Consider the following 57,671-nt stretch of genomic DNA (forward strand, 5'->3'; position numbering starts at 1 on the left):
GAATCAAAACTCTTGAACGTTGGGAAATGAAAGCCGAAAGATAAATTGAAAATTTTTGAATTGACAATGCTTTTGAAGACAGAGTCGAACGGGTTAATGCAGAAAAATCTTTTTAAACACATAAAAAACATTCAAAATTCTTTTGTTAAAGATATTATTCGTAATTTAGGGGCAGGAAACAAATGCTTAAATTATGAGATTTAGAATAACACTGCGTATCAACGCGCAACAATTCGGACGCCGGCTGCCTATCAATTACCAATACGAAATGTCGGCAGCAATATACAAGATTCTGTCGTCGGCTGACAGCGGATTTGCCACGTGGCTTCACCAAAACGGTTTTCAGATGGACAACGGCAAACAGTTCAAACTGTTTACATTCTCGCGGTTGCAAATACCTAAAAACGGTTTTACAATCATCAAACAATCGAACCAATTGGAATTAAAATCTCAAACCGTTGATTTTCAAATCAGTTTTATGCCCGAAAACTCCACACAGACATTCATTGGCGGAGTGTTTGAAAACCGCACCTTTGAAATAGGCAGAAAAGGAGCGATAGTCCAGTTTGAGGTGGAAAGCATAGAACTTATTCAGCCGCCGGAGTTTAAGGAGACAATGATGTACCATACGCTTTCGCCAATTTCGGTAAGTTGCCACGACGAACAGGGGCGCGACCGCTATCCGCAAACTCCGCAGGAGTTCAAAGATGCCGAATGGATTCGCGAACGAATGTTGCAAAATCTAATTGACAAGTTTTCTGCCTTCTATGGAAAAGAATATTCAGGTGAAAAGTTTTTAAAATATATGACACTATCCGAGCCAAAATCCTCACTTATAGCCATAAAGGCAGGCACACCTGCCGAAACCAAAGTCAGAGGCTTTATGTGCCAACTTGCCCTCAACGCCCCGTCCGAACTTCAACGCATAGCCTACGAATCAGGCCTCGGCGAACTCAACAGCCAAGGCTTCGGTTGCTTGGATGTAATGTAAAAAAACATTAAGAAATATTGGGTGTGTTAAGAGAAAGTTAGTATATTTGAGACGTAAAAAAGGTATAAAATGAATACAGCAGATTATATCAACTTTTATAAAGATATATTAGGCTTTGAACCATACGACTACCAAGTGAAGGTTGCGGAACTACTTTTGAGTGGAAAAAATCTCATTCTCTCCGTTCCCACCGGCTCAGGTAAGACGTGGGCTTCTGTTATGCCTTTTTTATATGCAATACATAAAGGTGTTGAGTCGTTTCCTCAAAAAACGATTTACAGTTTGCCGTTACGTACTTTGACAAATTCTATTTATTCCGACATTCGGGATATATTAAATAATGATAGAATTGAATTTAATTACCCCTGTCTGAAAGAGTTGGCTTCGGTTCAAACAGGCGAGTTTAATAATGATACGATGTTTGAAAAGAATCTTGTATTCTCCACTATTGACCAAACGCTGAGTAGTTTTTTGTGCTTTCCGCTTGGTTTGTCGCACAATCAAGCGAATATAAATGCAGGCGCGTTAGTTGGCAGTTATTTGATTTTTGATGAGTTTCATTTATTGGATTCAAAACTTTCAATGTCAACTTCTCTTGGAATGTTGCGTATGCTCAAAAATATGTGTCGTGTTTGCATTATGACAGCAACGCTTTCAGATAGTTTTCTGCGTTTTATGAAAAACGAATTTGATCCACAAAATCAATTCAATTTTGAAGTAGTTACGCTTGCAGATTTTCCAGAAGACCGCAAAAAAATCAAATCAATAAAACCAGCACCGTTACGACAATATAAGAAAGCAGTTTTTGTTTCCGGTGATACATTAAATGCAAAAGCGATAATTGAAAAACATAAAAATAAAACAATCGTTATTTGCAACCGTGTAGAAAGCGCACAAAATATTTTTACCGAACTTTGCAAAATCAAAAACGGAAATACAAATGTATTTTGTATTCATTCGCGCTTTTTTGATTCTGACCGCAAACAAAAAGAGCAACTTATAAAACATTATTTCGGAAAGAAAAGCACAGAAAAAGATGTTATTCTCGTTGCTACTCAAGTAATTGAAGCCGGAATGGATATTTCGTGTGATGTAATGCACACTGAAATATCTCCAATAAATTCATTTCTTCAAAGGGCGGGCAGATGTGCGCGTTTTGAAAACGAATACGGAGAAGTTTTGGTTTATGATGTTTTGAGTATGGAAGAGAAAGATATGATTTCGGAATCAGAACAAAGTGAAGAAGATAAAAAAGAAATCAGAAAACTTAACAGCAAATACCTTCCTTACGACAAAGAACTGTGTTGCAAAACACTGTCAGAATTGAAAAAAATAGGCTTCATTGATGATAAGATTTCTGAAAAACTTGTAAACATCATTTTAACCGAAAATGAAACCACAATGACAAAAATGATGAGTGCAAACACATTCAATTTTGACAAGATAACAGCATCTTGGCACGATTGCGACAAAAAACATTATAGAAATACCATCCGAGATATCCAAAGTATTGATTTGGTGCTTGTTAATATGGATAATTCTGTGGAGTTTGAAATAATGCCGTGGCAATATGAGACGATAAGTGTGTACAGATGGAGTTTTATCGGGTGGGCAAAAAAAATTATAGAAAACCGAATTTCAGAAGACGATTGGATTTTTGCAAAAGCAGAATCAAACAGCAATAGTCAGTTTGATTTTGATTGGGACGACGAAAACAAATTTATACTCAGACAATTGGATATAGACGAAATGAAAAACTATTACGACATTATTTTCGTCGATAATAGATATTTTGATTACTCGCCAGAATTCGGTTTGTCAGTAAGGCAAAATAGCAACAATATTTCTTCACCGCTCAAAGAGAGAAGGAATTGTGCCAATGAAGATTTTTCGTATCGGAAAGATTCTTTGTTTGAACATAGTCAAGGACTTATAAAATGCTTTGACAAGGATTTTAAACATAATTGTGATTTTATTTTTAATAATTTGAGTACTTTTTGGGGCGAAAATTATGATTGGGAAAGCCTTTTAAAACTGATACTGTGCTATCACGATTTCGGCAAATTAAACCAGTTGTGGCAAGACACAATGTTGAACTATCAACGCCGGAAAAATAATGACGCATCTTATTATGAAGTGCTTGCACATTCTGATTATGATGCGAATATAGACAAGCAACTCGGAGAAGAATGCAAAATTAAACAAAAACCGCCACACGCCGGAATCGGTGCAATGCGTATCTATGATATTATTTTTGATAAATACGCAGGAAACGAAGAACTTGCACGTGCTATAAGCAATGCGATATTGAAACATCACAGCGTTGACACGCATTCTTATTGTAGTTTTGAAATCAAAAGTTCAGTTATTAATGAGTTCAACAAATTGCTGACGGCATTGAATTTCAACAAAGAACCTGTTAATAACATAAAAGAGCGCGGAGACAATTTGGACGAATGTGAGAAAGTTAAAGAATGGATTGTTTACTTTGTAATGGTAAGACTTTTGCGTTTGTGCGACCAAAGGGCTACCGAAAACCTTGAAAAATATTACGAAAGATGAGCATATATACAATACATAAAAAATCGGGAACGTATTCCGAATTGTTGGAAACATACGGATTGGCAAATTTTCTGCACAAGATATTTGAAACAGTCAATATGTCCGATACGGATATTGTAATAACCGATAGAGAATATTGCTTTGAAGTATCAACTTCCGTTGATATTACAGATGAAATTATTTCAAAATTGAAATACTTTCCGCCGTTCAAGTATATCAAGCAAAAAGCAGATTCAGATGTAAGCCAATATCCTGATTATTATGACTACCCTACACAATACGCTTGGAAAAAAGAACAACAGGATTTGCTTAAAAAGGCATACGCTATCAAAGATACACAGGAAAAGCGAAAAGAAATCGACCGAATCAACAATGTATTTGAAACCGAAAAACCGCGCGATATTGAATTTGATGTTTATTCGCAAATTCAAGTACCAAACAATTTTTCAGGTTTTGATAAATTGTACTCCAATTTTTATGCGAATCGAGAAAACTATCCCGTTTTGATAAAATACATTTTGGATTTTTATCAATGCAACAATGTAAAATTGCCGAAAGATTTGGTGATTGCGGAAGCAAGCACAACGGCTTTGCAATTGTATAATCCCAATCAGGGAAAGGGACTTAAAGCCGCAAAAGCAAATTCTGTTGCCGGATCAAATTTTAAGTTGCCGTGGGTTTCGGAAGCAATGAAAATATCGGGAGCATTAACCGATATGATTTGTCAACTTGTAAAGGTTGGCGGCAATTATGACATGAAGGTATTTGTACCTGAATATAAGCAACTCAATTTTGTAAACAAGCACAAAATAATACCATCGTTAAAGAAATATTCGAAAGGAAATACGCCCATAAAAATTGACGTTTTGTGTACTTTGTTGCTTGCAAGACTATTGGTAGAAAACACACCTTTCGCGGGTAGAAGACGCAAAATTAAAGATATTGTAGCCGGATTACATTCCGTGTATCAAAAAGATTTGGGACAGAATAAAGCCGTTGTTAATATTGGCTTTATTCAACTTCCTGAATTTATAGAAATCGGCAGCAAAGACGACGTACAAGATTGGATAGAAATCATTGACGGTCAGCGTTCTATAATAGGCAAAATGGACGAAGACAAAGGTGCTGTTCAAGGTCTGTTGATGTACAGAAATTTCATCAGTAGTTCCAATCTGAACGATTTTTTTAAGTTTTCGTTTTGGTATGCTGAATATTTGATGAATCAGTTTTCAAAACAAAAGAGACCCGGAATATTCACTTTCAAAACACTAAATAAATTCTACACGAGTATGGATAATCAAGACTTTAATTTGAAAGACATCATTGAAAATGAAGGCTTTCAGGCGATTGCTGAGGCAATCAGAAAAAGTACCGTTTGGTTGCAGTATTTGCAGAAAGACCAACGCAAATACGAAGTACGTTACGGTGTTGCTCAGGCGTTGCAAACCAAATCCAAAACCAAAGGCGATTTGGCGGCATACATCGGCGAATTTGTTTCCTTGTACAATGCCGAAACATCTCGCAAAGCCGAAAAAGAAGACCGTGCTTTCAGAAAGAATGTAAGGAATGACAAACTGACATTGTTTTATGGATTATTGGACAAATATCCATCGAAACTTGTCGGTGCTATGTTGGCTTCATACGGATTTGCACTTCCAAAAAAAGAGAAATCTGATGATGAAGAAGACACAATTTATGATGAACAAGAATAGTAACTATTAATATTTTCAAAGTATGGACAAAACAAAACCAATATCGTCAGTATCTGTCTGTGGTGAAATGACATTGAACCTTCATTCGCTTAACAATGAAGGTGGCGAAGGTAATCAGATAATGACCCGCCAACTTACAATCGTTGACAAAAACGGTGAAGAACAGACCGTTACAGGAATCAGCGGCGATATGTTCAAACATATTCACGCTGCTCACATGCTCAATTATTGCATCGAGAACAATATTCCATTGAGCGAGTATTCTAAGAAATTGGACCCAAATCGAATCAAAGCAGACGATTTAAAGGCGGAGGCGGGCAAATCAACTCATAATCAAACCGATGTTGTGAATGCATTGATAAAGAAATGTGCAATTTGTGATGCTCACGGTGTTTTGATAACAGACAAAGTCGGCGACAATAAAAGCAGTACAAATACTCCCCGCAAATCTGTAATTGAGTTTGCGTGGACGGTCGGTATTCCCGGCAAAAATAACACGGAAACATACGTTCACACAAAACTTGTAGCCGATGCAGGCAGCAAGGGAAGTGCTACGGCAAGCAACGAAGGTCAGAATATATTCCACCGTCCGGCAAACAATGGTGTTTACGCTTTTGTTTGCAATATAGATACTTACCGTATCGGATTGAACGATATTAACCGTCAGTATGCCATTGGAGACGCTGAGAGAACCAACCGTTACAAGGCGGTTTTGCAGAGTCTTTTGAGTTCTATTCTGAATCCGAAAGGCGCAATGACAAGCGCACAAAAACCGCACATCACTGATTTTAAGGGCGTTGTATCAGTTTCGCACAAACTGATTCCTGCGCCAACAATCAGCGCACTCAATGAAGATTATGCAAAAGAAATCAATGAAATTGCCTCTAACTTGAATAAAATTCAGGCAGGAGCAATTGAGGTTGAGAAGTTTGACGGATTTGGCAAACTGACTGAAATTTTTGCAAATTTGATGGATGCAAAACCTTATAAAATCGGTTAGTTATGGTATTTTCCGCAGTATATAGACCAACGGCTTTGTTCTCGTTACGCGACAGCAACTCCACGAGTTCGGGAGCAAAGTCGTTGTTTCTGCCGTCGCCGTATGCTGTAAAAATGGCGTTGGTTAATCAGGCTATTTCGTTGGGCGGCGTTGATTTTGACAAAGAGCCGCAAAAATTTTGGGCGATTAGGGACTTGAAAATAAGTTACCGAATCAGCGGAAATTTTTGTGTAAATAATTGTTTTGTCAAAATTCAAAAGCAGAGAGACAAGGGACCATTCAAATCAACGGTTAGTTTCAGGGAATATGTTTTCCTTGACTCTGATTTGGAATTGATTTTTGAAACAAAAGGTATGTTTGGCGAAAGTGTTTTTCTGAAACAATATCTTTGTACGATAAACCAATTTGGCAAACGTGGCTGTTTTTTTCAGTTTATCGATTTTAATGACAGTCCTGAGAAAGCAAATGTTATTCAGTTTGATGTTTCAAAAATTCAATCAGCCGGATTGTTGCAAGAATTTGACGATTTTGGCAGTAAGGTTAATTTTGAAAATGTTAACAGTTATACAGATGCAAAAACCGAGAGAAAAAACCGAGTTTTGTTTTTGCCAATTAGCAAAATCGGTTCGTCAAAATCGTATACACATTATAAAGTTGTAAACTAAATAAAACTATGCCCAACGAACAGAGCAACATAATATTATATCAGAAATCAGACGGTGTTACAATGGTTGTTGCAAAAAACGCAACAACCACTTTGAGCGTTACTAACAATCGTTTAACCAACTGTTGCATTTTTTGCAACAGTTAAAAACAGTTTATTATGCGCATTACCGGCACACATTTCAACTATTATCAGGTTTGCAAACGCAAACTTTGGCTCTTTGCCAACGGAATTAATATGGAGTTATGTATGGAGAAACGAGTTGCAAAGATGCTAAAACTGTGTCGCAAATATTTAAATTGGGTTCAGAATTCTGTCTTTGAAGGAGAAATAACCGAATTTCAACTAATACAGTTAGAAGCATCTGCTAAAAAATTTATGGATCCAGACATTGACAGCATAATAGTATTCTCATCGCGCTCGCAAATGTTTATGGATAAGCGTATTATAGGCGCAGAACGAAATCCAATTGATAATTTTCTATAACCTCTTAGGTTGTCGAACTACATTTTTTAGTTATTCTTACGCCAACAAAAAACTTTAACAAGGTATATTTTTCGTTCTAATACTCTGATTAAAAAACAGTTGTCGATCTTCGGCATTTTTTTATCATTACACATTGACATTTCTTTCAGATTATTTTTGTAATTTTGCACTTGATTTCATGGGGCTTTCAGCCCTATTGTTGTCAGCATTCTAATCGTACCATAGTGGAATTGAAACGATTCTTTCTGTGTGCTTCGAGGTTCTTAATCTTCAATTCTAATCGTACCATAGTGGAATTGAAACTAACATACCCACACACCGCAGCTATCTTTCAGCCGATTCTAATCGAACCATAGTGGAATTGAAACATGATTATCTCGAACTTGATTAAGGTTGTGCGTGATTCTAATCGAACCATAGTGGAATTGAAACTCTCTTCGGCTTTGGCAAGTGCCCTTGTCTCTGCATTCTAATCGAACCATAGTGGAATTGAAACTACACATCGCCCACCTTCAGCGGTGCGCGGCAAGTCTATTCTAATCGAACCATAGTGGAATTGAAACAGACTATGCGCGTCATCGAAGCAATAAAGGCAAAGACAATTCTAATCGAACCATAGTGGAATTGAAACAAGGTCTATCTCTCCAGTCCACTTAATGCAGATTTTCATAAATAAAAAACAGATAGTACCACCATCCGCAAGGATAGCGACACTATCTGTTTTTATTAGTGAGTTCAACACCTCTACTATCTTTGTGTTATATTATATCACAACTCCCTTATTATCTTGTCAAACTCGTCGGCCTTGCCGTTGTTGCCGGTTAACTTCTGCAACAACTTTTTGCGGACTTTTGTGACGGCTGTCGGACTTCTGCCTATCAAAACCGAAATCTCTGACGGACCGAAGCCGAGGCGGATAAGCGTGCAGATATAAATATCCTGTATCGAAATCTCCGGAATGTTGGTTCGTATGTATGATGTGAACTTCGGATTCTTCTCGTCCACGGCATTCAGGAGTTGCAGAAGCATATCGTCGGCGGCAATCTGACCTCCTCGGGCAAGCGCGTGAAGTTCGTTGCACAGCGAGCCGCCAGCCATATCAGCCATGAAAGCCTGCGTTTCCTGCTCGCTAATCTTTATCTGCGCATTCTGCTCCTCAAACTCACGAATCTTGGCGGCAAGCATCTCCTTGTCGTGCGCGCCGTCCTCAATGCGACGGTTTGCATCGTCGAGCAGCGAGCGCAGTTCCTGAATCTTGCGTTCGTTGTCGCGCATCTTCATTCGGTTCTCGTTCTCGAATCGGTATGTCTGACTGAAATTCTTCTTGCGTCTGATATTGTACCAGATGTACCAAGCAAGCCAGCACACCACAGCAATACAAATAAGCACTCCAACCGCACCTATTACATACAATCCTTCTTGATTACTTGTATTCATAATTGATTATCAGTTTTTGTTGGTGCAAAATTAAGATTTTTCTTTTTAAATGCAATAGAAACCGCGCTTTGTAAAAGAAAAGTAAAGTTTTCTGCCACAAAATGCCAAGGGGTAAAAGAAAAGTAAAATAAAGTTTAACGGTGTTTTAGAGACTGTTACGTATATTTGCAATGTCTAAAGAGAACAAAGGAATTATTACGATTTTATATCAATTAATTATTACGATTAAAGAAAGGGATGCTTAAACAGCATCCTTTTTTTGTGCGCCCCAAAAGACAAAAAAAGAAAGCCCGACACTTTCTGCCGGACTTTCCTTTTTTTTTATATTCTGATATGCAGTTTACTTGAACCAACTTGCAGAGATGTAACTGCGGCGTGACTTAGCCGATGCTGACGAACTGCCTTCACCGTTCCAAGATGCACCTGTAAACCAGCGTGGGTCGCCAATCTGCTTCTTGTAGATTGGGTGATTCATCACCTTCTCGGTCTTGTTGATGTAGAATCCGTCGAGAGTTGAATGGTAGTAAGCCTTTCGTGTGAATGTCTCCTTGGCATTTACCGTACCCTCTGGAGCAGGATTCTTGAACAACTCCTCGGCTGTAAGCTGATAGCCGCAGGCATCGTCCTCGTTCTCGTTTAGATTATCGCCGAACTTGATCTTAGTCTCGCCGAAACCGCCTACGTTAAACGCGCCCTTGTTGTAGCCCGCACCTGTAGATGAGTTGCTGAATGCATTCTGTGCAAACATACCATCGAGCAGCGTTGTGCCGTTGTTCGATGACTTGAAGTTCTGATATGCAGGAACGACAGTAGAATAGTTGTCGGCAAAGTCGTATACAGGACTCATTGGGTTTACAACCATACCCTTCATGTAGAAGTCACGGCCGCTAACGCCATCAACAACCTCGTTTGGATTTCCGGCAAATACAAACAAGTTCTTCTTGCAAGTAATCTTAGAATTCTTTGGAGGATAAGCAATCTCGAACATCAATCCGTGAGCCTTGTTGTTTGAACGTGGCGAGAAGTTTACGAATGTATTATTCTCTACCGTGATATTCCATGTTGTACCCTCTGGCCAAGCAAGCTGCTTGTTCTCTGTTACGAGTGCATGACGCGGAGAGTTCACGATTGTATTGTTACGGAACGTGAAGTTCTTGTAGAAGTTTGAGTTTCGGTTGTTACCCGGACCTGCAAACCATGAATATCCACGGCCGTTTGTATCGTAACCGCCCTCGTTGTAGAATACGCAGTTCTCAACTGTCAGTTTCTCGATAATCTGTCGGTTAGGACCTTGGAAACGGATAAATCCGCGGACATGGCCCTGGAATGTACAGTTGCTCACCTTCAACTCGGCAAGAGAGAACGACAAGCCCTGAGAATACATATTCATGAAGTAGTTACCGTTGATGGTAAACTTAGAATTGCCGTCGCTGGCCTTCTGGTCGAAATAATTATACCAGTACTCAGGCTGGAAGTTGATGTTGTTGAATACGATTGGCTGAATTGCCAGACATACGCCGTTCTCTGCGCCAGAGCGTGCGTTACGGCACAATCCCCAGTTGTTGGCGTTGGTTGCCGTATGGTCGGCATTTGTATATCCAACACCCTGAAGAACCGTTGCTCGTCCCTTTCCTGCGGCAATGTCGGCAGGGTCGGTTTCAAGGGTGAATCCCTTTGTCATCTCAACGGTTGTGCAAGTATAATATGTCTTGCCGCCCTCAAGATAGAACACCTGACCTTCGGCAATCGTGTTGTCGCTCATATAGTTTGTAAGAACTGTATCGATACGGCAAGCCTGAAGGTTCTCTGAACCGAATACCGTTCCCACCTGATTACCGTTGTTGTGAAGAATAGTATCGTTAGGGTCGCAATACCACTTCAACTTGATTGGTTCGCCCGGATCGCCCTGCATACGCACCATTGTAGAGTTGTACTGACGGTCGTAGTAGCGGGCAACCTTGTTGTTCATACCACTTACGATGTAGGCCGCATTACTCTCAAGTCCGGTAAACTCAACATAGCCCTGAGCGCGCTCGGCATCAGTTACATCATGATAGATGGCAGGAAGTGTAGGATTGTCGGCAGATGGCACAACGCAAATCTGGTCGAAATCCCAGTTCACATCGTCGCCGCTCGTCGTAGTTGTTGCGCCGGCATCCAAGAAATCCTTGAACGAATTAACCGTGCTTTGGTCGGTAAGCGTATTGAAGTAGACCTTCATCGTTGTCTTCGTAACGTCCTCAGTCCAGAAAACCGACGGAACATCGTAGCGCATACCTGTTGTCATGCTACCAGTCTGCTCGCGCGAGTCGTCGCGTGACATATCGTTCTGATGCGAACCGTCGCCGTAGCCGTACCACTTTGAGTTGCGCGGGTCGTTAGGATTAGCCAGATATTCAGGCTTCATCTTGCCCTTTCCGTCGCAGCCGTCGATGCTTGCAAGCGCACGGATGGCATACAGGTATCCAACGCTGTACTGCAAATCCTCGTGGATAAACTGATACTGGTCGGCAGTAAGGATTGTATCGAGCACTTCGTCTCTGTCCCACTCCGTTCCCTGAACCTTTGCCTTAAGTTCGTAGCCGGCAGCATCGTTCACCTGATACCAAATCATCATGATATCGTTAACATGAGGAGTATATCCGTTTGGAAGTACATCCGAAGAAAGACGTGTGGTGATATCGCAATGATACTTGTCTGTCGTGCTGTTCAGATTCTGTGTAAGACGGAACATCGGCATGAACAAGCGGTTGCTCTCTCCGCCGTCGCAACTTGGGCTGTCGGAGCAGGCTGTAAACATAGCCGATGCTCCCAGCAGCATTGAAGCGAAAATATATTTATTATATTTCTTCATTGTTTCTGTCATTTTTAATTAGTAACCATAGTAGTTCTTGTATGCGCCCTGACTCTTTGTTATAGCGTCGGTTGGATAAGGCAGCATGTAACGTACCGGAGGCAATGTCTCGAGCACATCGAGCGAGTTGAACTCAGGCATTGAGGCAGGTGTGATTACACCGTAAACATCGATATAGATGTATCCACGCAAAGAGCAGCGGCAAGGAGCCTTTGCAATACCTGTCTCGTCATCGAGCCAACTGAAGAATGTAACCTTGCTCCAAGCATCCGAACCAACCTCTGATGGCATATAGTCTACGTTCATACCGAAGTTGTCCCAAAGGTTCACGATTGTCAAATCGTCTGAATCGTAACGGAAGAATTCAAGAACATCGAGAGTCTTGTTTGGATAAGATGCCAGTTCAGGATACTTCTCGGCTGTGTACTTCTCTGGGTACTTGTTCAGGCTGTCGCGTGAAAGGACCTTGTAGAAGCATACGCCCGGCAATTTGTTGAAGATGCCCTCGTAGTCGTAAGAGTCATCGCGGTCGCAACCCATTCCGTAGTACTTCCAGAACTGCTGATAAACCACCTTGTTATACATATTCCAGCGGATAAGGTCTTTCCAGCGGATGTTCTCGCCGCCAAACTCCCAAGCACGCTCCTTTACGATGAGGTCGAAGAATGCTTCCTTAGTAGATGCTGCATCAACATAGGCATCAACTTTGTCGCTCTTGTTATTGGCTGAGCGGAATGCACGCTCTCTCACAGCCTTCAAAGCAGCCTTTGCCTCGTCTGTCGGCTTGCCCTCAATCTCATTATCAGCCTCGGCAAACATCAAAAGGACGTCGGCATAGCGCATGTACGGGAAGTTCACGCCGGTGTTGCCAGAACTGTTCTTGCCCAATGTTCCAGCCTCATCCCAGAACTTAGACCACTTGTTACAGTAGTTGTTGTAACTTGCAACGGCAACAGGAGTTCCGTCGTAACTGTATGACCAGTAACCAATTGTATTGCGACGGCTGTCTTCTGAGTCGAATGTGAAGCGATAGAAGGCATTCAAACCAACAGAACCTGATGACTTACCCCAGATGTTCTTGCCTTCAGTACCGCCGGCACTAGACTCGTCGCCCTTTGGTCCGTGAATGTAACCAATACTTCCGTTTACATCCTGCACAAATGGAATCTCGAAAATTGGGTCGTCGCCAGTCGCAACCTTGTAGTTTGACTCGTCAACAAAAACTGTGAAATAATCCTTTGTAAGATTGTGCGAGCCAGACTTGATTACAGAATCGGCATAAGTGCGTGCAATCTTGTAATAGTCAAGATAATCGGCAGGACGCTCCATCTTGTAGCCCTTTGTATCGCCGTCGTTGTGACGAAGTGAATATCCGCCGCGGAACAACGACATACGGGCGATAAGCGACCAAGCAAACTCCTTAGAGCAACGCTCTACGCCTTCGGTTATATTCGATGCCATCTTCATCTTCGGAGCAGCCTCGCGCAAGTCGCTGATGAGGGTTGAAAGGATTACATCGCGGCTGGCAACTGGCATTATAAGGCTCTCGTTGTCGTATGTACGGGTAAGCGAGAACGGAATATCGCCCCAAAGAATTACGGCGTCGAGATAGTTCATGGCTCTGATGCACTTAGCCTCGCCAATCATCTGGTTCAAATCTTCGTTGCCTGACTTGTACAAATCGCTGTTCTCAGCAGCGTTTACAAAGTTATTGGCACGCTCAACGGCCGCGTAGACAGCGTTCCATGTGCTCTCCAGACCGCTACCGTCGGCCTCGCCGTCAAACAGTTTCCATTCGTTGTGGCTCGCACTCTTCAACTCAGCCGACGATGTTGTAAACTCAACATCGCTGTTTAGGCAGAATGTTGTAAGATAGGCATTGCCATAAGTATTACTCGAACATGTGGCCTGATACACACCGTTCAAAAGTCGGTTAGCCTCTTCTGCTGTTGAAAAAACATAGTCGTCTGTAAGCTTTGAAGGCGCTTCCGTCTCCAGATAATCGTTACATGACGCCATGCCAAAAGAAGCAAGACCTACGAGAAATATATTTTTAATCTTCATGGATTTCTTTTTGATTAAATTAGAATGTCATGTTAAGACCAAACAAATAGCTGCGGCTACGCGGATAAGTGTTGTAGTCGACACTTGGAGTAAGTCCCTTCTGGATGTTAACCTCAGGGTCGTAGCCAGAGTAACTTGTAATGCAGAACAAGTTAGAACCTGTTACATAAGCACGAAGTTTAGAGATGCCCACCTTCTTAGTCAACTCGCTTGGCAGAGTGTATCCAACAGTTACGTTCTGCAAGCGCAGGAACGAGCCATCCTCAACAAAGTAAGAGTGAGTGTAGCGTGTTGTTACATCCTGCGGATTCCACAAAGTCTTGCCTGAGTTAAGCTGCTCATATACATCAAGATAGTCGATATGCTGAGAGTTGCTCAACAAAGGCTCGTTAAGATTGTAGATACTCTGTGTTCCATCGGTATTCTGAGTATAGATGTCGCCATAGTAAACCCAACGGTTGTCGTAGTTGAACTTGGCAAGAACGTTGTACGGTTTCTTCTGACTTGCGTCCTTAGCCGATGAGAGTTCATAAGCCGTAGCGTTAAGAATATCGAAGTCGAGCATATATACGAAGTTTGCATTGAAGTCGAAATTCTTGTACTGGCCGTTCAAACTGAAACCTCCCTGATAGCGTGGGTTGGTGTTACCAATAACGGTGCGGTCGTTAATGTCGATGCTGCCGCTGTCGTCAAGATCCTTGAACTTTATGCGTCCCGGCAAAGTACCGAACAAGCCCTCAACCGTTCCTTCCTTAGGCTCGTAGTTGAAGCCGTTGCGGTTAAACTCGTCGAACTGGTAGATGCCGTCGTAAACGTAACCGTAGATAAGGCCGAGTTCCTGACCGACAACCATGCGGAAGTTGTTCTCGCTGTCCCAGCTCGAAGCCTCGAAATAGTTGTTCACGCCGTTAACCTTGTCAACGCGAGTCTTGTTCATACCAAGGTTGAAACTACCTGTAAGGAAGTAGTCCTTTCCGCGAAGAATATCGCCCGATACAGAGATTTCGAAACCGCGGTTAGTAACCTGACCAATATTCTGATACTGAGTAGCATAACCAGTAGTTGTAGGAATCTCGCACTTGTAAAGAAGGTCGTGCGTTGTATCCCAATAAACCTCAGGAGTAATTGTCAGACGTCCCTTGAACAACTGAATATCGAATGCCAAGTTACGCGAAACCTTTGTCTGCCACTTGATATCGGTATTAGGGAACAGGCTCTCGGCAGCATAATAAACCTCACCAAGTTTTGAAACGGTATTCTCGCCCCAGCTTGGACCGCCGTTTGCATTAACCGAATATACATATCTCCATCTGTCCTCGCCAATGTTGTTATCGCCCGAAGTACCGATGGCAACACGAACCTTGAACATATTTACAAGATTGTTTTCGCCCCAGAATCCTTCTTCAGAAACAACCCAACCGGCTGATGCTGAAGGGAAGTAGCCCCACTGCTGTCCTGGTGCGAATCGGCTCGAACCATCGGCACGGAATGTAGCAGAAATAAGATACTTGTGCTTGTAGTTGTAAGCAGCCTGTCCGAAGAATGAAGCGGTACGGATTGGAGTGCTTCTTGATGATGTTATCTGATAAGCAGAACCAAGTCCCATGTTGTTGAACGCATCGCGCGGAGAAATTGTCTGTGGGAAATAGCGTGAAGCAGAATAATGAGTTTCATTTTCTGAATGCTGGATTTCCTGACCCAACAAGAATGAAAGGTCGTGACTCTTGTTCAATGTAATGCCATAGTTCAGAGTATTTGTCCAAGTGTAATCCATCTTGTTATACTTGGTAATCTCGGCAAACGGCATATCATTATTTGCAATACCCTTTGATGTCAAAGCGCCATAGAAACGGTTTGTATCTCTGAACATCCAAGACAAACCGAAATCAGACTTGAATGTAAGTCCTTCGAGAATGTTCCAAGTTATACTTGCCTGATTAGTAAAGGTATAAGTATGCTTCAACTGATAGTTCTGGTCGATATCGTCCTTTGGGCTTGACATTGCCCAGTATTTCTCCTCATCGTAGCTAAGCATCTGCTCGGCAGGACTTGCATACTCGCGCAAGCCGTTTGTCGGGCGGTAACGAAGCACGCCAACAAGTCCGTTTGTACCAATGTTGCTCGAACCAGCACCAAGGTCGCGACGGTAAGTAAAACGTGGATTGATGAGAATCTGCACCTTAGGACTTACCGTGATGTTCAGCTTGGTGTTCATGTTTGTACGGCGAACACCTGTGTTATCAACCAAACCCTCCTGATCGTTGTGAGACAAAGATGTGTTGAAGCGAATCTTGTCGTTACCACCAGTCAAGGTTACATTATAGTTCTGTGTAAGCGGAGTTCCGCCAAGAACCTCGTCCTGCCAGTCGTGAGTTACACAGTTCTTGTAAATGTCAAGGTCGTTAGGGTTACCATAGTCTCTGCGAAACTGATAAGTACGGCCATTGTTTGCGATACAATAATCGAGCTGATACTTCACAAACTCGTAAGTGTTAAGCATCTCCAACTTTCCGGCAAGTTTGCTCCACGACCAGTATGTGTTGAAATCAACTTTTACGCTGCCCGACTTAGCCGACTTTGTTGTTACGATAACAACGCCGTTACCTCCTCGCGCACCATAGATGGCTGTAAGCGAAGCATCCTTCAGGATATCCATGCTCTGAATATCTGTTGGAGGAATATCGTTGATGTTATCCTGCGGGAAACCATCGACAATGAACAAAGGCTTGCTCGAGTCTGAAGAAAGTGACGAGCCACCGCGAATACGGATGTTAACCTCGGCACCCGGAGCACCATCGTCGGTTGTTACCTGCACACCGGCAATCTTTCCCTGAAGAGCCTCGGCAGCAGATGCCACAGGCACTTCGGCAAGTTTTGCACCAGAAACCGAACCGACAGAACCGGTAAGGTCTTTACGCGCACGGCTTGTATAACCAACAACAACGATTTCTTCGAATGTCTTTGAGTCATCCTCAAGGACAATCTTAAATTCGCGGGTAGCACCAATCTTTACGGTTTGAGTTTTCATACCGATGTATGAGAACTGAAGTTCATGGTTAGTGCTCTGCACCTTGAGGGTAAACGCTCCCTCAAGATCGGTAGTTGTACCGTTCTGGGTACCAAGTTCCAAGATAGAAGCACCAATGATCGGCTCTCCACTTGAATCTTTTACAACTCCCTTCACAGTCTGCGCATGCAACGCCGCAACAAAAACGAGCAACAGCATTGTCAGTGCAATTCGAAATAAATTCAAATTTTTCGACATGGTTAGATTGTTTTTAATTAATAGTGATTAGTTTAGCTTTTGTTATTTAAGTTTCTCTTATTTTTCATGGGTAACGATCAAATCGTTATCATTTTAACATAGTTAGCTTGTTTCATTGCATTTATCAGTAAACGCGCTACAAATTTAAAAGTTATTATGAAATATGCAAAAAAAATATTTATGTTTTATAAAACAAAAAAGGCTGATTACACTTATCGTTTTGTAAAACAACAAGTTGGCAGATAATATTTTTCGTCAGCAAAGGCCTCGCACGTATTTTTATGCCAATAAAATTCGATTTTTGCAAAAAAAAGAAGTCTGCATCGATGTGATGCAGACTTCTATCATATACAAATCTTTTCAGACCAATCTTTACAAGTTCTTTCCGTGGCAATTCTTGTACTTCTTGCCGCTTCCGCAAGGACAAGGATCGTTGCGTCCAATCTTCGGACCTTCGTTCACGATTGGAGTGCGCTGAACCTCGCGTGTGTCGTGACTTGCAGCATCACGCTGTGCAGCCTCGCGAGCCTCGTCAATGTCAACCTTAGTCTCGGTGTACTGCTGACGTGGAGCAGGACGCTCAGGCTCAGCCTCGCGCAACTCAGGAGCAGCCGGACCATTTTCTTCGTTAGGTGCAACAGGAATCTGGGCACGCATAAGCACAGAAGTTGCATCGTTGTAAATTTTGTCGACCATTGAGTCGAAAATCTTGGCACTCTCAAGTTTGAAAATCAAAAGCGGATCTTTCTGCTCATAACTTGCATTCTGAACAGAATGTTTCAACTCATCGAGGTCGCGAAGGTTCTCCTTCCATCCCTCGTCGATAGAGTGAAGAAGGATTATCTTCTGGAACTGCTTCACAACGCTCTTGCACTCAGTCTCGTAAGCCTCCTTCATTGAGCACTGAACGTTGTACATGCGCTTTCCGTCAACAATAGGAATCATGATGTTCTCGAACATCTGACCCTGTGGCGACTCGTAAGCATTCTTTATCACAGGATATGCGATGCTTGCAATTCTGTCAGAACGACGCTTGAATACATCCATAACGGCTGCATAAGTATCGTCCTCGAGTTTCTCGCGTGGAACCGTCTCGAACTCATCCTGAGTAAATGGACACTCCATTGCGAAAACCTCAATCATCGACTCCTTGATTCCTTCGTAATCGTTATTCTTGATGATTGTGATTACGCGGTCCCATATCATGTTTGCAATATCGTTACCGATGCGCTCACCCATCAACGCGTGGCGACGCTTTTCGTAGATAACGGTACGCTGACGGTTCATAACATCATCATACTCAAGCAGATGCTTACGGATACCGAAGTTATTCTCCTCTACCTTCTTCTGAGCACGCTCGATTGAACGTGAAATCATAGGATGCTCAATCATATCGCCTTCCTCGTAACCGAAGCGATCCATAACGCTGGCAATACGCTCACTTCCGAACAGACGCATCAGATTATCCTCCAGAGAAACGAAGAATACTGATGAACCCGGGTCGCCCTGACGACCGGCACGACCACGCAACTGGCGGTCTACACGACGGCTCTCGTGACGCTCTGTACCAATGATTGCAAGACCACCGGCAGCCTTAACCTCGTCGGTAAGTTTAATATCGGTACCACGACCTGCCATGTTTGTTGCGATTGTTACGACACCAAGTCCGTTTATGCTCTTACCTGCCTCGGCAACAACCATAGACTCGCGTGCGTGCTCCTTGGCATTAAGCACCTGACAAGGAATGTGGCGCATGTCGAGCATTCGCTTCAGCAACTCTGAAATCTCGACAGATGTTGTACCAACAAGAACAGGACGACCAGCCTCGCGCATCTTAACAACCTCTTCGATTACGGCAGTATACTTCTCGCGCTTTGTCTTGTAAACACGGTCGTTCATATCAATACGAGCAACTGGGCGGTTTGTAGGAATCTCAACGCAGTCGAGTTTGTAGATATCCCAGAACTCACCAGCCTCGGTTGTTGCAGTACCTGTCATACCGGCAAGTTTGTGATACATACGGAAGTAGTTCTGCAAAGTGATTGTTGCAAATGTCTGAGTTGCAGCCTCGATGGTTACACCTTCCTTAGCCTCGACAGCCTGATGCAAGCCATCGCTCCAACGGCGGCCTTCCATTATACGGCCAGTCTGCTCATCAACAATCTTAACCTTTCCGTCGATAACAACATACTCGGTGTCTCTCTCGAACATTGTGTATGCCTTCAGCAACTGCTGAATTGTATGAACTCGCTCGCTCTTTGTTGAATAGTCGGCAAATGCGCTATCTTTCTTCTCTACGAATTCCTCTTCTGTAATCTTGCCGGCAGCCTTTTCCTTTTCAAGGTCTGAAAGGATTGAGGTGATATCAGGCAACACGAACAACTGGTCATCGTGAACAAGGTCGGCAAGGAATGCGTTACCCTTGTCTGTAAGGTCTACGCTGTTCTGCTTCTCATCAATAACGAAGTACAAAGGCTCGACAGCCTCTGGCATACGGCGGTTATTGTCGCGAATGTACTCTTCCTCTGTCTTCAGCAACTTGTTCTTAACGCCCTGCTCGCTGAGGAACTTGATGAGCGGCTTGTTCTTTGGCAACGCCTTGTGGCTGCGGAACAACGACAATGCTCCAGCTTCAACCTGCTTAGAGTCGCTGCTTGCCATAAGGTTCTTTGCCTCGGCAAGATATTCTGTTGCCAACTTGCGCTGAACAGCCACGAGCTGCTCTACAAGAGGCTTGTATTCGTTGAACAACTGCTCTACATCGCCCTTTGGAATAGGACCAGAGATGATAAGAGGAGTACGGGCATCGTCGATAAGCACAGAATCGACCTCATCGACAATGGCATAGTTGTGCTGACGCTGAACGAGGTCGGCAGGACTTGTTGCCATGTTATCGCGCAGATAGTCGAAACCGAACTCGTTGTTTGTACCAAATGTGATATCGGCTCTATACGCTTTTCTACGAGCCTCTGAGTTTGGCTGATGCTTGTCGATGCAGTCAACGGTAAGTCCGTGGAACTGATAGAGAGGTCCCATCCACTCAGAGTCACGCTTAGCCAGATAATCGTTCACAGTTACGACATGAACGCCGTTACCTGTCAAGGCATTCAGGAACACAGGAAGGGTTGCAACGAGAGTCTTACCCTCACCCGTAGCCATCTCGGCAATCTTACCCTGATGAAGAACAACGCCACCAAACAACTGAACGTCGTAGTGAACCATGTTCCAAGTCAAGTCGTTTCCGCCGGCAAGCCAGTGGTTATGATAGATAGCCTTGTCGCCGTCAATCTCGACAAAATCCTTTGTTGCTGCCAACTCGCGGTCGTAGTCGGTTGCTGTAACCTCTACAGTCTCGTTCTGGGCAAAGCGGCGCGCAGTATCCTTAACGATGGCATACACTTCAGGAAGAATCTCAGTCAAGCCTTCCTCAAGTTTGTCGAGAACCTGCTTCTCTATCTTGTCAATCTGCTCAAAGATTGGCTGACGGTTTTCGAGTTCAGTCTCCTCGATTTTAGCCTTCAGTTCTTCAATCTTGGCTTTCTCTTCCTTCACCTTGTCTTGCAGATATGCCTGAAGAACCTTTGTCTTTTTACGAAGTTCATCGTTAGATAGTTTCTCTATTTCAGGATAAGCAGCCTTAACCTTTTCAACCCAAGGCTGAATAGCCTTCATATCTCGAGTTGATTTATTACCAAACAACTTGGCTAATAAAGCATTGAAATTCATTATATTTTACTTTTTATATTTTAAAAATTGATAATATGCCGGCACAGCCGAGCGTGACAGCAGAAGCATTACAAGAAGATAGTGCGGAAGAACAAACTTCTGCGGAATAAGCGGCATTGCTATCAGAAACAGCGCGATGACTACAAACGCACATCTGTGATATGCACACTCTCTGTTCTTCACTCCCCTATATATAATATAAGGTATGGCAAGAAGAGGCAAAGGATTAAAAACCCACACCAACCAGTTACTGTCGACGGTTGGATGTACCGAGCATGTTGAAAGAAAGGCTATTATGCAACCAGCCAATCCCTGCGCCAGATATATTATTGAGTTTACAATCCAATATGAAGTTTTTTTCTTGAATTCATAGTAACACGCAACCACCGACAGCAGCAGAAGAATTGCAAACACGGTAGAAGGAGTCAGAACGGTAACGACTGGTTTCAGCGTATCTTCCGATGCTGCCACCACCACGCTGTCCGATGCCACTATCGCCTCTCCGTTGTCTTTCTTCGCTTTGCGGAAACTCGACGACAAGTATTGCGGAGCAAACATCTTCTTCTTGTCGGTTATGCAAGCATCCGCGCCGCTTCCAAGAAGCATGTCTATGCCAAACGAGTTCCAAGGGTCGAAACTGTTGTAATGATGAATTATGTCGCGATACGAAACAGTCTCTTCGGCAGGCACATCGGTATCAAAGCCATTGTATTCAATTCCGCCTTCAACGCTTCCTTCAATCATGTCGCGTGCACGCAGCGTGCAGTTATCGTAAAAGAAATTGTAGCGGTATATTCTGTTTTCAGGCTGGAAATTTACGCACAACGACTGGAATAGTCTTACTTTCTCATCAGATGTAAGATTGAGCACCTGCTCCCTCACCTCAGAGCCTCTGCGAGCATAAGACGAACGAAAATATTCAAACGGCTCAATGCCAAGCTGATAGTCGGTCTCGCCCTTTATGAAACGATACACAAAATCGGGTGTGTTAAAGTCGAACACGCCGTAATTGAACGTAATATCAGTTCCGCGGTTGTTGTTGAAGCGGATTGCCGTATGTCCATACTGCTCGTACACCTCCCTGCCCCCGCTGCAAGTTAGCAGACTCACGGTTGCAGAATCGGCATGAAAATCATCGGCAGCAACAGGCATCGACATGCTCGCCAACAAAATAAATGTCAGCAACTGATAAATAGCATCTGTTTTCTGTACCCTATGTTTCATAAAATCACGTGCAAAAATAGTGTTTTTAAAGTACACATGCACTAAAAGTCAAAAAAAAAATAACAAAATAGGCAAGAAAACTATGAATATAATGTTTTTTAATTTATTTTTGCATCGTAAAAGCGTGGATTACGTGAATTTGATTATTGACATAGGCAACACAACCGCGAAGATTGCGGTTTTTGAAAAAAACGAGATGGTGGATGTAATAAACGACTCCAACTCTTCGTTCTATCATCTGGAAGAGTTGATACAAAAGTATCAGCCAACCAAAGGCATATTGTCAACTGTAGTTCCGCTTTCTGCTGACATTGAGCGACAGATTTCAAATCTCCCGTTCAAGATGATGAAACTCGACGCTACGACAAACATCCCGGTACAGAACATGTACCACACACCCAACACGCTTGGGTCGGACAGGCTTGCTGCCGTAGTCGGAGCGTACACGCTGAACAACAGAAACAACACCCTCGTTGTTGACGCAGGAACATGTATAACATACGAGTTTCTCGACAGCGAAGGCAGATACTGGGGAGGCAACATCTCGCCCGGTCTGAACATAAGAATGAAGGCTATGCATGCTATGACAGCCTCATTGCCCGAGATTACGCTCGAGGGTGAAACGCCCGACTTTGGGTTCGACACCACCACGGCACTTCGCTCGGGAATAACAAAAGGAGTAACTATGGAAATTGAGGGATACATCCGCAAGACAAAGGTAAAGCATCCCGATTTAATGGTTTTTTTGACAGGTGGCGATTCGGAATGGCTTGCCAATAGCCTTGATGACACCATCGTAACAAACAAAAATTTAGTATTAATTGGCCTAAACAGAATTTTGGATGAAAATTAACGGAACGTTGAGCTGCATCTTGATGCTGAGCCTGCTCGCAGGCAATACCAAAGCACAGAACGGTGTTTCTACACCATACTCAAGATACGGTTTTGGAAAATTATCCGATGCTACTTCGGGATCCTCTTCAGCAATGGGTGGTATTGGGTACGGAATACGCGAAAACGGTAAGGTAAACACACTCAACCCGGCATCATACTCGGCTGTAGACTCACTTACATTCATCTTTGACGCCGGTGTATCGTTAGAGAACGTGAACTATTCATACGGAAAGAATAAGACAAACAAGAAGAGTTCAAGTTTCGACTATCTTACAATGCAGTTCAGGGCTTGGAAGAATATTGGAATGACGGTTGGCGTGCAACCTTTCTCACGCATAGGATACGAGTCAAGTACTACATCCGATATTGAGGGCTCAAAGGATGACTATAATCCAAACAACTACACCTCTACAGCCTCATACAAAGGCTCTGGAGGCTTGCACAAGGCTTTCGTTGGAGCGGGTTACCGAATCCTCGACAACCTTTCGGTAGGTGCCAACTTCTCATATATGTTCGGAGACATTCAGCACACCATCACATACACACCAAGTTTGTCAAGTTCGTATATCAACTATTGTCTGTACTCGGCAAGCATATCGACATACAGCATAGACTTGGGAGCACAGTACACGCTCAAGATGGATGCAAAGAAAAGCCTTACCATCGGTGCAGCAGCCACTTTGGGACACACAATCAACAACGATGCCTCATTGTACGAGACTCTGATGGACAGCAGCGGCGACACAATATACTCTAATAGAAATCCCGCCATTAAAGACGCTTTCGAACTGCCGCTGACAATAGGTGCAGGTGTAACTTATAGACACGACAACCGTCTTACTATTGGAGCAGATTACACTCTGCAAAAGTGGGGCGACTGCAAATTCCCGATGAAGGAAGACGTAGCAAACGGTACAACCAAAACTACAATCTACGCCTCAAGAACTGGCTATCTGCTTGACAGAAGCAGATTTGCAGTTGGTGCGGAATATATTCCAAACCCTGTGAGCCGCAAGTATCTGAGAAGAGTTAAATACCGCTTAGGTGCATCATACTCTACTCCATATATAAAGGTAAACGGAGCAGACGGACCAAGAGAAATAAGTGTAACTGGCGGTTTTTCGCTGCCAATACAGAACCAGATTAACAATCGCTCGTGCCTGAACATTTCCGCACAGTGGGTAAACAGCAAGTCGTCGGCAATCGGGCTGACAGAGAATTATCTGCGTGTTTGTGTGGGACTTACATTCAACGAGAGATGGTTCATGAAGTGGAAATTCGATTAAACACTATAAGAGAAAAATAAGGAGAGTAAGAAAATTTATTATTAAAAAACTAAATCTCATTATACAATGAACGTTAAAAATCTTGCATGCATTGCTGCACTTGCTTTTGCAGCAACAGGTAATGCTTTCGCTCAGGACGATTGCATGAGCAACATGAGTATCTATCAGGAGTACTACAAGCAGAAGAACTATAAGGATGCATATCTTCCTTGGAAAGCTGTGATGGATAACGCAAGTTGCAAGCACAACATGGCACTTTATCAGAAAGGTGCAACAATTCTTCAGAATCTTGTATATTCAGAGACTAACGCCGCTAACAAGAAAGCTAAGTTTAACGAGCTTATGGCTTTGTGGGACGAGCGTATCTCAAAGCTCGACCAGCTTAACGCAACAGTTCGTACAAAGAGTACTCTTGGCGATATGTACTGCCGTAAGGCTTACGACTACATCACATACGGTGCCGGCTGCGGCGCAACTAACGATGTAGCCTACACTATGTTCCGCAAGGGTATCGACATCATCGCTCAGAAGGACGATGAGAATGTACAGGGCTTCGTTCTTTCTAAGTACTTCGACGTATCATACGCTAAGTATCAGGCTGATCCAGAAGGCTTCCGCGAGCAGTTCTTGAAGGACTACATGGAGACTACTGAGATTTGCGAGAAGATGCTTGCTGCTGCCAACAACGAGCCAAACCCAGCAAAGGCTAAGCAGATTGTTGACCAGTACGACCCAGTACAGAGCAACGCCGAGGCAACACTTGCTGTATCTAAGGCTGCAGAGCCAGAGATGCTTAACAAGATGTTTACTCCTAAGATTGAGGCTAACAAGAACGACGTTGACTACTTGAACTCAGTATTGTCAATCATGTCAGCTAACAACGCAACTAAGTTCGAGACTTATTACAAGGCTGCTAAGTATGCACACGCAATCAAGCCTACTTACGAGTCTGCTATCGGTTGTGCTGCTGATGCTAACCGCAACAATCAGGCTGCTGCCGCTGCAAAGTACTACGATCAGGCTCTTACTCTCTGCCCTAACGAGCAGCAGAAGGCTAAGATCTGTTTGCAGGTTGCAAAGGCTATGCTTAAGAGTGGTAACACAAGCAACGCTGAGAAGTATCTTTCTCAGGCTACAACAATCACTCCAGCTCTTGCAGGTAAGGCAGATATGATTCGTGCACAGATTGCAGCAGTAAACGGTAACTACGACAGCGCTATCAACCTCAGCAACAAGGCTGCTCAGGAAGACGTAACTCTTACTGGTCAGGCTGAGCGTATGAACAAGCAGATGGCTGAAGCTAAGGTCAAGAAGGCTGCTCAGGATAAGTACAACGCAGCTGTTAAGGCTGAGCAGGCTAAGAAGGCCAAGGAAGAGGCTTTCTGGAAGGGCGGCAAATAATTTCTTGTGTTGAGACATTCAATGACAAGCAGTTACAGATATTTAATTATCAACCATATAAGCATAACAGCGGCTATCACTGCCGTTGTTATGCTTCTTTCGTTTTCCGGTTGTTCGGGCGAGAAAAAGCACATGGCGCCAGCCGTGAGCAATCGCGACCAACTGCCAATACTGAAGTCGAAAGGCGTATCAACGCTAATCTCAGACAGCGGCGTGATAAGATACAAAATCGTAGCCGAAGAATGGTATATCTACGACAAGACCGATCCGTCTAAATGGAGTTTCGAAAAGGGGCTCTACCTTCAGAAATTCGATCAGAAATTCCATGTAGACGCGAGCATTCAGGCCGATACAGCCTACTTCTACGACCAGAAAAAGTTGTGGGAACTGAAAGGCAACGTATTTATCCGCAACCAAAGGGGCGACAGATTCTATACCGAACTGCTCTACTGGGATCAGATTACGCACAAAATATACTCGCCTATCCACGTCAAGATTGAAGGCATAGACCGCCGGCTTGAAGGTGCAGACTTCACCGCCAACGAGGAAATGACCGACTATATGTTCCACAAGGCAAGCGGCGCCCTTCCGATGGAAGACAAGCAAGCCAACAACGACTCGATAAAGCGCGCCATGGTGCGCCCATCATAATCCTTACTCAAGGCACAGAATGGAACTGTTAACAATATTCATAGAAATAATCGTAGCCATCATATTTTCAGGGTTTTTCTCTGGAATGGAGATTGCTTTCGTTTCGTCGAGCAAACTGCGCTTCGAGATGGACAAGAGCGAGAAGAGCATAACGTCGCACATTCTGTCGCATTTCTACCAGAAGCCAAACGAGTTCATTTCTACCCTACTCGTGGGCAATAACATCTCGCTCGTAATCTACGGTATCTTGATGGCGCAGGTCATCACAATCCTTTTCGGAAACTATCTGAATCTGCGGTTCGACAACAACGAGGGAACACTTGTGATGATTCAGACGATAATCTCGACTGTTATAATACTTTTTACAGGCGAATTTCTGCCAAAGACTCTGTTCAAGATAAACCCGAACAGAATGCTTACGCTGTTCGCCGTTCCGGCTTTCGTATGCTACGTCGTTCTCTACCCAATTTCGAAAATAGCCACCGGGATTTCGAAGATTTTCCTTCTGATGTCGGGCACAAAGATAAACAAGAAGGAAACCGCCAAGGCATTTACGAAAGTCGACCTCGACTATCTTATCCAGTCGAGCATCGACAACACGAAAGACGACAAGGAGATAAACGACGAGGTTAAGATTTTCCAGAACGCGCTCGACTTCTCGAACGTGAAAATCAGAGACTGCATTGTGCCGCGAACCGAAATTCAGGCGGTAGAGGTAAACTCGTCGATTGACGTTCTGCGCTCGCATTTCATCGAGAGCGGAAACTCAAAAATCATCATCTACAAAGAAGACATCGACCACATCATAGGCTACATTCACTCGTCGGAACTGTTCAGACATACCGACGACTGGAACAAGAATCTGCGCGACATTCCAATCGTGCCCGAGACGATGGGCGCGCAAAAACTGATGAAACTCTTCATCAAGAACAAGAAGAGCATCGCCGTGGTTGTTGATGAATTTGGCGGCACATCGGGCATCGTCACGCTTGAGGATTTGGTTGAGGAAATCTTCGGCGACATTGAGGACGAGCACGACAACACCACCTACATTGCCAAGCAGACCGGCGAGAACGACTACGTTCTGTCGGCACGTCTGGAGATTGAGAAAGTAAACGAGAAGTTCAACCTCGAACTTCCCGAAAACGACGAGTATCTGACAATCGGAGGCTTGATTCTGCATGAGTATCAGAGTTTTCCGAAACTGCACGAAATAATAACGATAGGACGCTATCAATTCAAAATTCTGAAGGTTACAAACACGAAAATCGAACTTGTGCGCCTAAAAATTATTGAATAAGTTAAAAATGCATTAAAAATTCACATTATTAATACTTTTTTTGTATCTTCGTGCGCTAATTCTTAAAAACAAGGAAAAAATAAATAATAAAAAATAATAAAATGCCAGCATTACAAAACATTCAGAAGCATGGCAAGGTACTCATAGCAGTCGTTGCCCTTGCTTTGTTTGCATTTATCGCAGAAGAGGGGTTCCGTGCAATGGAACAGAACTCAAACGCCAACAGAAACAAGGTTGGTGAGATAGACGGTGAGGCTATTTCAGCCTCAGATTTCGAGAAACTCGTTGACGAATATACCGAAGCAATGAAGTTCGTTCAGCAGAGATCTTCATTCACCGACGAGGAAACAACACAGATTAAGGATCAGGTGTGGCAGATGCTTGTCAACAACAAACTTGTTGAGAACGAGTGCAAAAAGCTCGGTCTGACAGTTACCGACGAGGAACTTCAGAACATCATCAACGAAGGCAACAGCCCATTGTTGAGCCAGACTCCTTTCATCGGTCAGAACGGTCGTTTCGACAAGGATATGCTAAAAAAATTCCTTGCCGACTACGAAAAGACAAAGACTCAGAATCCACAGATGGCTGAGCAGTATGCACAAGTATACAAGTTCTGGACATTCATCGAGAAGATGCTGAGAACTCAGACTCTTCAGATGAAGTATCAGGCACTCATCTCTAACGCCCTTATCTCAAACCCTATTTCAGCAAAGGCATCGTTCGAGAACCGCACAAACCAGAGCGACATTCTGATGGCAGCCGTTCCATATGCAACAATCAACGATAACGATGTTAAGATTGAAGAGGCTGACTACAAGGCTGCATACGAAAAGAACAAGGAGCGTTTCAAGAACTTTGCTGAAAGCCGCGACATCAAGTACATCGACGTACTTGTAAAGGCAAGCCCAGCAGACCGCGCAAGCCTTGAGGAGGAGATGAAGGAATACGTTACAAAACTTGCTAACGGCGAAGATGCAACAAACGTAGTTCGCTTGTCCAACTCACTTGTTCCATATTCAGACGTATTCGTTTCTAAGCACGTCCTTCCGGGCGACATCGCAGGCAAGATTGATTCAACAGCCGTTGGAACAGTTGCCTCTACATTCTACAACGCTCAGGACAATACACTTAACTGCTACCGCTACATTGCAAAGGCTTCAATTCCTGATTCAGTTGAGTACCAGTCAATTATGGTAATGGGCGCAAGCAAGGATGAGATCAAGACTAAGACCGACAGCGTTGTAAACGCAATCAACGCAGGCGGCGATGTTAAGGCAATCGCTAAGAACTACAACCAGACAGGCGAGTCATCATGGTTGACAAGCCGTCAGTACGAGGGTCAGAAGTTGAGCACAGAGAATGTTAAGTACATCAACGCTGTTACAACTCTTGGCGTTGGCTCAACAACAGTTGTAGAGACTGCTCAGGGCAACGTAGTTGTAAAGGTTCTTAACCGCAAGGCTTTCAGCGACAAGTACAAGGTTGCTGCAATCAAGCGCGAAGTTACATTCAGCAAGGAGACATACAGCAAGGCTTTCAACAACTTCAGCCAGTTCGTTGCAAAGAACAAGACTCTGAAGGAAATAGAGGCTAACGCTTCAAAGAGCGGCTATACTGTTCTCGACCGTTCAGACATCTACAGCAGCGAGCACAACGTTTGCGGCGTGGGCAACACTCGCGAGATTATGCGCTGGCTCTTCAACGATGCTAAGAAGAACGACGTTTCTAAGCTTTACGAGTGCGGTACAGACAACGACCACATGATGCTCATCGCTGTTACAGGCGTTAACGAGGCTGGATATCTTCCACTCGAGAAGGTTAAGCCTATGTTGAAGAACGAGATTCTTAACGACAAGAAGGCAGAGAAGATTATCGCAAGCCTTGGCAACGTTAAGAGCGTAGCAGACGCAAAGAAGCAGAAGGGTGCAGTATCTGACACTATCAAGCACGTTACATTCTCTGCTCCTGCTTTCGTTATGGCAACAAGCTCAAGCGAGCCAGCACTTAGCGCACGCGTAAGCATGACTGCTAAGGGTCAGTTTGCTGGTCCTGTAAAGGGTAACGCCGGAGTTTTCGTATTCCAGGTTCTCGACAAGCAGAAGGCTCAGGAGAAGTTCGATGCTAAGACTGAGGAAGGAATGCTTACAAACATGGCAGCACGCGCTGCAAGCCGCTTCATCAACGACCTTTACATCAAGGCTAAGGTTGTAGACAAGCGTTACATGTTCTTCTAATCTTTTGATATTAGAAATTAAACCAAACATAAAATCTGAATGCGGATTCGTTCTGCATTCAGATTTTTTTTACATCTTTGCCGTCATGAAAAGAAACGCATTATCAATACTTTTGCTAACTATAAGCCTTGGCGCAGCGGCTCAAGGCTATCAGACCAACGAAATCCAGACTTTCAACATGACGAAAGCCGGAATAAAGCCACGCAACTACAGCGGAATCGCGCACCTTGACGGAAGTCGATATGCCCTCGTAAGCGACAAGGAAGATTCCGACGGATTCTTTATCTTCAGCATCGAACAGGACAGCATCACGGGCAGAATCATCAGCGTTAAAGACGAAGGATTTCGCTCTGCAAAAACAGGCACACAGAGAGATATGGAAGGCATCTGCGCACGAATCTGCAACGGCGACACGCTCATCTACATCGCGGCAGAAAACGACCAACAGATTCTTGAATACAATTCGAACGGCATTCCAACAGGAAAGAGTATGAATATTCCAGAAGAATTCAGCAAAAACAACATTCAGGGAAACTACGGATTCGAGTCGCTCGCCTACTCTGCCGCAACAAATCAGTTTTGGACAACAACCGAAAATGCTCTGAAAAAAGACATCGGCAAACCGGACGAAGGCGTAAGACTACGCCTGCAATCGTTTGACGACAATCTGAAGACAAAACATCAATACGAATATCGCACCGATTCTCCTGTTTACGGAAACAAAAAGAAACGAAACTACGCTTTCGGTGTGGCTGAAATCTGCGCACTCGCCGACTATGGTCTGATTGTGCTCGAACGCGAATTTATCGTCACTCCAAACTACATCGGAAGCAAGTGCAATCACAAACTTTACATCATAAAACCTACGAAGAATGACGTTTCGATGGAAAAGGATCTGCTTTACTCGTTCGAGACAAAGTTCAATCTCTCTCACAAAAATCTTGCCAACTATGAAGGCATGTGCCTCGGCGCAAGACTTTCCAACGGAAAGCAAACACTCCTGCTCGTAAATGATTCACAAGCAGGAGCGGGAAATAAAATTTTTGCGCTACAAGATTACCTGAAAGTAATCTCTATTTCTTATCCTCACGAAGCGGAATAGTGGTGTCGCCAGCAAGCGATTCAACCATAGGAAGCATACGTTTGTAGGCTTCGAGCACTTCGAGAATCTTTTTTTCTTGAAAGTTGAATTCGTTTAGTGTTATCTTCGGTTTCTCGTTAAGAATCTTTCGTTTGAGGAACTGAAACGCCGTTCCTCGTCCCATTATCTCCTTTCGGAAAATCTCGTAATTGAATACGAAATACTTTTCGTGGCGGCAACATTCGAGCACCACGTCCCACCGTTTTTGCGTAAACTGATTGAACAACCGCAGAATCTTTACACATTCGCCAACGTCGTTCAATGCATCCACAAAGGCTCGCATGACGCGTTCCTGCTGAGTTTTTGGGTCGTAGTCGTAAACATGGTTCACAGCATCCGTTGCATGTTCCGCAGCCCTGCTCACCTTGTGATTCCAATTCTGATTCTGCGATTGGAAATATAGTTTATCCATCTGAGCAACAAGTCTTTCGCGAATATTCCAAACCTCCTTCACATGCTTGTAATTAAGCAAATCGGTAGCCTTGTTCTTTACAAGATATTCGAAAAGTTCGCCCATTATATAAAGGTTTCGTGCAACGCTGTTTCTCATTCGGTAGATATCGGTTGCAAGAATCTCGACAGACGAATCAAGATTGTCTCCCTCGGTTTCCATCATCTCGCTGTGCCCGAGGAAAGTCGAAATTCTATCGACATCATGCGACTTGTAAACCGTTTCGGCATCTGCATCAACCTTAAGCAGGTGTTGCTCGATGTTTTCCAAATCGGCTGTCTGCTTTTTGTAATCTTCCTCTGCAAGAAGCATATAACCCTTCATAATTGCATGATGTTCAGGCACTTTGTAAAAAGTACGGTTATTGTAATTGTAAACCCAATAAGGAATCATCAGCGCAGGAATAACGACGTTTACGACAAACATAAATGCCAGTACCATCCACGAAACCAGCAGAATATAGTTGTTTGCAAGATGCCAGTCCCAGTTTTCCCAATAAACTGTTAGCATTTCTGGCGTGCGCCAATAAAACATCAGCGCAGAATAGTTAAGCGAAAACAGAGTTACGATGATTATGATGCTCAGAATTCGCCACCAAAAATTTCGATTCTGTCCCGTGAGATGGAAAAGATGAGCCGTCCACAATCCGCCGAGAAACAGAAAGAGATACGTTCCCCACACGGTTGTCGGCTCGGGAGTTTCAACATCGTCCTTCTGCCAAGCCCACACAATTGTTGCACCCATGTAGACCAAGAAAAGCACAAAGAATGCGTATTTTACCACAGGATTGCTCTGCTGATAACTTTCGATGTTACGGTTTGCCGATTCAAACTCCTCAACCGTGATAATATCGTTATCAACGCCCGACCTCAGATATTTCTGAGTTGTACATACCTTGTTTTTCTTAAGGTCTGCATCTTCGGTTCGGCAACTACAGAACATTGCCGTCATCACTGTTATAAGTAAGAATAACAAAAAATTCCTTATCTTCATCCCCGAATATTATATTATAAAAGGTAACATTATTGACACAAATATACATACCCCATACGAAAAGAACAAATTTTTAGACATAAAAATTGAATTTACGCACATAAAATTCTGTCATTTGGACATCTGAAAGCCCTTCGTCAACTATCAGAGGGCGATTTTCAAAATCAAAGAAGAACAAAGAAAGCCGGCTGTGCGAACAATCGGACGTAAAAAAATTCGTCAGTCTCACGTTATTTTCATATTTTTGTACTCACTCAAAAAATATCTGGAAGAAATGAAAAATAAGACATACGAAGAATCAATGGCGCGTCTTGAGGAAATAACCAAAAAGATTGAAGCTCGCGAACTAACCATCGACGAACTAAGCAATAATCTTAAAGAGGCGCAGCAACTGCTGAAATTCTGCAAAGACAAATTGTATAAAACCGACGAAGATATACAGAAAATATTGGATAAGGCAGAAGACCTGTAAAAAAGTCAAACAAAAATATAGTTTGTGTTGATAAATTTTGTAATTTTGCTTTCGACTTTCAACAAATTGAAAGTAACAACACTGATTTTATTTAATAATATAATAAGGCAATGAACGAATTAGACTGGAAAAATCTGCCTTTTGGTTATATAAAGACAGACTATAACGTACGCTGCTACTATCGCAATGGAAAATGGGGTGAGATTGAAGTTTCATCAGAAGAAACCATCAACATGCACATGGCAGCAACATGTCTGCACTACGGACAGGAAGCATTTGAGGGACTGAAAGCATATCGCTGCAAGGATGGCAAGGTAAGAGCTTTCCGCATTGAAGAGAACGCTGCACGCTTGCAGAGCACTTGCCGCGGAATTCTTATGCCAGAGTTGCCAACCGAGAAGTTTGTCGAGATGGTGAAGAAGGTGGTACGCCTTAACGAACGCTTCATTCCGCCATACGAGAGCGGTGCAACACTCTATGTACGTCCTCTTCTTATAGGCACAAGCGCGCAGGTAGGCGTGCATCCAGCATCTGAATATCTGTTCATTATCTTCGTAACTCCAGTAGGACCATACTTCAAGGGAGGTTTCTCAACCAACCCTTACGTCATCATCCGCGAGCACGACCGTTCGGCTCCTCTCGGAACTGGAATCTACAAGGTTGGAGGTAACTACGCCGCAAGCCTTCAGGCAAACAAGAAGGCTCACGACCTTGGCTACGCATGCGAGTTCTATCTCGATGCAAAAGAGAAGAAATACATCGATGAGTGCGGTGCTGCCAACTTCTTCGGAATAAAGGACAACACATACGTCACTCCAAAATCAACATCAATCCTGCCATCTATCACCAACAAGAGTCTTATGCAACTTGCCGAGGACTTCGGAATGAAGGTTGAAAGACGCAAGATTGCCGAGGAAGAACTCGAAACATTCGAGGAGGCCGGAGCATGCGGAACAGCAGCCGTAATCAGCCCTATCGAGCGCATCGACGACCTTGAACTGAACAAGAGTTATGTGATTGCAAAAGACGGCAAGCCGGGTCCTGTGAGCACAAAGCTGTATAACAAACTCATCGGAATTCAGTATGGCGAAGAGCCTGACACACACGGCTGGATTACAGTTGTAATTGAATAAAAAACATAACGTAATTTATTTACGCACCTTGATAACCGGACACATCGAAAGATGTATCCGGTTATATGGGTTATAATTAACACTAATGTAAAAATGGGCAAAGGAAAGTTAGAAAAATTCGCCGACATGCGAAACTACCCACATGTTTTTGAATATCCGTTCTCGGTGGCAGACAACGTGCCTTTCGAGATGAAGGGAAAATGGAACGAGATGTTCTTCCACAACAGTAACCCTATCGTTCTTGAACTGGGCTGCGGACGAGGAGAATACACCACCGGACTGGCACGGATGTATCCTGACAAGAACTTCATCGGCGTTGACATAAAGGGAGCGAGAATGTGGACAGGTGCAACAGAGGCACTCAAAGACGGACTGAAAAATGTGGCTTTTCTTCGCACCAACATCGAGATAATCGAACGCTTCTTTGCAGCAGGCGAAGTGAGCGAGATTTGGCTTACATTCAGCGATCCGCAGATGAAGAAAGCCACAAAGCGACTCACCAGCACATACTTCATGAACAGGTATCGCAAGTTCCTTGTTCAGAACGGATTAGTACATCTGAAGACGGACAGTAACTTTATGTTTACATACACAAAGTACATGCTCGAAGGCAACAAACTCCCCGTTCAGTTCATTACCGACGACTTGTATCACAGTGGTCTGAATGACGAAATTCTGAACATCAAGACGTACTACGAACAGCAATGGCTCGACCGTGGTCTGACAATAAAATACATACGCTTTGAACTTCCGCAAGAAGGCGAACTAAGTGAACCAGACGTCGAGATTGAACTCGACGAATATCGCAGTTACAATCGCAGCAAACGCAGCGGTCTGCAAACCAGCAAATAAGAAATCAAATAAATAGTTATGACATTATATCCAAAGTTAATTAACGACGCACTTGCAACAGTACGCTATCCCGGCACAGGCAAAAACCTGATTGAGGCTGAGATGATTGAGGACGACATGCGAATTGACGGCATGAAAGTGAGTTTCTCTATTATATTCGACAAGCCAACCGACCCTTTCATGAAATCGGTAATCAAGGCTGCCGAGGCGGCAATCCATACATACGTAGACAAAGATGTTGAGGTAACCATAGGTGTAAAGACCATTCAGGCAGCACGCCCGGAAGTAGGCAAACTTCTTCCGCAGGTAAAGAACATCATTGCCGTTTCAAGCGGAAAAGGCGGCGTTGGAAAATCTACCGTGGCAGCCAATCTTGCTGTTGCTCTGGCAAAACTCGGCTACAAAGTCGGACTGCTCGATACTGATATTTTCGGCCCAAGTATGCCAAAGATGTTCCAGACCGAAGACGCTCGTCCTTATATGGATAGAATTGACGGTCGCGACCTTATCATACCAATCGAGAAATATGGTGTTAAGTTACTGAGTATCGGTTTCTTCGTTAATCCCGACCAAGCAACTTTGTGGCGCGGCGGAATGGCTTGCAACGCTCTGAAACAACTTATTGCCGATGCAAATTGGGAAGACCTCGACTACTTCATTCTTGACACACCTCCGGGAACGAGCGACATTCATCTTTCTCTTGTTCAGACACTTGCAATCACCGGTGCTGTAATTGTCAGCACTCCTCAGCAGGTGGCTTTGGCTGATGCTCGCAAGGGCATCAACATGTATCAGAACGACAAGGTTAACGTGCCTATTCTCGGACTGATTGAAAACATGGCATGGTTCACACCTGCCGAGCACACAGACGAGAAGTATTATCTGTTTGGCAAAGAAGGCGTTAAGAATCTTGCCGAGGAGATGAACATTCCACTGCTTGGACAGATTCCTATCGTTCAGAGCATTTGCGAGAACGGCGACAACGGAACGCCTGTTGCACTCGATGCAGGCAGCATCGTCGGAAATGCTTTCATTCAGTTGGCACAAAAGGTTGTTGATGCCACAAAAAAACGCAACGATGAACTTGAACCAACAAAAATCGTCGAGGTAAGCAAAAAATAAGCATCAGAGATGATTGAGTCATCAAGAAATAAATGCAAAGAAATAATGCGCCAGTTGGAAGCCATGAAAAAACTTCCGACTGACGCTTTTGCTGCTTCGCAAGAAAAGGTTCTTTCCGACCTTCAGAAAATAATCGAGAGCACAAGCACAACACTGGCAAACACGCCAAGCACAAGCGCATTCACTAACCGCACAGAAGAACTTGAAAATGAACTAAATAAACTTCTTCAAACAAAACAAAACATCAAGCAAAACAATCTATCTGAAGCCATAAAAATCCTGAACGATTTTGCTGAAGGAAAGGCTGATCCGATGTCATATTTCACCGGGATGGACGATCTTTTCAGTTTTCAAGATCCCGACGATTTTTGATCCCGAATGCTATAAATATCCAATTTGTCTACCTAAAAAAGCGTTAATGTCATAATTCTTTATTATCTTTGTAAAGATTTAACATATCCTAAATAAAAGAAGAGCAATATTATGGCAGAAAGTACCATTAAAAATTCTTTTGGCACTGGAGACGAAGAAACCGCAGGATTTGATTTTCAGTCACTTATAGCGGTTTTCTTAATGAATATACACTGGTACATTTTATGTATCGGCATAGCACTTGGTGTGGCTTACTATCTTATCAGAACAGCAATTCCGCTTTACAGCGCAGGTGCTCGCGTTGAAATAAAGGACGAGAAGAGCAACTACGAAACACGTTCGTTGATGGACTTGGGTGTACACTCGGTCAGCGATGGTAGGCAGAACGATATTGCTCCTATGCGAACAACAAACATCTCAAAGCAAGTAATCAGAAACCTTAAGCTATACACTACCTACTTCGTAAGCGGAAACATGCGTGATACAGAGTTGTATCGTAATCAACCCGTTACAGTAGACATCGAAAAAGACAAGCTGTTCGACCTTCCGGGCAACATTGTTCTCACACTAAGCGAAGATCCAAACGGAATCAAAATTACAGGAAATGCCAATGGCGAGCCGATAAATAAAAGGCTGAAATATCTTCCAGCCGTATTCAATACAAAAGTCGGAAAAATTTCAGTATACCGAAATCCTGAAAAACCCGGTACTATTGAGCAGCCGATGACCGTAACCATCACCAACCCTAACAATCTTGCGCCAATGTACGCATCTGGCGTAAGCATAAATCCGGCAAGCGATTCGGAAACGGACATGGTTCTCGGACTTTCGGGCACAAATGCAGACCGATGCAAAGACTATCTTCGCGAACTCGTTTCTGTCTACAATGATGAGTGGAACAGAGACAAAAACATGGTTGCGCAGAAAACCGAAGAATTCATCAACAAACGTATAGAATTGATTAGTAAGGAACTGGGTGATGCCGAAAGTAAAGTAGAAGATTTTAAAGTTTCAGAAGGAACACTGAACATCGGCGACGAAGGCGTTGCGGCATACGAAAAGAAAATAGAATATCAGGAAAGAGTTACAGAACTGAACATGCAGCTCGGCATGCTCTCTGCCCTCTCCGAATATATTAACAAAAAGGAGAATCACATGCAGCTCATCCCTAATAACATAGGTATTCAGGATGGAACGATAACGACTCTTGTAAACGAATATAACAAGGACCTGAAAGAACGCGCAAGACTGATGCGTAACAGTTCGGAGACAAGTCCCGTGGTTGTTCAGAAAACGCTCGACTTGGAGCAATGCATGAACAATATCAAGGCTGCGATTACAAGTGCAAGATACGGCATCAATCTAAATAAGAAAGACCTTACAAAGCGCATAAACGAAGAAAACAACAAGGTTATTGCAACCCCTTCGAAGCAGCGAATTCTTGCCAACTTCTCTCGTCAGCAAGACGTGAAGGCTGGATTGTACATAATGTTGTTGCAGAAACGCGAGGAAAACTCCATCACAATGGCTGCAACTACCGACAAGGCAAAACTTGTTGACGACCCTTATTTCGCAGGTCAGATTTATCCAAAAGAACAGATGATTTGGGTCAGCGCAACCGCAATAGGATTCACAATTCCTTCAACAATTCTCTTTATTCTGGCGATGTTCCGCTACAAGATTGAAGGACGTTCGGATATTGAGAAACTGACAACAATTCCTATTTTGGGCGACGTTCCGATAGACAAGAATCTGAAACAGGGCGAACGTGCCATTGTTGTTAAGCCAAATACCAACAACCTTATGGCGGAAACATTCCGAGGAATACGAACGAACCTCGACTTTGTGATGGAAGAAGGAAAGCAAAAAGTCCTTCTAGTAACATCAACTTCGAGCGGCGAAGGTAAAACTTTCATAGCCAGCAACATAGCAATGAGCGAATCGCTTTTGGGACGCAAGGTCCTGCTCATCGGTCTTGATATCCGTAAACCACGCATTGCAAGTCTTTTCGGACTACACGACAAGCGTCGCGGTATCACGGCATATCTTTCCGGCGACATCAACGACTACAATACGCTGATGGCACAAATCATGCCTTCGGGCATCAGCGACCATCTCGATCTGCTTCCTTCGGGAACAATTCCGCCAAACCCATCGGAGTTGCTGGCAAAAAAGAATATCGGCGCAGCCGTTGCATATCTACGCAACATCTACGACATGATTATCATCGATACAGCTCCGGTAGGACAGGTTTCTGATACTCTTCAACTTGGCTATCTGGCAGACGCATCAATATATGTTGTGAGAGCCGACTACACTCCGAAGGCAACATTCAGCATGATTAACAGTTTGCGCGATTCGAAGAAACTGCCAAGCATGAATCTCGTGCTCAACGGAATTGACCTTACAAACAAGAAGTACGGCTACTACTACGGATATGGAAGTTCGGGCAAGGGATACGGCTATGGCTATGGTAGATACGGCTATGGTAGATACGGATACGGCAAGAGCGGATACGGATACGGATACGGCTTGTACGAGGACGGTTACGGCTACGGAGAAAGTGCCGACACAAATGAAGAAAAAGATAAAAACAATTAAATTATAATATCATGACAATAGCAGTCGACTTTGACGGAACGATTGTAGAACACCGCTATCCTGCAATAGGACGCGAGATTCCGTTCGCTATACAAACCCTAAAAATGCTGATAAAAGACCAGCACAGACTTATTCTGTGGTCGGTCAGAGAAGGGAAAACTCTTCAGGAGGCAGTAGACTGGTGCAAAGAACGCGGCGTAGAATTCTATGCCGTAAACAAAGATTATCCTGAAGAAACTCAAGAAGGAAACAAGAACTATTCAAGAAAACTGAAAGTCGACATGTTCATCGACGACAGAAATCTTGGCGGTATTCCAGACTGGGGAATGATTTACCAGATGATTACAGAGCACAAGACTCTCGAAGAACTGATTAGAGAGGAGATTCGCTCAGAAACCGAACCTCCAAAGCGGAAGAAAAAATGGGGTATTTTCTAAGATAGAGTCCTTTTGCGGATACAGACCGCAGGAACTCCTTGATAAACAGAATCACAATCCAGATTTTTGGTAGCCACGCTGCCCAAAGTCAGGATTGTGTTTTTGTTTACAATCACTCCCGGACCTACCACAGCCCTCGCTCCAATCCAACAACCATCACACAGAACGATAGGCGCATTTCGGTACGGCATATTATACAAGGTGTAATCGTGATTTCCCGTTATCAAAAGCGCATCTTGCGATACACAAACGTTATTTCCGATTGTAACATAGTCGAGGTTGTCAATCCAGCAACGTTCGCCAAGCCAAACGTTGTCGCCAATCGTGAGTTTCCACGGAAACTTTATGCGAACTTCATTCTTGATAACAAGCCCTTTGCCAATCTTTGCACCGAAAGCCTTCAGAAGAAAGATTTTAAAACCCATAAACGGATTCCACGATGCCCTTACAAAAAGAGCATTCACGAAATACCATAGCGTAATCTTGATGAATCCCGCGCCCTTGTCAAAATTTCCAGTGGTAAACTTACTTAAATCGACACTGCTCATGATAACATTTTTTTATAGAAAGATATCAGTTTTTCGCCCATCATTCCGAGAGAATATTCGCGGCTGATGACAGAGAACGCGTTGCGCCCCTTCTGCTGCAATTCGTCGGCTGAAAGAGATGCGAAATCTGCCAATGCATCGGCAACATGCTCCACTCCTACCGGAACGCACCAGCCGCTATCTGTATCTGCCAAAATCTGCCAAGGCGTTGTATTTGTCGTTATTACAGGAATCGAAGCAGACATCGCCTCGGCTACCACAAGACCAAAATTCTCGCTGTAAGTTGGCAGAACAAGCACCGAAGCATTTGAAATCATACGCCATTTGTCATCGCCATAAATGCCTCCAACGAACTCAACAATGCTGTTCAGATTATTTTCAGAACAGAAATTCTTCAGTTTTTCGACATAGGCAGAATCGCCATCGCCTGCGATTTTCACCTTATAACCTGCTATTTTTTCACGAACACGGCACAAAGAATCCAAAAGAATCTCGATACCTTTCTTCGGATGTATTCGCGAAAGAAACAGAATATATTTCTCGCCGTCAGATTTCAGACTTGCGCACTTTTTTGCTATCGACTCTGAATCTATGCCTATTGGAATAACATCGATGTTTAAGTTTGCAACATCCGCAATTTTACAATCCGAATAATACTGAATCACATGCTTTTTCTCCTCTATTGCCGTAACCGTCTGCCACATAGATGTTTCCAGTTGCCGTCTCTGAAAGAAAATCATACCGAGTTTCTTTTTCCAACGGTTACGGTTTACAATCCAAGGCTCTAACATTCCATGAACGGTGAGCGCACATTTGTAGCCCTTCTGCTCTGCCCACAACTGAGCCCACGCGCATTGCGGAAGCCAAATTGTGTTGATGTGAACGACATCTGGCTTTTCGGCATCGAGAATGGCAGTCAATTCTTTTTTGTATCTACTTCGCGAATACCATTTCGACTGCATGAAAATGACTTTCGCTCCACTGATTTCGACCGGATTCGGCGAGGCATCAGCAACGAAAACAAGTTCGGCTCTTGAGCGCAACGAGAGCGCGAGCATCTGCATGTATGTCGTTGTGCCGCCAAACGAACGGTCGAGCGTATTTATGTAATGTAGAATTTTCATTTTGCCAAAACTTCTTTATAAACTTCCTCGTACTGTTTTACAATACACGAAAGTTTGAATCGCTTTACGTTTTCGAGTCCGTCGGACACAAGTTTCTGCCTCAAATCCTCATCTGAAATCAGTTTTCTGAAACCTTCGGAAATCTCCTGAACGCTTTCGGGATTGACGAAATATGCCGCATTTCCAGCCACCTCTGTCATCGGCTCAATGCACGAGGTTATGACAGGTCGGCCAACGCTCTGTCCCTCGATAATCGGCATTCCGAAACCTTCGTAAACTGACGGGAACGATACGATGTCGCACAACTTGTAGTCTTCGACAATCTCCTCTTCCGTAAGATTCGCCCTTTGCACGAATTTAATGTTATGTTTTTTCAGCAAGAGTTTTATCTCGTCAGAAATCTCACCTATGATTCTCAGTTCGCAAACAATACCGTCAAGAGCCTCGATAACGCGTTCAAGATTCTTATTCCAGAAAGTTCCGACATGCAGAATTACAGGACATTCAGCATTGAAATTCTTTTCAGAGAAACAGAATTTTTCATCTACGGCATTGTATATTACGACAGTTTTCTTCTCGGCCCACGAACAATGCTTTAGCAGATTCCGCCGCGTCTGCTCGGAGATACACGTCACTTTGTCGGCTATGCGCACAGGCAGATAAAGCCAGAAGAGCCATTTGTACAACTTTTTTATCGGATTTCGCACATTATCAATGAAAACCAAATCGTGAATTGTCAGAACCGTCTTGCATCCGCCAAGGAAAAGCAGTGCATCGTGAATGTGCCCAGTTACATGATTCACCCCACGCTTGTTTCTGTGTCGAAACACGTAGAATCCGTTAATCAGAACATCCCACGGCATAGAATTAGGCGATGGCATTTCGGTCGTACCGCCCTTCCACTCGTCCGACAACCGACTTACGACAGGCTCAAAAACGTGCGCGATAGAAAATCCGCATTTTCTGTTGCGAAAATGGAATGTAACAGATTCCTCTGGCTTTGTTTTTTTCTGCATTTGTCCAAGAAAAACAAATGCCGTCAGACGATTAGAACGCAGTAACTTTCCGATAATCATGCAAATAAATGCAACAACAACGGCACCAATCAACGTACAAATATCTTTTTCCAATTCGCTCCACTTGACCGTAATTGGCAAAGTTGCATTCATTCCATACCAAAGCCACAAAATCAAAAAATAATAATGGAAAACGTAAATATCGAGCGATGATTTTCCGAAGCTATTAAATATCGAATCGAACAACTTGATATTTCGAAAATTATAGAATATTCCAAGCATCGCAACAACCGCAGAAATTCGAGCGACATCCTTGAAAATGCTCTTTTCTGCAATCGATTCGGGATAAACATGTACCAACAAAAACAAATAGAGGCAGAACAATGCTGCTACAATTCTTTTGTCCGTGAGGAAATTGAAGACGCGCTGTTTGTTCAATAACAAGCCGAGAGCAAAAAATGGCAGATTTCCAGCAAGATGTTTGAGCGAGAAGAAGCCAGAAATGACTTGCGACGACATTCTATTAAGAACTTCTGCAACCGCAAAAAAAGCAAACCAGAACAACATGTCAAGCAAAAAATCGAATTTGGAACACCTCCATATTTTTCTTAAGACATGATAAAAGATGTTTATTATCACAAGTTCGAACAGAACGAACAAATACCAATATCCGTACTTCGCGTTAGCAAACAAAATTAAATACGGACGAGTAGAGTAACAATAATAAACATAAAGTCCACCCACAACAAAGAAAGGTACCAGCAAGCCTGCCGACTTCTTCTTCAGAACAGTAAGAACATTCATCTCCCTGCCATCGTAGCACGAAAAATATCCGCTTACCATGAAGAACAGGGCCATGTGAAAACTGTAGATTACTCCGTAGACGAGATTTGCCGATGACGCCGCATAATCGTAGCCATATATCGCCTGAATGAGATGCCCCCAAAGCACAAGCAATATGGTAAATCCTTTTATGTTGTCCCAGTATTTGATTCTCTGATTAACCATTGCTATCTTGTTTTATGAGTGTTACATGCCGCCAAGGCAAATCCGCCCGAAATGACGGCAAATCCTAAGTTTGTCGGAACTCCGAGTTGTCCCTGCGGCTCGTTAAGAAGCATAAATACACAAAGCATCCACGGCAGCATATCGTTACCTCTGTTTAGCATTTTGTGCGACTTTATGAAGATATCGAGACCGAAAGCACATCGTAAAGCAATAACCATCAGTCCAAAAACATATCCGCTTTCAGTCATAACACGTCCCCACTCATTTTCGCCGTTCATGAATGCGAACATACTGCTACCACCCAGCAACTGCGCTCCTGTACTTGTTCCGGCACCAAGTCCGACACCCCAGAGTGGAGCATAGGAGTTGAACACGGCATTCAGGAAACCACCGGCATATCGTCCTCCCAAGGCACTCTGTACACCTCCCTCAATCTCGTTAGCCTCATCAATGCGGGCACTGAAAGCAGCCGAACTATCTTCCATCCAGCCTGACAGCATCACGGCCGCCGCCGCCACAATTATGAACAAGCCAGTCTGTATGGCACGACTCTGCATTTTTCGATGAATCATCATGACATAGACCAAGAAAATACATTCCACCATACACTGATAGTATGCCGTTCTGGAAATTGAAAATGGAATAGCGAGAATATAGAATCCGAGCGCAACAAACAGCACATATTTGTTTATAGCCGCCCTCTCCGTAAGATAGTTGTTCATAAGAAGGAAATAACCCATGAATGCGCCAACCATTCCAAGCCACAGCGACACTCCTGATGTGAACGAGAATGTTCCAGAAGAACGGTTGAAGCCCATTGCACCAAGGTAAGAAGCTGTTCCCTCGCCACCAACGCCTCGGTTTACCCACGAATCCATTGGCGAATAGAACTGCCACATAATCAGCATTGTCATCGGTATTGAACAATACAAGATGAACTTGCCCATCGTAAGCAAATCCTTACGAGTCAAGACTTTGCCAATTATGAACATCATCGGAAAATGACAAAAATAGATTCTGGCTCCAAACAAGGCACAACTCACCGTGTGGTGGCCGAATGCCAATGATATCAGGAACATCGGCACGGTTATAATCATCATTAGCTGGGCAATTCCGTCGCGAATCCATCCGCGGCGCAAAGCCTCCCACACAAGCCAGAACACGATAGGCTCACGACACAGAAGCAATGGAGTGGCAAGCGGAGTCAGAAACCACTTTCGAAGTGCTCCCTCGAATATCAGAAGAATCAGATAAATCCAAATTGCACGTTTATGAATAAGATACTGATCCTTTTCAATATACCTGTCTAATAGTTCCCAACTTATTCTAAATTCCATTCTTTCAGATGTTTCTCTACCGATTTTGCCATTGCTTCGCTATAAACCTTCCACGGTCTGCCTGCGGCGGTGTTCATTGCCGATTTCCCAACCTGAGCCAGAATTTCGGGATGTGAAATGATGTCCTCAATCCGCTCTCTTATCGAATCCGAATCGGCAGCCTTTACAAGCCAGCCGTCGCTTTCGTTCTCGATGATGTCGGGACCGCATGTGCGCTCGGTTGTAATGACCGGAGTTCCCTGCGACATTGCCTCGGTAACGACGAGTCCGAAACCCTCGAACAACGAAGGAAACAACAGCACGTCCGATTGAGCCATCAAAGATAGCACATTTTCATGACTTAGCGAAGGTATGTAGTTACATTTCTGCAATTTAGACTTCAATACCGGCGTACCATCAATATTTCCGAGTCCGACAACGGTTAATTCGACGTGGCGCTCCAATCCCTCGAGGGCATCGAACATATACGACAAACCCTTTCGCTGACTCAGTCCGCCAACATAAAGCGCACGGATTTTTCTGCCGTTTACACTCGAATACTTGCGGTTTCTATTCACATCTGGAAATCCGTAAGGAACAACCTCTATCGGCACCAGTTTGTCGGGATAAAGTTTGAGAGTCTTCTTCGTGAAACTACTTGCAACATAGATTACGTCTGCCATTGCCAATTCATTGTCCTTGCGTCGGAGTTTTGCATCAGAATCATCGAAACCTCCCAAAGTCGGATTCCAATCCGGATTTTTCTTCATCTCGGGCGAAAGATACTCGCGCATTGCCCGCCAATAGCCAATCGGAAGATCGTAGAAGCACGGAATCTTCATCTTTCTTGCTTCTGTAAAAGTCGATTCTATACCGTCTTCATATCCATAGACGAACGAAAAATCATTATTCAGAAGAGTTTTTCTTGAGCATTCATCGATGTTATGATAGATTTTATCGACTGAAAAAATGCCTCGTTCATGTTCTACAAGACCGTTAAGATGTGCTTTCTGGGCAAAAATTCTGCCGAGTTCGCGCCACGGATGCGTTTTCAACGCAGAAGCGATTTCGGAAGAATAGCCGCGCCGTTTCAGCATCGACATGACCGGAAAACCCGACAGCCGACTAAAAATATTACCCGGCACACAGCCCACCGTTGTGTGAAACTCGCCCAGCAATCCGTGCGAACAGAAGCCGTTGAGCACCGCCCTGACATTTGCGTTTCCCGTTGGATGAACAACTAATCCTCCGCTCATAAAATCTCGTTTATTATGTTTTTGTACTCCTGATGTGTGTGTTCCCACGTGAGTTCGTTAAGCAAATCACCGTAGCCTGAACTCATTTTTTCTCTGAGCGACGAGTCGTTAAGCAAAGTCGTGAGTTTCTGCTCAACATCATCGGCATTGCTGAAATCTGCAAACATCAGTTTGTCCTTCAGAACTTGGTCGGTATGGTCGCCGCAAGCCGTGAGAATAGGCAATCGATACTGAATGGCAGCAGCGAGCGAACCGCTTTTTAGGCATACTCCGCCACGCTTCATCCTTCGGCTCACCTTCTCTGGCAAGACAAAGATATCGACTATATTGAAATATTCGGCAAGTTTCTCGGCCGAAAGTTTGCCTGTTCTGTAAACCCAATCGGGCTGAAATCCATTCCAATCAGACTTGCCTAGAATCAGTAGTTTGATGTCTTTTCGTCTTTCAAAAATATTCGAAAATGCTTTCAGAATGCTATTCTTATCGCGAACGCCGAACAAGGCAACAACCAACTTTCCATCAGCATCAATACCATGTCTGAGGCTGTTCTTTTTCTCATCATCGGCAGCCAACAACGGTATGTTTGAGGGTATCGGAATAAGCCTTATCGAATCATCGTACCACGACAATCGGTTCTTGTAATTCAAGATGCTTGTGGCAACCCTTGCACTTTTCTTTATAACGTAGCCTGTGATAAATCTTTCGCAAAGAGCCACAAACAAATGCTTTGGATTGCAGTCATTTATCATTACAAAAGGCTCGTGTATAAAAGTAAATATCGGAATTCCTGTTTTATGAATATTGCGCACAATAGGTATGATGCCGAACGGAAGCCCCTTAGCATCAAATCCATGCGGAACATATTGAAGCGAAACGATATCGGGCTTTTCATTTTCTATCACGCCGAGCACTATTTTGCTTGCGCTCTTGTTCCATTTTTCCACAACGGAGTAGACAGAAATGCCCTCGACGGCATCTCTTTGACAATCATCTTTTCTACACACGACGACGCATTTGTCGCCATGCTGTACAAATTGTCGGCACAAGAAGAATGTATAATCGCCCACTCCGCAAATATTCGGCGGAAAAGTATTTGTTACAAACAGTATCTTCATCAAAAATAATTATCAGGCAAATATAATAAAATTTATCCGATTATCATTTTGAGTTGAACAACAATTCTATTTCTTGACAAACTTAATCAAGGCAAAATTCTCAGTTTCCTTAACATGAATGGTGTCGGTGTCTATTGAATAATGCTCTTTTATTGAATTCTGAAGATAATGCGTATCGTAACTTTTTGGAGAAAAAAGCAACACGTCGCCATCAAAAAAATCCTCATAAGTAAAATATCCTTTTTTTAACGGATACCTTGCCAGCCATGCTATATATATGATATTACTACCTTCATATTGCTTTTTCAGATTAAATGGTCGTGAATGATATTCGACCCCTATTTCATACAGATAAGGAACACATCTGTACTTTTTCCAATCTCCGCATATTGGCAATTCCGCATATTCATCTTCATATTTTACTGTCTTTACATAATATATCCAGCCCCTAAAATCCCTTACGAAACCAATATAACTTACAACAATCAGCAAAGATGACAAAAAATAACACCAGACTTTATTTCTTAAAACTTCAACACCTATTATACACAACCAAAACAAAGGCAATATTGAAGATATTACAACCCTATATTTTGGCATACTGTTCATTGAAACATAACAAAGCAACAGCACCCACAAGATGTAAGAAACTACAGAAATATAAATAAATCTTTTATTGTTGCACCCGAAAATGAAAGCTAGCATCACAACAAAATTGACAAATATCATCTTCCAATATTTTTTCAAAAAATTCTCCGATATATTGTCTACCTTATTATCAAAAGTATTTGAGTCTAAAACTTCATATGTTTTCCTCAAAACATCTGTTGTTAAAATATCTGGATCCTGAAAGAAATTACGGAACAAATAATAGTCGCTCACTGACATTATTTTCAACAACTCAGACTTGCATTTCTCCCTGTTGGGATTATCGGAAATCTTCCCTCTGATTTCATTGTACTCCTTATACTCCTTCCATTCCTTATCCTGATAAAAAGCTTTGTCACCAAGGTGTAAGACACCTGCAAAGCAAAGAATTAGCCCTATCTTCAGATAACTTTTCCAGTCCCTGCCATACTCATAAACGAGAATTGGAACTGACAATATAAATACCATTCCGGCACAATGATACCGGACCATGAAAGACACAAAAAAGAACAATGCACCCAAACTGAAATGCCTTTTCTGCAACAAAATTACCGAAGCAAGAGCCAAAACTCCTGCAACTGTCGTAAATTCTAAATAAAATATTATGTAACTCCATACCGAATATAGTGCAAACAACAAAGATGCCTTCAAAATTCTTGACTTAACATCCCTTACTGTATAATAAGACGCCACAGTAATTGACAAAATCTGAAATAACGCCAACAAATAAGTATACCACTCAACGGACGGAACAAGTCTATACAAAAAGACCAACAAAGAACCATACAATGCATTGATAAAAACCAAATGGCAATCTGGCTCTCCCAAATATGTTCCGTTGGCGATGCTTGCCATCATGACATCATCACATTCTTCAAACCTTACAGGAAAGACATTGGCGATAACTGCAAAAAAGGCTATATTAAATAATAATATAGCCGCTAATGTAAATATAGACTTATTCTTAAAAATCTTCATTTCAAAAAAGTCAAATCTTGTTGAAATACTTCTTTATCAAGCCAACAATGTAATCGACTTGTTCGAGAGTCAACTCGTAGAACATTGGCATACGGACAAGGCAGTCGGCATACATGTCGCAATATGGCAAATCAGGAATCTCTGTATAATTAGAAGTGTAATACTCGCTCTTGTGCAAGCTAAGATAATGGAACACGCTTAAAACGTTATGCTCTTTCAGATATTTAATCAAGCCTGTTCTCTCCTCAAGATTTCGACAAACCAGATAGAACATGTGAGCATTGTTTGTTGCATATCCCGGAATCTGCGGAAGTCTGATTTTTCCGCTTGCAGCCAAAGTCTGAAGCCCTGCGAAATACTGATTCCACAGCAGTTTGCGCTTGTCCTGAATCTGCTGCATACTCTCCAACTGCGCCCAAAGGAAGGCACTCACAACCTCAGAAGGTAAGAATGAAGAGCCCGTGTCGCACCATCCGTATTTATTAACCTCGCCACGGAAGAACTCGGAGCGGTTTGTTCCCTTCTCCCAGATAATTTCAGAACGACGGATGAATCGCTCATCGTTTATGCCAAGCATTCCGCCCTCGCCAGAGATGATATTCTTGGTTTCGTGGAACGAGAAGGCCGAAAGATGACCGATGGTTCCGAGCGGTCTGCCCTTGTAATAAGAATCGATTGCCTGAGCCGCATCTTCTACAACAAGAAGATTGTGCTTGTTGGCAATATCCATAATCTTGTCCATATCGCACGCCACTCCAGCATAATGAACCGGCACAATGACTTTTGTCCGCGGAGTTATGAGAGCCTCGAGTTTATCGGCATCGATGTTAGGATTGCTTTCCATAGAATCGGCAAAGACAATCTTACAACCCTGACGAACAAAAGCCAATGCCGACGAAACGAACGTATATGAAGGAACGATAACCTCGTCGCCCGGACCTACGTTGCAGAGAATTGCGCACATCTCAAGAGCATCGGTACAAGATGTTGTAAGCAATGCTTTCTTAAAACCATACTTGTCTTCGAAATACTTTTGGCATCTTTTTGTAAAAACACCGTTACCTGACAGTTTTCCTGTGTAAACTGCCTGATACATATAATGCGCCTCCTTACCCGTAAGGAATGGTTTGTTAAAAGGTATCTGTTCCATAAATATTCTAAATTAAAATACAAAAGTAATACATTTATTTCAGATAAAACACATAAATGCCCAACAATATAAATGCCATCGACAGACAAACACGCTTCGTTATCTTCTCTCCGATGAAGAAATACGATAAAATCGGAACGAAGACATATCCGAGCGACTCCATTATCGGCAACTCCTTCATCTCAACGCCGTTGCCCATTGCCGTGATGTTAATGAACAACGATGAGAAAAATATCAGATAAGCCGTTATAACCCGCCAGTTTAGCATCGAGGATATCCATGAGCGATGTTTCATATCGGCACTTTTCTTCAGAAGAATCTGGCTGCACGACGAGGCAAAGATGCCCAAAATCAGCAAAGCGTAAAAGAATGTCATCTTCTCCATGCCAACACAAACAATCCTAACATTATACACAACGCTCCACACACATTATAGACCGATATATGTTCGGCAAAAAACACGTGCGAAAGTAGCATAACCATCACGATAGTAACGCTTTTGCACAAAAATGCCGTATTGAGTTGCATGAACGACAATATCTTCTGCCACAGCACGGCGTACAAACCAAGAGCAAGAACAACTCCTGCAAAGAATAGAATGTAGCCAAGCGACATAATATCGTGCTGAGAAGCCATCTTACTGAACAATATCGAACTTGAATAAACGGCAAAGGCAAACAAAAGCAGGCACACTCTGCCTATCGACAATTTCTTCATTTAAGCCAGATGTGATAGATGTTCGTTACAGACTTTACCTCAAAACCGTTCTTTTCGTAATAGCGGCATGCAACGGCATTTCTCTTCTGAGTAGCAACTTCGATGTGCGTTCCGACTTCGAACATCGACAGAAAAGTCTGCATTATTTTTGAACCTACGCCACGACCTGCCACCGCGGGATTTACAGCTATCAGACCGATGTCCACACAGTTTTCCTCTTTTTTATATGTCAACATACCATCGCAACAATCCGACTGGCAGAAACCGAGCACATCGGTCGCAATAGTTCCGTTGAGCGAACGTTCCATCCACAGTCGGTAAAGAGTCTTGAATACCGAAGATGGCAGTTTCTTGTCGATGTTATAGCGCGAATATTTGCCACTTTCGTAGGCAAGCGCAAGAAGTTCGTCGGACAATTCGCAATTCTTTATGCTTACAACATTTGCATCGGAGAAATGACTATCCGAAGGCTTAATATCTTGCTGATACACAACTTTTTCATCAGCAAGAAGAATATTTTCCGACATCAATTCTTGGGGAATTGAGCCGCCCTTGAGATAAAGCAATTCGTAGCCTTGATTTCTGGCTTCAAGAAGTTCGGAATCGAACCACTCTTTTGTTATATCGGCATCGGGAACAAGATTCCCGACCTTGAATCCGAAATTATCGGTATCCCACTGTACTAACTGTATCATTTTTCCGAAAAATTTACCGTCTCACCAATTATAAAGACAGGGCGACCTTTCACTCTGTCGAAAATCTTACCTATATACAATCCGGTGATTCCCAACATCATTGTAAGGATTCCGGCGATGAGCCACAACGAAATCACCATCGTCGTGAAACCGTCGACAACAATCAAGCCCAAGCACCATTTTACAAAATAATACAGAGCAACGAGCAACGAACCGATTACGACATAGAAGCCAAACGTAAGCATCAGCCTGAGAGGTTTGTCTGAGAAACCAATCATATTGTCGCTTGCCAGTCGCATCAGTTTGAAGAAGCTGTATGACGACGAACCGACTTGCCTCTCGGCATGCTGAACTGGCAGATATCCCTTGCGGAAGCCAACCCACTGAGCCATAATCGGGAAATATCTGATGCTGTCGCCCATCGACAAGATGGCATTTACGACCTTTCGATTATAGATTCCGAAATTTGCCACGCTTTTGTCCTGCTTCGAATCAGTCAGAAATGAGAAAACAAAGTAGAATGCCGCGCTCGAAAGACGTTTCATGAAAGTATCCTGACGCTCAACGCGCTGTGCGAAAACCGAGTCGAAACCTTCTCTTGTCTTGGCATAAAGGTTCGGGATTTCTTCGGGACGGTCCTGAAGGTCGCAGTCCATAACCACAACCCAATTGCCCGACGTCTTTGACAATCCGGCGGTAATTGCGTAGTGCTGACCGAAATTTCGTGAAAGATTCACCCCCTTCACCTTTTTGTTTTCGTTACATAGTTGAACGATTTTCTCCCACGAATTATCTGGCGAGCAGTCGTTTACAAGAACAATTTCGTAATCATCCGTTATGTCTTTTACAGAATCGATTATCCGGCGAACAAGTTCGTCGAGCATTTTTTCTCCGCGATATATTGGCGATACAATAGAAAGCTCCATATTATTACATTTTTCAACGGCAAAGATAGTAAAAAACTGACGAACAAGCGTAGTTTTCAGTCTATAAAAACCAAAAAAAGGCTCGCTACACTTTGTGTAACAAGCCTTTAATTTCTTACTGTTCGTAAATTACTTTACTGAGTCAGCAGCAACTGAATCGGCAGCAACAGTGTCAGCAGCAGTAGTATCAACTGTAGCAACTGAATCTGAATCAGCAGCGTTAGCAGCTGCATCGTTCTTACCACCACATGAAGCCAAAGAGATAGCTGCGAAAGCTACGAACAAAAATACAAGTTTCTTCATTTTTTTGCTTTTTAAATCTGTAAAACAATCATTTGCTTATTAAAACGATGCAAAAGTAATCACTTTTTTGATACAACGTATATTTTTTTTGAAGTTTTTTTTACTCTTTCTGTAACTTTTTTATAACTGTTTTATTTTCAAGGTATTACAGATTTACATTTTTAGCATTACTTTAGCGTCCAAAACAATACAGTTCAAATAAAACACGATAAAAATGTTCTACAATAGTGTTTTTACACAAAAATTAAATTCATTTTATTTTGTCTGGCTATCGTTTTGCAGTATCTTTGCCAAAGATATATTATAAGGTAAAAAATGATTGATTTATCAATATTCCAGCATAAAAAAGTGGCTTTCTACACGCTCGGATGCAAGTTGAACTTTGCCGAAACATCGTCGATAGGCAAATCGCTGAAAAACATCGGCGTTGAAAAAGCCGGAGAAAACGAAATTGCCGACATCTGCATAATCAACACATGTTCGGTTACCGAGGTTGCCGACCAGAAAGGTCGTCATGCCATAAACAAACTTGTGCGCGAGAATCCGGGAGCATTCGTAGTGGTTATAGGCTGCTACGCACAGCTCAAACCCGAGCAAGTGGCTGCCATAAAGGGGGTAGACCTTGTTCTGGGAGCCGAGCAGAAAGGACAAATAATCGAATACATGTCCGAGGCAATGGTTCAGCGGATGCAAAACGGCGAGGGCGACTCGCATCTGCACGAGTTTCATCAGGTGGCAACGAAGGATATTAAATCGTTCGCACCGTCGTGCTCGTGCGGCGACCGCACCCGATATTTCCTGAAGGTTCAAGACGGTTGCAACTACTATTGCACATACTGCACCATTCCTATTGCGCGCGGAAACAGCCGAAACGGTTCTATCGCATCGCTCGTGAAACAAGCCGAAGAGGTGGTTCAGGAAGGCGGAAAGGAAATCGTTCTGACAGGCGTGAACATCGGCGACTTCGGACACTCTACAAACGAGAATTTCGCAGACCTTGTAAAGGCCCTCGACCAAGTTGAAGGCATTGAAAGATACCGAATTTCATCAATTGAGCCAAACTTGATTACAAATGAGATTGTTGACTATTGCGCCGAGTCGAAAGCATTCATGCCGCACTTTCATATTCCGTTGCAAAGCGGCAGCAACAGCGTCTTGAAACTGATGCACCGCCGCTACACAACCGAATTCTTTGCCGAGAAAATTAACTACATCCGCCAGAAAATGCCAGATGCATTCTTCGGCGTTGACGTAATCGTGGGCACCCGAGGCGAGACCGACGAATATTTTGAGGAGGCCTACCGATTCATCGAGTCGCTGCCAATCTCGCAGTTGCACGTGTTCAGTTACAGCGAGCGTCCGGGCACTCAGGCCTTGAAAATAGACTATGTGGTATCGCCCGAAGTAAAGCATGAGCGCAGCCAGAGGCTTTTGGCTCTCTCGGACAGAAAACTACATGATTTTTACGAGAGATTCATCGGCACAACCCGTCCGGTTCTGCTGGAGAAGCCGAAGGTTGGAATGCCTATCCACGGATTTACAGATAATTACATTAAGGTCGAGATTGAACCGATCGACGAGAATATGGAGCTGATAAACACCATTGTAAACATAGAGTTAAAAGGCTTCAACCACAACGGAACGGCACTTGAAGGAGTTTTGGCATGAAAAGAGTTTCGATAGTAATACTAAACTGGAATGGCAAGGAGATGCTGCGAAAATATCTCCCTTCGGTGCTCAAATTCAGCAATGGCGAAGATTTTGAAGTCTGCGTTGCCGACAACGCATCGACCGACTCATCGGTAGAAATGCTGAAAGCCGAGTTTCCGGGCGTGAGAATTGAACAACTCGACATGAACTACGGCTTTGCACAAGGCTACAACATCGCCCTGAAACGCATCGAGGCTGAATATTACATTCTGCTAAACAGCGACGTTGAGGTTACTGAAAACTGGATTGAGCCGATGCTTCAGTATCTCGACTCCAACCCAGATGTGGCGGCGTGCCAGCCTAAGATTCTGAGCGCGCACGACCATTCCACATTCGAGTACGCCGGGGCCGCAGGAGGCTACATCGACAAGTACGGCTACCCTTTCTGCCGCGGAAGAATTTTCGACACGGTAGAGAAAGACAACGGGCAGTACGACGAACCGGCATCTGTTATGTGGGCAACGGGCGCGGCTTTGATGGTTCGCTCGGCCGATTTTCACAGCGTTGGCGGACTCGACCCGAAATTCTTTGCACACATGGAAGAGATTGACTTCTGTTGGCGACTCCGTTCGCGCGGCAGAGGCATCGTGTGCATCCCCGACAGCAAGGTCTTTCATGTTGGCGGCGGAACTCTTCCGAAAAACAATCCGTTCAAGACGTTCCTGAACTTCAGAAACAATCTGCTGATGCTCTACAAAAACGTTCCAGACGATTGTCTGAAGCGCATTATGATTGTGCGATTCTGGTTCGACATGCTTGCCATACTCGTTTTTGCCCTTAAGATGCAGATGGGCGACGCAAAGGCGGTTATCAGAGCGCGAAAGGAGTTCAAAAAACTCAGAAAGACGCTTTACAAGGACATCAGAAAGCAGAATATGGCTCTCGCAACCAACAAATATCCGGCTGAATGGTGGAATAAAAGTCTGCTGAAAGCCTATCATCTGAACGGCAAAAAGACATTCTCCGAACTAAATTTTAAGTAATGAAAAACATCTGGCTAATCATAGCGACAACCTTTATCTGCACGGCTGCCAAGGCTCAAAATACGGTTGTGAGCGACCGCAACATTCATTCTGTTCAGTGCGTGGCAAACAACGACTGGAGCCAGCTACCTATAATCGGACTGAACGACGATATGCAGATAAACATCTCGTTCGACGAGTTGTCGCACGATTACCGGAAGTTTCATTACACCATCCGCCATTGCGACCGCAACTGGCAGCCAACCGACATGCTCGACTCGGAATACATCAGCGGATTCAACGACCAGACAATTGACGACTACGCGCAATCGATGAACACGACAGTTCCGTTCAACCACTACTCCATCGCGCTGCCAAACGAACAGATTCAGTTCAAACTATCTGGAAACTACAAACTTATAGTCTTCGAAGATGGAAAAAGTGAAGAAGAGCCGTCGTTCACCACAAATTTCTATGTCGTTGACAGAAAAATCCTCGTCGGAGCGACAATTTCGGGAAACACCGATATCAATAACCGAACAACGAGCCAACAACTCGACATCAGCATGAATCTGACATCGATGCGCATTAACGACTGCAAAACGGAACTGACAACCATCGTTACGCAAAACCGACGATACGAAACCCGACGGAGCGTCGAGCCGAGTTACATAAGCAGTTCGGCTCTGAAATTTGAGCACAACAGAGATTTGATTTTCGACGGAAACAATGAATACCGACGCTTTGAAGTTACAAACCATCTTAACGGAACGATGGGCGTTGACCGCATAAGGTGGAACAAGGCTGAAGAACATTTCGATGTTTTTCTGTTCGAAGATGAGCCGCGCCAAAACTACTCGTACGACGAGGATAAAAACGGACTTTTCTACATCCGAAACGAGAATCGCGAGGATATCGACACCGAGAGCGACTATATGCTCGTACACTTCAGTCTGAAAAGCGAACCGCTTGTTAATGAGCGAGTTTTTATAAACGGCGCATTTACCGGCGGCTGTTTCATTCCGGAGTACGAGATGCAATACAATACGCTTACGCAACGCTACGAACAAGCAGTATTACTTAAGCAAGGTCAGTACAACTACTTGTATACCAACCAGAAAGGCAAGCCTCTTGCCGACATCGAAGGCAATTTTCACGAAACCCGAAACGAATATCAGATTTTCGTCTACTACCATCCTTTCGGAGCGCGCTACGACCAACTTATCGGCTTCTGCCAGCAGAAAAATTAGTCGTCGAAGAGCAAGCGTGCATCTCTCGCAGCCGCCTTCCGGCACCAGTCCTCGGGCACAAACTTCCAGTTGTTGAATGGCTTAGGGTCAATCCGTTGTTTTTTCTCGATATATTCAGTAATGTAATATCTGATGTCGTAAGGCGTGGCATCCACCACCCTGCTTTCAAGTTCATCGTGCGGAATTCCGCAGCCCTTCGTCAGAATCTCGCCACCGCCGTTGGCACGATAGGCATTCATCGCCACAATATAATCGGCATCCATGCTGAAAGGCTCGCCGTTTCGCATACTTTTTATCGAAATCTTCTCGCCGGCAGGTTTAGTTACATCGACCTCATAGACGATTCCGACAGCCGAATCGAAGTTGAAATTCGGATTTTTGAAACCGTAATGGCGCGGCGCGTTCGTTGTGTCGAGCAGCAGCAGATGGTCGTCGGGCGAAGTCATAACGTCGACCCACTTCATGTAACTGTATTCCAGATAATCCTTTATCTCGCTGCCCTTCAGGCGCATTGTGTAGAGCGAATTTTCGTATCGGTAGAACTTGAACATATCGCGCATGGTAAGCGCGCCGCCGCGAAGCACCGAATTGTACGACAGAGGCGCGGCAAAGCTCACGTCAGCCCCCGTTTTGTCGAGTTGAACCTGATGAATGAAATCGACAAAGGCACACGGACCGAAATACGCCTTGTTCTCCTCAATCTGATGCTTAATCTCGCCCACACGATGAGAGACGTAACTCTTTACGGCATAATACTGCGCGCGGAACTGCTGAAAAAGTTCGTTACCATTGATGTCTAAATCATGAATGTCGGCAAGTTGCGGAATTATCTTCTTATCAACAACCTTGCCGTCGCACTTCGTTACAATCATCTCCACATCGCTTACCTTGTAGGCATTGGCTCCCGGGTCGATGCAGCAGACCTTTTCACCGCAGGTGTTCTCAACCCAGTCGAGACGGCGCACATGGTCGTGCCCAAAGAAAACAATGTCGAATCCCGGCACTTGCTGAGCCACCTCCCACGATGCGTTCTCCTTGCCGTTGGGCATCACCATTCCCTCGTCCTTGCCCGAATGGAACAATCCAACAAGAACATCGGGCTTCTCTTCTTCCTTGATACGATTTACCCAATATTTGGCAGACTCGAGCATATCGACAGGCTTCAGACCGCTCCAAAGGCGATGCGGAAACCAGTTGGCAAGCATCGGCGACGTTAGTCCGAGCACGGCAATCTTAACGCCTTCGCGATGAATTACTATATAAGGTGTAAAATAAGGCTCGCCAGTCTTTTCGTTCAGAATATTTGCCGCCAGAATCGGAAATTCGCATTGCTCAACGAAACGGTCGTAAACCTCGTGCCCCGTCTCAATGTCGTGGTTTCCGATGGTGCAGGCATCGAATTTCATGTAATTCATCATCTGCGCCGCTAGATGCCTTGAGCGCGTATCAACAACATTGTAGAAATATGCCGACGGCTGCCCCTGAAGCATGTCGCCACCGTCGAGCAGAACGAGCGCATCTTTGTATTTCTCGCGCTGTTCAGCAACGTAAGTGTGCAGTCGGCACAGGCTTCCGATACTGGCATTTCCCGAACGGTCGCGAATGAAATCGTACGGAAAAT

Annotated in this window: 44 protein-coding genes, 1 pseudogene and 1 CRISPR repeat array (1 of these 46 only partly in view); of the genes and pseudogenes, 24 read left to right on the forward strand and 21 right to left on the reverse strand. The window is 43.7% G+C overall.

Annotated elements, in window-relative coordinates; all coding sequences use genetic code 11:
• Nucleotides 1-193: 193 nt before the first annotated feature.
• The 7 genes and pseudogenes from cas6 to cas2 all read left to right on the forward strand — a co-directional run bounded on the left by cas6 (nucleotide 194) and on the right by cas2 (nucleotide 7,415).
• Nucleotides 194-991, forward strand: coding sequence for a CRISPR-associated endoribonuclease Cas6 (cas6, locus tag T538_RS0102635; RefSeq protein WP_031531973.1), 798 nt, complete (start codon nucleotides 194-196; stop codon nucleotides 989-991).
• Between the two features lie 69 nt (nucleotides 992-1,060).
• Nucleotides 1,061-3,553 (forward strand): CRISPR-associated helicase/endonuclease Cas3, encoded by a 2,493-nt coding sequence (locus T538_RS0102640; RefSeq protein ID WP_031531974.1) that lies wholly within the window; start codon nucleotides 1,061-1,063, stop codon nucleotides 3,551-3,553.
• Entirely contained in the window at nucleotides 3,550-5,265 is a 1,716-nt protein-coding gene (locus T538_RS0102645) for a hypothetical protein (RefSeq protein ID WP_031531975.1), read from the forward strand. The genes T538_RS0102640 and T538_RS0102645 overlap by 4 nt, the downstream gene beginning before the upstream one ends.
• A 22-nt stretch (nucleotides 5,266-5,287) precedes the next feature.
• Complete coding sequence (locus tag T538_RS0102650) at nucleotides 5,288-6,265, forward strand: DevR family CRISPR-associated autoregulator (RefSeq protein WP_031531977.1); 978 nt, start codon at nucleotides 5,288-5,290, stop codon at nucleotides 6,263-6,265.
• Nucleotides 6,266-6,378: 113 nt separating this feature from the next.
• Entirely contained in the window at nucleotides 6,379-6,930 is a 552-nt protein-coding gene (locus tag T538_RS17560; protein ID WP_051655833.1) for a hypothetical protein, read from the forward strand.
• 158 nt (nucleotides 6,931-7,088) lie between these two features.
• Nucleotides 7,089-7,172: pseudogene (locus tag T538_RS18555) on the forward strand (Dna2/Cas4 domain-containing protein); the annotation flags it as partial.
• Nucleotides 7,167-7,415 (forward strand): CRISPR-associated endonuclease Cas2, encoded by a 249-nt coding sequence (gene cas2 / locus T538_RS0102660; protein WP_031531980.1) that lies wholly within the window; start codon nucleotides 7,167-7,169, stop codon nucleotides 7,413-7,415. The pseudogene T538_RS18555 and the gene cas2, both read left to right, overlap by 6 nt.
• A 207-nt stretch (nucleotides 7,416-7,622) precedes the next feature.
• Nucleotides 7,623-8,046: a CRISPR direct-repeat array (repeat unit 19 nt; unit sequence ACCATAGTGGAATTGAAAC).
• A gap of 137 nt (nucleotides 8,047-8,183) precedes the next feature.
• Here the strand turns inward: cas2 and T538_RS0102665 are convergent.
• The 6 genes from T538_RS0102665 to T538_RS0102690 all read right to left on the reverse strand — a co-directional run bounded on the left by T538_RS0102665 (nucleotide 8,184) and on the right by T538_RS0102690 (nucleotide 21,985).
• Nucleotides 8,184-8,852, reverse strand: coding sequence for a hypothetical protein (locus T538_RS0102665; protein WP_031531981.1), 669 nt, complete (start codon nucleotides 8,850-8,852; stop codon nucleotides 8,184-8,186).
• A 340-nt stretch (nucleotides 8,853-9,192) separates the two neighbouring features.
• Nucleotides 9,193-11,706, reverse strand: coding sequence for a hypothetical protein (locus T538_RS0102670; protein WP_031531982.1), 2,514 nt, complete (start codon nucleotides 11,704-11,706; stop codon nucleotides 9,193-9,195).
• 18 nt (nucleotides 11,707-11,724) lie between these two features.
• The gene (locus T538_RS0102675; protein ID WP_031531983.1) at nucleotides 11,725-13,770 is read right to left on the reverse strand and encodes a RagB/SusD family nutrient uptake outer membrane protein; all 2,046 of its coding nucleotides are present in this window, start codon (nucleotides 13,768-13,770) and stop codon (nucleotides 11,725-11,727) included.
• A 19-nt stretch (nucleotides 13,771-13,789) separates the two neighbouring features.
• The gene (locus tag T538_RS0102680; RefSeq protein WP_031531984.1) at nucleotides 13,790-17,035 is read right to left on the reverse strand and encodes a SusC/RagA family TonB-linked outer membrane protein; all 3,246 of its coding nucleotides are present in this window, start codon (nucleotides 17,033-17,035) and stop codon (nucleotides 13,790-13,792) included.
• 372 nt (nucleotides 17,036-17,407) lie between these two features.
• On the reverse strand, nucleotides 17,408-20,761 hold the full coding sequence (secA, locus tag T538_RS0102685; protein ID WP_031531986.1) for a preprotein translocase subunit SecA: 3,354 nt from the start codon (nucleotides 20,759-20,761) through the stop codon (nucleotides 17,408-17,410).
• Nucleotides 20,762-20,767: 6 nt separating this feature from the next.
• Nucleotides 20,768-21,985, reverse strand: a complete 1,218-nt coding sequence (locus T538_RS0102690; RefSeq protein ID WP_051655834.1) for an Lnb N-terminal periplasmic domain-containing protein — start codon at nucleotides 21,983-21,985, stop codon at nucleotides 20,768-20,770.
• A 133-nt stretch (nucleotides 21,986-22,118) separates the two neighbouring features.
• Between T538_RS0102690 and T538_RS0102695 the strand changes: the two genes are divergently transcribed.
• The 7 genes from T538_RS0102695 (at nucleotide 22,119) to T538_RS0102725 (ending at nucleotide 30,856) form a co-directional block, all read left to right on the forward strand.
• On the forward strand, nucleotides 22,119-22,838 hold the full coding sequence (locus tag T538_RS0102695) for a type III pantothenate kinase (RefSeq protein ID WP_031531988.1): 720 nt from the start codon (nucleotides 22,119-22,121) through the stop codon (nucleotides 22,836-22,838).
• Nucleotides 22,828-24,165 (forward strand): PorV/PorQ family protein, encoded by a 1,338-nt coding sequence (locus T538_RS0102700; RefSeq protein WP_031531990.1) that lies wholly within the window; start codon nucleotides 22,828-22,830, stop codon nucleotides 24,163-24,165. Before T538_RS0102695 ends, T538_RS0102700 begins: the two co-directional genes overlap by 11 nt.
• 66 nt (nucleotides 24,166-24,231) lie before the next feature.
• Nucleotides 24,232-25,566: a hypothetical protein gene (locus tag T538_RS0102705; protein WP_051655835.1), complete on the forward strand. Its 1,335-nt coding sequence runs from the start codon at nucleotides 24,232-24,234 to the stop codon at nucleotides 25,564-25,566.
• A gap of 6 nt (nucleotides 25,567-25,572) precedes the next feature.
• Nucleotides 25,573-26,217, forward strand: coding sequence for an LPS export ABC transporter periplasmic protein LptC (lptC, locus tag T538_RS0102710; protein WP_231497055.1), 645 nt, complete (start codon nucleotides 25,573-25,575; stop codon nucleotides 26,215-26,217).
• Nucleotides 26,218-26,236: 19 nt separating this feature from the next.
• Complete coding sequence (locus T538_RS0102715) at nucleotides 26,237-27,517, forward strand: hemolysin family protein (protein ID WP_031531994.1); 1,281 nt, start codon at nucleotides 26,237-26,239, stop codon at nucleotides 27,515-27,517.
• Between the two features lie 101 nt (nucleotides 27,518-27,618).
• Nucleotides 27,619-29,754: a peptidylprolyl isomerase gene (locus tag T538_RS0102720; RefSeq protein ID WP_031531995.1), complete on the forward strand. Its 2,136-nt coding sequence runs from the start codon at nucleotides 27,619-27,621 to the stop codon at nucleotides 29,752-29,754.
• Nucleotides 29,755-29,839: 85 nt separating this feature from the next.
• Complete coding sequence (locus T538_RS0102725; protein ID WP_081834829.1) at nucleotides 29,840-30,856, forward strand: esterase-like activity of phytase family protein; 1,017 nt, start codon at nucleotides 29,840-29,842, stop codon at nucleotides 30,854-30,856.
• Here the strand turns inward: T538_RS0102725 and T538_RS0102730 are convergent.
• Nucleotides 30,828-32,297 (reverse strand): hypothetical protein, encoded by a 1,470-nt coding sequence (locus tag T538_RS0102730; RefSeq protein WP_031531998.1) that lies wholly within the window; start codon nucleotides 32,295-32,297, stop codon nucleotides 30,828-30,830. The two genes, T538_RS0102725 and T538_RS0102730, sit on opposite strands and share 29 nt — an antisense overlap.
• 316 nt (nucleotides 32,298-32,613) lie before the next feature.
• Between T538_RS0102730 and xseB the strand changes: the two genes are divergently transcribed.
• The 7 genes from xseB to T538_RS0102765 all read left to right on the forward strand — a co-directional run bounded on the left by xseB (nucleotide 32,614) and on the right by T538_RS0102765 (nucleotide 39,328).
• Nucleotides 32,614-32,811, forward strand: coding sequence for an exodeoxyribonuclease VII small subunit (xseB, locus tag T538_RS0102735; protein ID WP_031531999.1), 198 nt, complete (start codon nucleotides 32,614-32,616; stop codon nucleotides 32,809-32,811).
• 110 nt (nucleotides 32,812-32,921) lie between these two features.
• Complete coding sequence (locus T538_RS0102740) at nucleotides 32,922-33,944, forward strand: branched-chain amino acid aminotransferase (protein ID WP_031532000.1); 1,023 nt, start codon at nucleotides 32,922-32,924, stop codon at nucleotides 33,942-33,944.
• Nucleotides 33,945-34,037: 93 nt separating this feature from the next.
• Entirely contained in the window at nucleotides 34,038-34,796 is a 759-nt protein-coding gene (trmB, locus tag T538_RS0102745; protein WP_031532001.1) for a tRNA (guanosine(46)-N7)-methyltransferase TrmB, read from the forward strand.
• Nucleotides 34,797-34,814: 18 nt separating this feature from the next.
• Nucleotides 34,815-35,918 (forward strand): Mrp/NBP35 family ATP-binding protein, encoded by a 1,104-nt coding sequence (locus T538_RS0102750; protein ID WP_031532002.1) that lies wholly within the window; start codon nucleotides 34,815-34,817, stop codon nucleotides 35,916-35,918.
• A gap of 9 nt (nucleotides 35,919-35,927) precedes the next feature.
• Nucleotides 35,928-36,290, forward strand: a complete 363-nt coding sequence (locus tag T538_RS0102755; protein WP_031532003.1) for a hypothetical protein — start codon at nucleotides 35,928-35,930, stop codon at nucleotides 36,288-36,290.
• A 201-nt stretch (nucleotides 36,291-36,491) separates the two neighbouring features.
• Nucleotides 36,492-38,891, forward strand: coding sequence for a polysaccharide biosynthesis tyrosine autokinase (locus T538_RS0102760; protein WP_051655837.1), 2,400 nt, complete (start codon nucleotides 36,492-36,494; stop codon nucleotides 38,889-38,891).
• A gap of 11 nt (nucleotides 38,892-38,902) precedes the next feature.
• Nucleotides 38,903-39,328 carry a BT0820 family HAD-type phosphatase gene (locus T538_RS0102765; protein WP_031532006.1) on the forward strand — a complete coding sequence of 142 codons (426 nt, stop codon included), beginning with the start codon at nucleotides 38,903-38,905 and terminating at the stop codon, nucleotides 39,326-39,328.
• Here T538_RS0102765 and T538_RS0102770 read toward each other — a convergent pair.
• The 13 genes from T538_RS0102770 to T538_RS18560 all read right to left on the reverse strand — a co-directional run bounded on the left by T538_RS0102770 (nucleotide 39,325) and on the right by T538_RS18560 (nucleotide 52,128).
• Nucleotides 39,325-39,876 (reverse strand): WcaF family extracellular polysaccharide biosynthesis acetyltransferase, encoded by a 552-nt coding sequence (locus T538_RS0102770; protein ID WP_031532007.1) that lies wholly within the window; start codon nucleotides 39,874-39,876, stop codon nucleotides 39,325-39,327. The two genes, T538_RS0102765 and T538_RS0102770, sit on opposite strands and share 4 nt — an antisense overlap.
• Nucleotides 39,873-41,000 carry a glycosyltransferase gene (locus tag T538_RS0102775; RefSeq protein WP_031532008.1) on the reverse strand — a complete coding sequence of 376 codons (1,128 nt, stop codon included), beginning with the start codon at nucleotides 40,998-41,000 and terminating at the stop codon, nucleotides 39,873-39,875. The genes T538_RS0102770 and T538_RS0102775 overlap by 4 nt, the downstream gene beginning before the upstream one ends.
• Nucleotides 40,997-43,024, reverse strand: a complete 2,028-nt coding sequence (locus T538_RS17565; RefSeq protein ID WP_051655838.1) for a glycosyltransferase — start codon at nucleotides 43,022-43,024, stop codon at nucleotides 40,997-40,999. Before T538_RS17565 ends, T538_RS0102775 begins: the two co-directional genes overlap by 4 nt.
• 2 nt (nucleotides 43,025-43,026) lie before the next feature.
• Nucleotides 43,027-44,361 carry a hypothetical protein gene (locus T538_RS0102785; protein WP_051655839.1) on the reverse strand — a complete coding sequence of 445 codons (1,335 nt, stop codon included), beginning with the start codon at nucleotides 44,359-44,361 and terminating at the stop codon, nucleotides 43,027-43,029.
• Entirely contained in the window at nucleotides 44,346-45,596 is a 1,251-nt protein-coding gene (locus T538_RS0102790) for a glycosyltransferase family 4 protein (RefSeq protein WP_031532011.1), read from the reverse strand. The genes T538_RS0102785 and T538_RS0102790 overlap by 16 nt, the downstream gene beginning before the upstream one ends.
• A complete protein-coding gene (locus T538_RS0102795; RefSeq protein ID WP_031532012.1) occupies nucleotides 45,593-46,711 on the reverse strand; it encodes a glycosyltransferase family protein in 1,119 nt (372 codons plus the stop codon). The genes T538_RS0102790 and T538_RS0102795 overlap by 4 nt, the downstream gene beginning before the upstream one ends.
• A 66-nt stretch (nucleotides 46,712-46,777) precedes the next feature.
• The gene (locus T538_RS0102800; protein WP_031532014.1) at nucleotides 46,778-48,337 is read right to left on the reverse strand and encodes a hypothetical protein; all 1,560 of its coding nucleotides are present in this window, start codon (nucleotides 48,335-48,337) and stop codon (nucleotides 46,778-46,780) included.
• 10 nt (nucleotides 48,338-48,347) lie between these two features.
• Nucleotides 48,348-49,487 carry a dTDP-4-amino-4,6-dideoxygalactose transaminase gene (gene rffA, locus T538_RS0102805; RefSeq protein ID WP_031532015.1) on the reverse strand — a complete coding sequence of 380 codons (1,140 nt, stop codon included), beginning with the start codon at nucleotides 49,485-49,487 and terminating at the stop codon, nucleotides 48,348-48,350.
• A gap of 34 nt (nucleotides 49,488-49,521) precedes the next feature.
• Entirely contained in the window at nucleotides 49,522-49,863 is a 342-nt protein-coding gene (locus tag T538_RS0102810) for a hypothetical protein (RefSeq protein ID WP_034538797.1), read from the reverse strand.
• Entirely contained in the window at nucleotides 49,860-50,204 is a 345-nt protein-coding gene (locus T538_RS0102815; protein WP_031532018.1) for an EamA family transporter, read from the reverse strand. The genes T538_RS0102810 and T538_RS0102815 overlap by 4 nt, the downstream gene beginning before the upstream one ends.
• Entirely contained in the window at nucleotides 50,201-50,899 is a 699-nt protein-coding gene (locus tag T538_RS0102820; RefSeq protein ID WP_031532019.1) for a GNAT family N-acetyltransferase, read from the reverse strand. The genes T538_RS0102815 and T538_RS0102820 overlap by 4 nt, the downstream gene beginning before the upstream one ends.
• Entirely contained in the window at nucleotides 50,896-51,825 is a 930-nt protein-coding gene (locus tag T538_RS0102825) for a glycosyltransferase family 2 protein (protein WP_031532020.1), read from the reverse strand. Before T538_RS0102825 ends, T538_RS0102820 begins: the two co-directional genes overlap by 4 nt.
• 129 nt (nucleotides 51,826-51,954) lie before the next feature.
• Nucleotides 51,955-52,128, reverse strand: a complete 174-nt coding sequence (locus T538_RS18560; protein ID WP_197025742.1) for a hypothetical protein — start codon at nucleotides 52,126-52,128, stop codon at nucleotides 51,955-51,957.
• Between the two features lie 315 nt (nucleotides 52,129-52,443).
• Here T538_RS18560 and mtaB point away from each other — a divergent pair, with 315 nt between their 5' ends.
• The 3 genes from mtaB to T538_RS0102845 are packed head-to-tail and all read left to right on the forward strand — an operon-like array spanning nucleotide 52,444 to nucleotide 56,050.
• On the forward strand, nucleotides 52,444-53,796 hold the full coding sequence (gene mtaB, locus T538_RS0102835; RefSeq protein ID WP_031532021.1) for a tRNA (N(6)-L-threonylcarbamoyladenosine(37)-C(2))-methylthiotransferase MtaB: 1,353 nt from the start codon (nucleotides 52,444-52,446) through the stop codon (nucleotides 53,794-53,796).
• Entirely contained in the window at nucleotides 53,793-54,821 is a 1,029-nt protein-coding gene (locus T538_RS0102840) for a glycosyltransferase family 2 protein (RefSeq protein WP_031532023.1), read from the forward strand. Before mtaB ends, T538_RS0102840 begins: the two co-directional genes overlap by 4 nt.
• Nucleotides 54,821-56,050, forward strand: coding sequence for a type IX secretion system plug protein (locus tag T538_RS0102845; protein WP_031532025.1), 1,230 nt, complete (start codon nucleotides 54,821-54,823; stop codon nucleotides 56,048-56,050). The genes T538_RS0102840 and T538_RS0102845 overlap by 1 nt, the downstream gene beginning before the upstream one ends.
• Here T538_RS0102845 and T538_RS0102850 read toward each other — a convergent pair.
• Nucleotides 56,047-57,671, reverse strand: the 3' portion of a protein-coding gene (locus T538_RS0102850) for a bifunctional metallophosphatase/5'-nucleotidase (RefSeq protein ID WP_034538769.1). The gene runs 61 nt beyond the window's last position; only the last 1,625 of its 1,686 coding nucleotides appear in the window; the start codon falls outside the window, past its right edge; it ends in the stop codon at nucleotides 56,047-56,049. The two genes, T538_RS0102845 and T538_RS0102850, sit on opposite strands and share 4 nt — an antisense overlap.

Origin of the sequence: Bacteroides sp. Ga6A2, assembly GCF_000702225.1 — a bacterium.
Taxonomy (GTDB): Bacteria; Bacteroidota; Bacteroidia; order Bacteroidales; family Bacteroidaceae; genus Ga6A1.

Coding starts and splice junctions, on each gene's coding strand:
- cas6 (WP_031531973.1), top strand. CDS start 194: ATGAGATTTAGAATAACACTGCGTATCAACGCGCAACAATTCGGACGC.
- T538_RS0102640 (WP_031531974.1), top strand. CDS start 1,061: ATGAATACAGCAGATTATATCAACTTTTATAAAGATATATTAGGCTTT.
- T538_RS0102645 (WP_031531975.1), top strand. CDS start 3,550: ATGAGCATATATACAATACATAAAAAATCGGGAACGTATTCCGAATTG.
- T538_RS0102650 (WP_031531977.1), top strand. CDS start 5,288: ATGGACAAAACAAAACCAATATCGTCAGTATCTGTCTGTGGTGAAATG.
- T538_RS17560 (WP_051655833.1), top strand. CDS start 6,379: ATGGCGTTGGTTAATCAGGCTATTTCGTTGGGCGGCGTTGATTTTGAC.
- cas2 (WP_031531980.1), top strand. CDS start 7,167: ATGGAGTTATGTATGGAGAAACGAGTTGCAAAGATGCTAAAACTGTGT.
- T538_RS0102665 (WP_031531981.1), bottom strand. CDS start 8,852: ATGAATACAAGTAATCAAGAAGGATTGTATGTAATAGGTGCGGTTGGA.
- T538_RS0102670 (WP_031531982.1), bottom strand. CDS start 11,706: ATGAAGAAATATAATAAATATATTTTCGCTTCAATGCTGCTGGGAGCA.
- T538_RS0102675 (WP_031531983.1), bottom strand. CDS start 13,770: ATGAAGATTAAAAATATATTTCTCGTAGGTCTTGCTTCTTTTGGCATG.
- T538_RS0102680 (WP_031531984.1), bottom strand. CDS start 17,035: ATGTCGAAAAATTTGAATTTATTTCGAATTGCACTGACAATGCTGTTG.
- secA (WP_031531986.1), bottom strand. CDS start 20,761: ATGAATTTCAATGCTTTATTAGCCAAGTTGTTTGGTAATAAATCAACT.
- T538_RS0102690 (WP_051655834.1), bottom strand. CDS start 21,985: ATGAAACATAGGGTACAGAAAACAGATGCTATTTATCAGTTGCTGACA.
- T538_RS0102700 (WP_031531990.1), top strand. CDS start 22,828: ATGAAAATTAACGGAACGTTGAGCTGCATCTTGATGCTGAGCCTGCTC.
- T538_RS0102705 (WP_051655835.1), top strand. CDS start 24,232: ATGAACGTTAAAAATCTTGCATGCATTGCTGCACTTGCTTTTGCAGCA.
- T538_RS0102715 (WP_031531994.1), top strand. CDS start 26,237: ATGGAACTGTTAACAATATTCATAGAAATAATCGTAGCCATCATATTT.
- T538_RS0102720 (WP_031531995.1), top strand. CDS start 27,619: ATGCCAGCATTACAAAACATTCAGAAGCATGGCAAGGTACTCATAGCA.
- T538_RS0102725 (WP_081834829.1), top strand. CDS start 29,840: ATGAAAAGAAACGCATTATCAATACTTTTGCTAACTATAAGCCTTGGC.
- T538_RS0102730 (WP_031531998.1), bottom strand. CDS start 32,297: ATGACGGCAATGTTCTGTAGTTGCCGAACCGAAGATGCAGACCTTAAG.
- xseB (WP_031531999.1), top strand. CDS start 32,614: ATGAAAAATAAGACATACGAAGAATCAATGGCGCGTCTTGAGGAAATA.
- T538_RS0102740 (WP_031532000.1), top strand. CDS start 32,922: ATGAACGAATTAGACTGGAAAAATCTGCCTTTTGGTTATATAAAGACA.
- trmB (WP_031532001.1), top strand. CDS start 34,038: ATGGGCAAAGGAAAGTTAGAAAAATTCGCCGACATGCGAAACTACCCA.
- T538_RS0102750 (WP_031532002.1), top strand. CDS start 34,815: ATGACATTATATCCAAAGTTAATTAACGACGCACTTGCAACAGTACGC.
- T538_RS0102755 (WP_031532003.1), top strand. CDS start 35,928: ATGATTGAGTCATCAAGAAATAAATGCAAAGAAATAATGCGCCAGTTG.
- T538_RS0102760 (WP_051655837.1), top strand. CDS start 36,492: ATGAATATACACTGGTACATTTTATGTATCGGCATAGCACTTGGTGTG.
- T538_RS0102765 (WP_031532006.1), top strand. CDS start 38,903: ATGACAATAGCAGTCGACTTTGACGGAACGATTGTAGAACACCGCTAT.
- T538_RS0102770 (WP_031532007.1), bottom strand. CDS start 39,876: ATGAGCAGTGTCGATTTAAGTAAGTTTACCACTGGAAATTTTGACAAG.
- T538_RS0102775 (WP_031532008.1), bottom strand. CDS start 41,000: ATGAAAATTCTACATTACATAAATACGCTCGACCGTTCGTTTGGCGGC.
- T538_RS17565 (WP_051655838.1), bottom strand. CDS start 43,024: ATGGTTAATCAGAGAATCAAATACTGGGACAACATAAAAGGATTTACC.
- T538_RS0102785 (WP_051655839.1), bottom strand. CDS start 44,361: ATGGAATTTAGAATAAGTTGGGAACTATTAGACAGGTATATTGAAAAG.
- T538_RS0102790 (WP_031532011.1), bottom strand. CDS start 45,596: ATGAGCGGAGGATTAGTTGTTCATCCAACGGGAAACGCAAATGTCAGG.
- T538_RS0102795 (WP_031532012.1), bottom strand. CDS start 46,711: ATGAAGATACTGTTTGTAACAAATACTTTTCCGCCGAATATTTGCGGA.
- T538_RS0102800 (WP_031532014.1), bottom strand. CDS start 48,337: ATGAAGATTTTTAAGAATAAGTCTATATTTACATTAGCGGCTATATTA.
- rffA (WP_031532015.1), bottom strand. CDS start 49,487: ATGGAACAGATACCTTTTAACAAACCATTCCTTACGGGTAAGGAGGCG.
- T538_RS0102810 (WP_034538797.1), bottom strand. CDS start 49,863: ATGACATTCTTTTACGCTTTGCTGATTTTGGGCATCTTTGCCTCGTCG.
- T538_RS0102815 (WP_031532018.1), bottom strand. CDS start 50,204: ATGAAGAAATTGTCGATAGGCAGAGTGTGCCTGCTTTTGTTTGCCTTT.
- T538_RS0102820 (WP_031532019.1), bottom strand. CDS start 50,899: ATGATACAGTTAGTACAGTGGGATACCGATAATTTCGGATTCAAGGTC.
- T538_RS0102825 (WP_031532020.1), bottom strand. CDS start 51,825: ATGGAGCTTTCTATTGTATCGCCAATATATCGCGGAGAAAAAATGCTC.
- T538_RS18560 (WP_197025742.1), bottom strand. CDS start 52,128: ATGAAGAAACTTGTATTTTTGTTCGTAGCTTTCGCAGCTATCTCTTTG.
- mtaB (WP_031532021.1), top strand. CDS start 52,444: ATGATTGATTTATCAATATTCCAGCATAAAAAAGTGGCTTTCTACACG.
- T538_RS0102840 (WP_031532023.1), top strand. CDS start 53,793: ATGAAAAGAGTTTCGATAGTAATACTAAACTGGAATGGCAAGGAGATG.
- T538_RS0102845 (WP_031532025.1), top strand. CDS start 54,821: ATGAAAAACATCTGGCTAATCATAGCGACAACCTTTATCTGCACGGCT.